Below are 55020 nucleotides of genomic sequence, written 5' to 3'. Positions count from 1 at the left end.
CCGTCCACCCGATCGCGCTTAGCCTTCAGGAGCAGTTTCCGGCCGCAAAGCCTGCGGATCCGATCCGGGTCTTCGTCTTGACGGATCCCGCCGGCGCTTGGCGCGTCGGCGTGTCCAACCTGGCCCTAATCCGCGGTCTCGCAGTTCGTGGTCTTGCCGGCGATGGTGAGGGTCGCGCTGCTGCCCTTGATCCAGAACTCGATATCGTCCTTGGTGTAGCGGCCGCCATCTGCCGAGACGGCCTGCGGCAGCGCCACCTTCTTGCCGTCGGCGAACACCAGATCCGCCACGCCATGCGCCTGTTCCGGCGGGCTGAACGTCGCCGTCAGCTCCGTTCCATCCTCGCACTCATACTGAAAGTCCTTGGCAGAGGCGGCCTGGAGCGCGAGGAAGCTGGAAGCGACACCAAGGACGAGCGCAAGGCCCAAACGCGGGAAATACATGGTCGGCTCCAATCGACAGGATGTTTCGGCAATTGTCGCAGCCGCCAGGATCGAAGGCAATCGGGCAAGGGCCAAGGGAGAGCCGCGCGGGCCGGCCCCGTTCTTGCCGTCCGGCAACCCCTATGCCTGCTGCAACAGGTCGTCGACGAAGCCTTCCAGCCAGGTCGTGCGGGCGCGGCGCATGCGCTCGGCGTAGAGGATCGCCTGCGCCTTCTCCAGCGAGGTCTGGAGGTCCTTGTTGATCAGGACATAGTCGTAGTCGCGCCAGTGCTGGATCTCGGCCCTGGCGTTCGCCAGCCGCTTGGCGATCACGTCCGGCGCGTCCTCGGCCCGGCGGACGAGGCGCGACGCCAGCTCGGCCATGGTCGGCGGCAGCACGAAGATGCGGACGAGATCCTCCGGCATCGCCTTGGCCACCTGGTCGGCGCCCTGCCAGTCGATGTCGAACAGCACATCCTTGCCGGACGTCAGCCATTCCTCCACCGGGGCGCGCGGCGTGCCGTAGCAATTGCCGTGCACCTCGGCCCATTCCAGCAGTTCGCCGCGATCGCGCAGCTTGTTGAAGGTCGGCTGGTCGATGAAGTGGTAGTGGACGCCGTCGATCTCGCTCGGCCGGCGCGCGCGCGTCGTCACGGAGACGGAGAGGACGATGTCCTTGTCCTCCGCCATCAGGTGGCGCGCGATGGTGGACTTGCCCGCGCCGGACGGCGAGGAAAGCACCAGCATCAGGCCGCGGCGCGAGGGGGAGTTTCCGGCAAGCGACATCAGGGACTTCCTATTCGAGATTCTGGACCTGCTCGCGCAACTGATCGACGGCGGCCTTCAGATCGAGGCCGATCGCGGTCAGGGAGCGATCATTCGCCTTGGCGCAGAGCGTGTTGGTTTCGCGGTTGAATTCCTGGGCGAGGAAATCGAGCTTGCGGCCGACTGGCCCGCCCTCTGCGAGCAGCGCGCGGGCGGCGGCGACGTGGGCCGTCAGCCGGTCGAGTTCCTCGCGGATATCGGCGCGGGTAGCCAGAAGCGCCGCCTCCTGGTGGAGACGGTCCGGATCGAGCGCCGGCGAGGCGTCGAGGAGCGCAGCGACCTGGTCGGCGAGCTTCTTGCGGATCGCCTCCACGGTGCGCGCCGGCGAGGCCTCGGCGGCGGCCGTCAGGCGCTCGATCTCGTCCATGCGGGCGTTGAGCACGGCGCCGATCGCGGCGCCCTCGCGGTTGCGGGCGACAACGAGCTCGGCGAGCGCGGTGTCGAGATCGACGAGCAGGTCGGCTGCGAGCGCCTCGGCGACGGCGGGGTCATCCTCGGCGTCGACGGTTTCGAGAATGCCGCGGATCGACAGCAGCCCATCCAGCGTCGGCGGCGCGGCATCGATCTCGCTGCCGACCCGGCGGACGAGATCCATCACCTGCCGCAGCAGTTCCTCGTTGACACGGAGCGCCGAGGCCGTCGTCTCGCGCTGCAGGCTGAGGCCCACCTGGAGGTTGCCGCGCTGGAGCGTCTTGCCGACGCGCTCGCGCACCGGCTGTTCCAGATGGTCGAAGCTCGGCGGCAGGCGAAGGCGGATATCGAGGCCCTTGCCGTTGACGCTGCGCAGTTCCCAGGTCCAGCGATAGCCGTGCCCGGCGCCTGCGGCGCGGGCGAAGCCGGTCATGCTCGTCAGTGCCATCGGAATTCCCCGGCTGTGAATGGTCTCTGGCCATGAAAGGCATCCGGTCAGGCCCGCCGGTTGGAGGCGGACAGTAATCCGCGCGCCGATAGCGCTCAAGGGCGCGGGCACGGATATCCGTCAAACCGACACACAGACAGCCTTAGTTATGTTCTATGGTTTCAACTCTACCGGCCCGGTGCGCCTTGCGCGACGGGCCGGCCGACCATCCCTGCCGGGGGCCCGCATGCAATCCATCCTGAAATTCTCGCTTATCGCCCGCTACAGCGCCTTCGCGCTCTGCATCCTGGGCGCGCTGCTGGTGCCGCTGATCCCGATGGACCGGACGCTCAGCTTCGCGCTGACTCTCGCCTTCGCCGCGCTTTCCGTGCTCGGCGTCTTCGACCTGCTCCAGAAGCGTCATGCGATCACGCGCAACTATCCGGTGATCGGCCATATGCGCTTCCTGGTCGAATCGGTCCGGCCCGAACTCCGGCAATATCTGTTCGAATCCGATTCCGACCGCCTGCCCTTCTCGCGCGCCGAGCGCTCGCTCGTCTATCAGCGCGCCAAGAACGAGGCCGACCAGAGGCCGTTCGGCACGTTGCTCGATGCGTATGCGCATGGCTACGAGTTCATCGGCCATTCGATGCGCCCGGCGCCGCTGCAGGATCCGGAAACCTTCCGCATCACCATCGGCAACGAGCAATGCAAGCGGCCCTATTCCGGCTCGGTGCTGAACATCTCGGCCATGAGCTTCGGCGCGCTGTCGGGCCAGGCGATCCTGGCGCTGAACCGAGGCGCCAAGCTGGGCGGCTTCGCGCAGGATACCGGCGAGGGCTCGATCAGCCCGTATCACCGGCAATATGGCGGCGACCTCGTCTGGCAGATCGCCTCGGGCTATTTCGGCTGCCGCAACGCGGACGGCGCCTTCTCGGCCGAGAAATTCGCGTCGCAGGCCGCCGACGACCAGGTCAAGATGATCGAGATCAAGCTCAGCCAGGGCGCCAAGCCCGGCCATGGCGGCATCCTGCCGGCCAACAAGGTCAGCCCCGAGATCGCCGCGACGCGCGGCATTCCGGTCGGTCGCGAATGCGTATCGCCCGCCGCCCATTCCGCCTTCTCGACGCCGGCCGAGATGATGCTGTTCGTCGCCCGGCTGCGCGAGCTTTCCGGCGGCAAGCCGGTCGGCTTCAAACTCGCCATCGGCCAGCCCTGGGAATTCATGGCCATCGTCAAGGCGATGCTGAAGACCGGCATCGTGCCCGACTTCATCGTCGTCGACGGCGCCGAGGGCGGCACGGGCGCGGCGCCCGTCGAGCTCACCGACCATGTCGGCACACCGATGCGCGAGGCGCTGCTTCTGGTCCACAACACGCTGGTCGGCGCGGGACTGCGCAAGCATGTCCGCATCGGCGTCGCCGGCAAGATCGTCTCCGCCTTCGACATCGCCGCCGTGCTCGCCATGGGCGCCGACTGGGTCAACTCGGCGCGCGGCTTCATGTTCGCCGTCGGCTGCATCCAGTCGCAGAGCTGCCACACCAACAAATGCCCGACCGGCGTTGCCACCCAGGACGCCCTGCGCCAGCGCGCGCTCGTCGTGCCGGACAAGGCCGAGCGTGTCGCCAACTACCACCGCAACTCGCTGCATGCGCTGGCCGAACTGCTGGCGGCGGCCGGCCTGGAGCACCCGTCGAGCCTGAAACCGCACCACGTCGCACGCCGCGTCAGCTCCAACGAGATCCGCCTCTATTCGCAGCTCTTCCCCTATCTGGCGGAAGGCGAGCTTCTCGGCGGCGACAGTCCCCATCCCTTCTATCGCCAGGCCTGGGCGCTCGCCTCGCCGGAGGGCTTCGCCATCGCAGGCGAACTGCGCAAGGCCAGCTGACACTTGCAACCCTGAGGGGAGACAGATAGCTTTCGCGACCCTATCCCGGCGCGAGAGACCCCATGTCCTCATCCCATCACGGCTCGTGCCTCTGCGGCGCGGCCCGGTTCGAAGTCTCCGGCGATTTCCAGAGCTTCTTCCTGTGCCACTGCTCGCGCTGCCGCAAGGACAGCGGCTCTGCCCACGGCGCCAACCTGTTCTCGACGGAAGCGCGGCTCGACTGGCTGTCGGGCGAGGAGAAGGTGCGGACGTTCCAGTTGCCGGAGACGCGGCATCAGCGCAGCTTCTGCGCCGATTGCGGCTCGGCCCTGCCGGGTCTGCAGATGGACGGCGCATTGCTGGTCGTGCCGGCAGGCAGCCTCGACAGCCCGCTGCCGATGCGGCCGAACGCGCATATCAACGTCGCCAGCCGCGCCGACTGGGACGAGCATCTGGAACAAATCCCCCGTCTCGACGGACTGCCCGGCTGAGGCGGGGTCGTCGGTCCGCGGAAGCGATCAGGGCTTCGGGGTCGGCACCGGCGCCGCATCGGCGCTGTCGTCAGGCGCATCGCCTTCATCGACGGCATCGCCCGGACCCGCACTCTGCTCGGCGGCCGCCGCATCGCCCTTCGCCTTCTGCTCGGCGACCCACTTGCGATAGCGCGCAACGTTCTTGCGGTGGTCCGCATAGCTCTCGGCGAAGGCGTGGCCGCCGGTTCCGTCCGCGACGAAATAGAGATCCTTGGTCCGCGACGGATTGGCGACCGCGGCCAGCGACGCCTTGCCCGGATTGGCGATCGGCCCCTTGGGCAGGCCATTGATCTTGTAGGTATTGTAGTCGTTGACGGCGTCGAGATCGGAACGACGGATCGGCGTGCCCGAAGGCAGGCCGGCGCCGCCATAGATGCCGTAGATCACGGTCGGGTCGGACTGCAGGCGCATGTTGCTGCGGAGGCGGTTGATGAAGACGGCGGCGACGCGGCTGCGCTCGTCGGCCATGCCGGTTTCCTTCTCGACGATCGAGGCGAGCGTCACCAGCTCCGCCTGCGTCTTCATCGGCAGGTCCTTGTCGCGGCTGGTCCAGATCGCGGTCATCACCCGGTCGCGCTCGCGCAGCATGCGGTCGATGATGTTCTGGCGGCTGTCACCGCGCGAGAAGCGGTAGGTGTCGGGCAGGAGGCTGCCTTCCGGCGGCACTTCCTTGATCTCGCCGACAAGGCCGGGATCGGCATTCAGCCGGTCGACGATCTGCTGGCTGGTCAGGCCTTCCGGGATCGAGACCGAGTAGAGGATCGCCTTGCCGCTCACCATGGCGTTCATGATGTCGCGCATGCTGGAATGCGGCGCGATCAGATAGTCGCCCGATTTCAGGTCGTCCTGCATCTGGTTGGCGCGGACGCCGGCAATGAAGATCCACTTGGACGAGATAAGGCCGCGCTCATGCAGTTCCTCGGCGATCTCACGCAGGCTCTTGCCGCGCTCGATCGAGACCGTCCGCGCCTGGCCGAAATGGCTCGCCTGCTCGAAACGGAGCTTGCCGAAGAAGAAGAGGCCGACCGCACCGAGAACGCCGACGACGAGGATCGTCATGGCGAAATTCATGATGATGACGACGGGGTGGCGCGCCTGCTGCGAACGGGGCGGCGGCGGGGGCACGCGCTCGGGACGGAGCGCGTCGCCGGGGCTGCGCGGGTTGATGCGATTGCCGAATTCGGCCGATCCGACCTCACCGGCATCGCCAGCCTTGTTGTCCTTGGCGCCCGGTTGGTTGGTCTCGTTCATCGCATCCTACTTCTCACCTGCCGACATCCGGAGAGGATCCGGATGCCGAGAGGCGAATGTATGGAGGATTATGGCGAAAGCGCGAAGACGCGCTCTCAATCCGCGTGCCGACGGAAGACGAGCGAAGCGTTGGTGCCGCCAAAACCGAAGGAATTGGAGAGCGCTACGTCGATCTGCCGCTTCTTGGCAACCTTGGGGACAAGGTCGATCGCCGTCTCGACGGAGGGGTTGTCGAGATTGAGCGTCGGCGGCGCGACATTGTCGCGAATCGCCAGCAGCGAGTAGATCGCCTCGACCGCGCCGGCCGCACCCAGCAGGTGGCCCGTCGCCGACTTCGTCGAGGACATGGCGATCTTCGAGGCGGCGTCACCGACGACGCGCTCGACCGCCTTGAGTTCGATGCCGTCGGCCATGGTCGACGTGCCATGGGCGTTGACGTAGTCGATCTCGGACGGCTGCAGGCCGGCGCGCTTCAGCGCCGCGACCATGCAGCGATAGGCGCCGTCGCCGTCCTCGGACGGTGCGGTGATGTGATAGGCGTCGCCGGACATGCCGTAGCCGATCACTTCGCCATAGATCTTGGCGCCGCGACGAATTGCGTGCTCGCGCTCCTCGAGCACGACGATGCCCGAGCCCTCGCCCATGACGAAGCCGTCACGGTCGCGGTCGTACGGACGCGAAGCTTCCTGCGGGCGATCGTTGAAGTTGGTCGCCAGCGCCTTGCAGGCGGCAAAGCCTGCGAGCGCGATGCGGGAGACCGAGCCCTCGGTGCCGCCGGCGATCATGACGTCGGCATCGTCGAGCGCGATCAGGCGCGCGGCGTCGCCGATCGCGTGCGAGCCCGTCGAGCAGGCCGTCACGACCGAATGATTCGGTCCCTTGAAACCGTAGCGGATCGAGACCTGGCCGGAGGCGAGGTTGATCAGGCGTCCGGGGATGAAGAAGGGGCTGATCCGGCGGGGGCCCTTGTCGCGCAGCGTGAAGCCGGCCTCGACGATGCCCTGGATGCCGCCGATGCCGGAACCGATCAGCACGCCGGTGCGGATCTGGTCCTCGTACTCGGTGGGCAACCAACCCGAATCATGCACGGCCTGGTCGGCCGCGGCCATCGCGTAGACGATGAAATCATCGACCTTGCGCTGGTCTTTCGGCTCCATCCAGTCGTCCGGATTGTACTTGCCGTCGGCCTTGTCACCGTGCGGGATAAGGCAAGCGATCTGAGCCGGCAGGTCCTCGACCTCGAAGCTCGTGATCTTCTGGGCGCCGCTCTTGCTGGCAAGAATGTTCGACCAGTTGGCGTCGACGCCGCAACCGAGCGGCGTCACCATACCCATCCCGGTTACAACGACTCGTCTCATACGCTTCCCCCGATCCGGACCCAGGCGGGTCCGGCCGTTCTTGTCATTGGCTTACGATGGATGAACATCGGCGATCAGCCGGCGTTCTTCTCCAGGAAGCTGACTGCGTCGCCGACGGTCAGGATCGTCTCGGCTGCGTCGTCGGGGATCTCCACGCCGAACTCTTCCTCGAACGCCATGACCAGCTCGACCGTGTCGAGGCTGTCAGCGCCGAGATCGTCGATGAAGCTCGCGCCCTCGGTCACCTTGTCGGCTTCGACGCCGAGATGCTCGATGACGATCTTCTTTACCCGATCAGCGATGTCGCTCATGTCTCAAAACCTCGATTGTTCTCTGTCTACTATTGCCGCGACTTCTCGCGCGCTGGAAACCCGGACGTCTCGGCAATCCCCCGAAAACGCACCGCGATATCGTCACTAGTCTTCGGCGATCGTCAATCCACACCCGCTCCGCCGCGAAAGCGGCGAAGACGCGGCACTGATATTGCGCGGTCCTAACATAGTTTCTGAACCTTGACCAGCCGCCGCGAAGGGGTGTGACAGACCCTCTCCGAGAGGTTTGCGCGAACGCAGAAACCTCAATTAGATCATAGCCATACCACCGTTGACATGAAGGGTCTGGCCGGTCACGTAGGCCGCTTCTTCCGAGGCCAGGTAGACCACGGCGGCGGCGATGTCCTCGGGCGTGCCGAGACGCTTGGCCGGCACCCGCTCCAGAAGCGATGCACGAATCTTTTCGTTGAGGGCGTCGGTCATCGCCGTCTCGATGAAACCGGGGGCGACGCAATTGACCGTGACGTTGCGACTCGCCACTTCCTGGGCCAGCGACTTCGACATCGCGATCAGCGCCGCCTTGGACGCGGTATAGTTGCCCTGGCCGGCATTGCCCGTCACCGCGACGATCGAGGTGATCGAGATGATGCGGCCGGAACGGCGGCGCATCATGCCGCGCAGCGCGGCGCGGGTCAGGCGGAAGGCCGAGGTCAGGTTGACGTCGAGGACTTCCTGCCACGCCTCGTCCGACAGGCGGGCGAACAGCATGTCGCGCGTGATGCCGGCATTGTTGATCAGGAGGTCGACCTCGCCCATCGCCTCTTCGGCGCGCGGGACCAACTGCTCGACCTCTTCGGCGACCGACAGGTTGCACGGCAGGACATGGACATTGGTGCCAAGCTCGGTCGCCAGCGCCTCGAGCGCCTCGCGGCGGGTGCCGGAGATGGCGACGGTGGCGCCCTGCTTGTGCAGCGCCTGGGCGATCGCCCGGCCGATGCCACCGCTGGCGCCGGTAACGAGCGCGCGCTTGCCGGTCAAATCGAACATGACGACTTCCTTCTGATGATCCGGTTCATACCTGGATTGGTTGCCCTGGACGGACTGCGACGCGGCCAGCGCTCAAGCGAGACGCTCGATCGCCGCGGCCACGTCGTCGGGCGTGCCGACATTGAGCGTCTGTGCCTCGGGGGCGATGCGCTTGGCAAGCCCCGACAGCACCTTGCCGGCGCCGATTTCGACAAAGAGATCGCTGCCATTGGCGGCGAGCCAGCCGATCGACTCGCGCCAGCGCACCATGCCGGTCACCTGCTCGACGAGGCGGGCGCGGATTTCGGCCGGATCGGAGATCGGCGCGGCCAGCACGTTGGCGACCAGCGGCACGACGGGCGCGTTGATCGTCACCTTGGAAAGAGCGTCGGCCATCACGTCGGCGGCGGGCTGCATCAGGCGGCAATGGAACGGCGCGCTCACCGGCAGCAGCAGCGCGCGCTTGGCGCCCTTGGCCTTGGCGATCTCGAGCGCGCGCTCGACAGCGGCCTTGGCGCCGGAGATGACGACCTGACCGGGGCCATTGTCGTTGGCGGCCTGGCAGACATCCCCCTCGGCGGCCTCGTCGGCAACCGCCTTGGCGGCGTCGAAATCGAGGCCGAGCAGCGCCGCCATGGCGCCCTCGCCGACCGGAACGGCCTGCTGCATGGCGGTGCCGCGGATGCGCAGCAGGCGCGCCGCGTCAGAGATCGACAGGCTGCCGGCAGCGGCCAGCGCCGAATATTCGCCGAGCGAATGGCCGGCGACATGGGCGGCCTTGGAAACGGAGAAGCCCTTAGCCTCCAGCACGCGGAGCGCGGCGAGGCTGACCGCCATCAGGGCGGGCTGGGCATTGGTGGTGAGCGTCAGCGTCTCGATCGGGCCGTCCCAGATGACGGCCGAGAGCTTCTCGCCGAGCGCGTCGTCGACTTCGTCGAAAACGGCGCGTGCTTCGGCGAAGTTGTCGGCGAGCGCCTTGCCCATACCGACGGCCTGGCTGCCCTGGCCGGGAAATGTGAGAGCGATCGTCATGGCTGTTCCCGCACGAAAAGTTGCCGCGATGATCATCGCGTGTCGGCGGCGGCTAATCCTCTGTTACGGCCGCAAAGTCAAGTCTCGGGCCGATTATTGCCGCCGGAGAGGCCGACCGGACGTCCGTTTCGGAGCCGTCTGGACGGTACTGCGACGCCCTGCCCGAACGACGACCGCCGCGACGGAAGAACGTCGCGGCGGCAAGGGTCTTCATGATGATGGCCAGATCCGGCGGCGAAGATTTGTCCACCGCCGGGCTCGGGATCGTGGCGTCAGGCGGGCCTCGGCTTGCGGATGTTCGGCAGGAAGGCCGTCAGCAGACCGAGAACCGGCAGGAAGGCGCAGATCTGGAACACGAAGGTGATCGAGGTCCAGTCGGCGAGTTCGCCGAGCGCTGCCGCGCCGATGCCGCCCATGCCGAAGGCGAAGCCGAAGAACAGACCGGAGACGAGACCGACCTTTCCGGGCACCAGCTCCTGCGCATAGACGATGATCGCCGGGAAGGCCGAGGACAGGATGAAGCCGATCACGATGGACAGCGCGATCGTCCAGCCGAGGCTGGCGTGCGGCAGCAGCAGCGTGAACGGCAGCACGCCCAGGATCGAGAACCACATCACGAACTTGCGGCCGAAACGGTCGCCGATGGGGCCGCCGGCGATGGTGCCGGCCGCGACGGCAGCAAGGAAGACGAACAGGTAGATCTGCGCATCCTTCACCGACACGTTGAACGTCTCGATCAGGTAGAAGGTGTAGTAGCTGGTCAGCGCCGCCATGTAGAAGAACTTGGAGAAGATCAGCACGGCGAGGATCAGGATCGAGCGGACGACCACCTTGCGGGAGAGCGTCTGCACGACCGGCGCGATATTGGCCTTCTTGCGCTCGCGCTGGTGGTCCCGATACCAGAAGCCGACGCGGGTCAGGATCATCGCGCCGGCGAGCGCGACGAGCGAGAACCAGGCGACGCTGGACTGGCCGCGGGCGAGCACGATGACCGCCGCCAGCAGCGGGCCAATCGCCGAACCGAAATTGCCGCCGACCTGGAACAGCGACTGGGCGAAGCCGTGCCGGCCGCCAGACGCCATACGGGCGACGCGCGAGGCTTCGGGATGGAAGATCGACGAGCCCATGCCGATCAGCGCCACGGCGACGAGCAGCATCGGATAGGTGTTGGCCATCGACACCATCAGCAGGCCGCAGAGCGTCACGCCCATGCCGACCGCCAGCGAGAAGGGCTGCGGGTGCTTGTCCGTATAGATGCCGACCACAGGCTGAAGAATCGATGCCGTCAGCTGGAACGCCAGCTGGATCAGGCCGATCTGGCCGAAGCTCAGCGCGAACTCCGTCTTCAGGATCGGGTAGATCGCCGGAATCACCGACTGCATCAGATCGTTCAGCATGTGGGAAATGCTGATGGCCACCAAAATGCCCAGGGAGGTCCGCTCGGCGATGCCGCGGGCGGACGATGCGGGCAAAGCTTGCGCGCTCTCGCTCACTTCCGAAGTCCTTGATTGAGATGACCTGGGGAAGGGCGAGCCCAAAAGCGGCGATTCCGGAGGTCTTTTCGAAGAAAAGCACTATGGCCGCGGTCGATTGGAAAGAAAAGTGCGGAAAAATTGATGCTGTCATCACGAAAATCGATGTTTTGCATGGCCGAAAGCGGCCAGCGCGATCGCCCTGCCCGCCGCCGCGACCGGCTGGCGGCAACGTGATGTCCAATCCGCCGCCATTGCGATAGAAAACTGGCAGGCACAACCGCCGCGACGCCCGGGCTACCATCAGGCGTCCGGCCGGAAGCCAGTCGCCGCATCACCCGCTGGAGGGACGTGTCGATGACCACCGATCCGGGCAGCCCGCGCGAACCGACACCCCGAATCGATTCGACCTTCCGCAACGGCTCGCTGACGGCGATGGGTATCGTGCTCGGCTTCTCGCTCGGCTTCACCGTGCAATGGGCGACCGACGATTCGCCCTGGATGACGACCGACTTCATCGAGGCCATCGCGCTGGCGATCGGCGTCGCGCTGCAGATCAAGGCGCTGGCCGAGATGCTCGAGGTCAACTCGCTCGAAATCCCGATCTACCAGCGCGCCAAGAACCGCTTCATGCTCGGCCTTCTGGTGACGGCGCTCGGCATCGCCATGATGATCGTCGTGAACGTCGTCTCGCCAACCTGAGCGGGAGCCTCAAGCGCGCAGCGCCGACGCCGCCGGCTGGCGATAGGCAAGGATGGCGGGGATCGCCGCCAGCACCGCCGCGACCGCCAGCAGCGAGGCCACCAGAACCCAATCGGCCCATGCGAAGCCCACCGGCAGCACGACGCCGTTCTGCCGCGTGAACAGCGCCGACAGGAAACGCGCCGCGCCATAGCCGAGCACCAGGCCGAGCAGCACGCCACCCGCGACGAGCGCGAAGAGTTCCGACCAGACGATGCCGAACAACGCCAGACGTGGTGCGCCGAGCGCCCGCAGCGCGCCGATCTGGCGGCGGCGCTGGCCAACATGCACGATCGTGACCAGAGCGATCGCGGCGGCCACCAGCGCCTGCGCGCCGATCGCGACGGCGCCCAGCACCGTCTTGGCGTCGCCCAGCGTGGCATAGAGATTGGTCAGCACCTCGCCGGGGAAAACGGCCAGCGTCGCGCCGGCGCGATACTGGCCGCGCAGCTTGTAGGCATCGGCGAAGGTCTTCGGCTTGACGAGGATCGCCGGCACGCCGGGCGTCGTCTCGCTCCACGGGCCGCCGAGCGCGGCCGGACCGGCTTCGTCGTGGCCGTGATCGTGATCTTCGGCATGCGCGTGTCCGGGCTCCGCTGTGTGATCATGCTCCGCTTCCGGCGCCGCCCCCGCATCCGCCTCGTGAGCGTGATCCCGGTCATGGTCGTGATCGCCGCCGGCCCCGGCCGCCTGATGATCGTGCCCGGCCTCCATGCCATGGATGCCCCAGACGGCCTCGATCGGCACCAGGATGGCGCGGTCCCAGGGCGTGCCGGTCGGCGACATGCGGCCGACGACGCGATAGGCGATCTCGGCGTGGGTGTGGCCGCCCTCACCCGGCATGCCATGCATCGGCTTCACCTCCTGGCCGAGCTTGAGCCGCACGGCGGAACCGATGACGGCTTCGGGCTTCGCCGCGAAGGCGCGGCCTTCCGCCAACCCGCCGCCGGCGCCATCGATCAAGCCGACGGTGGTGCCGACGATCGGGTAGCCATCGAAGGAATCGCCGAAGCCCACCGGCGCCGCCCAGCTGACGCGCGGATCCTCGGCGAGGTCATGCAGCACCTTGCCGGGCACCAGCGGCAGCGGCGCCGCCTGCAGGAAGATCGAGGAAAGGACAAGCTGCGTCTCGCTGCCGGCAGCGCCGACGACCAGATCGAACTTGTCAGCCGCCCGGGCGCTGCCGAGGCGCAGCGCACGCTCCTGCAAGGTCACGGCGACACCAAGCGCCGTTGCCAGCGCCACAAGCAGCACGACCACCAGCGAACCGGCCCAAAGGCGGCGGAGATCGGCGAAGACGAAGCGAATCATGGGGCCAGGCCTCCGGCGGCGGCTGCGAGGTCTCCGGCAGGCTCGGCAGCGATGCGGCCCGCGACGAGGCGGATGGCTCGATCCATCCGTTCGACCAGACGCGGGTCGTGCGAGACGACAAGGAGCGTCGCCCCCTCCTCGCGCGCCAGTTCGAGCAGCAATTCGGCGACGACGGCGCCGCTCTCGGCATCGAGGCTCGCGGTCGGCTCGTCCGCGACGATGACGCCCGGCCTGCGCAGCAGCGCGCGGGCAACGGCGACACGCTGCATCTCGCCCCGCGACATGGTGGTGATCGCCTGGTCGGGCCGGCGCAGCCCGACACGGGCGAGCAGTTCGCGCGCCCGACCGAGATGGGCGCCGACGCCGCGCATGCGCAGCCTGACCGGCAGCAGCACGTTCTCCAGCGCCGAGAGACCGGGGAAGAGGTGAAAATCCTGCATGACGAGGCCGACATTCTCAGCCCGCCAGCCATCGCGCGCGCCTTCGGAGAGGCGGCCAATGTCGGTATCGCGCCAGCGCACGACGCCCTGCTTCGAGCGTTCCAGCCCGGTGACGATATGGACCAGCGTGCTCTTTCCCGAGCCGGAAGGGCCGGTGACGGCGACGCGCGCGCCGGGGGCGATGTCGAGTTCCGGGATCTCCAGCACGGGCGCCGGCAGACCGGGGAAGGAGACCGAAAGCCGTTCGATATGCAGGCCGAGCATGGATCTAGACGAGCCCGAAACTGGCGTCGCGCAGGCGCAGCAGGCTGACGAAGCCGGTCTCTGGATCCGTCCACGAGCCGTATTCGAGAATGCCCTTCACCTCGATGACCGCGTTCGGCTGGACGAAGGTCTGCTTCTCGCCGAGATAGACGACGATGATGTTGTCCGGCCAGTCGGCATCCGACGAGCAGAACGGGCAGAGCGACATCGGGATTTCGGTCAGGACGAAGAAGGCGGCTTCAGCCTTCAGCGGCGGCGCCATGAAGCCGCGCATCGTCACGGTCTTCCCCGCCAGTTGCTTGACCTTGTCGGAGAAGGTGAGGCCGAGCACGCCGACCGAGCCGTAGAGCTCGTCGAAGGTCAGTGCCGGCAGGGCGGCAAGCGCGGGACGCGCCGGGATCACGGGGGCCGCCAGCGCGGCAAGGCCTCCGAGCAGCGCATCGCGCCGCGAAATCCGAACCAACGGCATCGGTCTCTCCTCAAAAGGAAGCGGCCTCGGGCGCTTGCGCCCGAAGCCTGTCTTTCAGGATGCGGCCAGTGGCCCGCGGATTATTGCTTGGCGGGCGCCAGCGCCAGGGCGTCGACGATCACGCGGTAAACGTCGCTCTGCTCCATGTAGCCCTTGAAGCCTTCCGCGCCGGGACCAGCCGACTGGAGCACGACGTCGTCAACGGCATGGACGCCCGAGTCGCCTTCCTTCGGAATATTGCCCTGAACGAAGACGGCGCCGGGAACGTCCTTGTAGGCTTCGTTCGCGACATATTCCTTCTTCTCGTTCTGCACGGCCGGCACGAACGGGCCATCGAGCTTCGGACGGAAGGTCTCGTAGTGGTCCGGGCCGTTGTTGGCGGCGAGGAACAGGCGACGGCTGACGTCGATCTTGTCCGGGTAGCCGTCCTTGTTCTCGTCCGTGTAGTTCGGGAAACCGGCGTCGGCATAGGTGCCGACCTTTTCGCGCATTTCCGGGCCGGCCTTGTCGTCATCGACGGTGCCGATGATCGAGACGCCATGCGTGTGATCGCCGGTGACGACAATCAGCGTGTCCGGGTTCTTCTCGGCGAAGGCGCGCGCCACGCCGACCGCCTTGTCGAACTCGATCGTCTCGACGACGGCGCGGTCCCAGTCGAGCGGATGGGACATCTTGTCGATGTTCGCGCCCTCGATCATCAGGAAGAAGCCCTCGGGGTTCTTCGAGAGCTGCGCCAGCGCGGTTTCCGTCATTTCGACGAGGCCGGGCTGGTTCGGGAACTTCGAGACCGTGCCCTTCTTCAGGAACTCACGGTCGAGCACGGTGTCCATGTTGCCGGTGTGGAACAGGCCGAGGATCTTGCCGGTATTGGTGCCGGCTGCCTTCTCGAGCTCGGCCTTGTCGGTGGCGAGCGTGTAGCCGGCATCCTGGAACTGCTTGATGTAGTCCTTGTCGTCCTTGCGCTTGGAGCCGGGGGTCTCCTTGCCGAGGAAGTAGGCGGAGCCGCCGCCGAGCACGACATCCGGCTGGACGTCGAACATCATGCCGGTGATCTCGGCCTTGTCGGCGCGCTTGCGGGTGTGGGCGACGACGGCGGCCGGGGTCGCGTCCTGCAGTTCGGAGGTGGTGACGATGCCGATCGACTTCTTGGTCTGGCGGCGGAGCGCCTCGCCCAGCGTCTCGACCTTCGGGTCGTCCATCGAGGCCGGGGTACGGTCGGCATAGACGCCGAGGGCGTTCACGGCCGTCTTGTGGCCGGTCATGTAGGCCGACATGGTGTTGGCGCTGTCGGTGGCGATGGCTTCGGTCGACGAGGTGCCGATGAAGGCCATGTGGTCGAGGTCGTCCATGTTGAGGCGGCCGTCCGCCTTACCCTCGGTCATGCCCTTGGACATGATCCGCGCAGCGGTGCGGTGCGCGACCGAGAGGCCGTCCCCGAGCAGGAAGATGACGTTCTTGGCCTTGGGCTGGGCGGCGGTGCCGTAAACGTCCCAGGTGACCGACTTGGTCTCGCCGCCGGCCGAGGCCTCGACCGTGTAGGTGCCCGGCGTGGCGAGCACGAGTTTGCGCAGGATGACGGCCGAGCCGAGCTTCTTGTCGTCCTTGCCGAGTTCGGTCTCGGTGAACGTCGCCTCGGTGCCGAAGACCGTCTTGTAGTCCTGGCCGTTGACGGTGATCTTGACGTCCTCGGGCTTGACCGTCTCATTGAACTCGACCTTGAAGTCGAAGGGCGAGCCGGCCAGAATCGTCGCGCGGTCGAGCGGATAGACGGTCGCGGCCTGGGCCGCGCCGGCGAGCATGGTCGTCGCAGCCAGGGCGAGCAACATCTTGCGCATCGGGTACCTCATGGATTGGGGAGACCGCCAAGGCGGTCGACAATCCGGACCTAAGAGTTGCGCATGACACCCATGTGAAGGCAGCCATAGGAAGCGGCGGACAACATGCGGCCGGCGATCACGGCCGCCAAGGGTTCGCCCGGATGAAATCGATGAAGGCACGAAGCGGCGCGGGCACCAGCCGCCGGCCGGGATAATAGAGAAACGGTCCCGAGAAGCGCGGCCACCAGTCCTCCAGCACCGGCTCCAGCGCACCGCTTTCAATATGCGGCCGCAGCCAATCCTCGAACAGATAGACGATACCCGTTCCCGCGATCGCCGCCTGGACGGCGAGGTCGGTCGCGGACCCCGCCTGGACAACCAGCGGCCCACCCGTCTCGACCCGGACCGCCTCGCCATCGCGCTCGAACTCCCACACCGGCATGGCGCCGCTCGAGAAGCGGAAGCGCAGGCACGCATGGTCGGCAAGCGCGCGCGGATGGTCCGGGCGGCCATGGCGGTCGAGATAGGACGGCGCGGCGGCGGCTGCGAAGCGCTGCGTGCGCGGCCCGATCGGCACGGCGATCATGTCCTGCTCGAGGCTTTCGTCGTAACGTATGCCGGCGTCGCAGCCGGCGGCGAGAACGTCGACGAAGCTGTCCTCGGCGATGACCTCCAGCCGGATCTCCGGATAGGCGGCGAGAAAGGCGGGCACGATGCTGCCGAGCACCAGCCGCACCGCGCTGATCGGCACGTTCAGGCGCAGCGTTCCGGCCGGCCGGTCGCGAAAGCCGTTGACGACATCGAGCGCCGCCTCGACCTCGGTCAGCGCCGGGCCGAGCCGTTCCAGCAGGCCCCGGCCGGCCTCTGTCAGGACGACACTTCTTGTCGTGCGGTTGAAGAGCCGGACGCCAAGCTGCGCTTCGACTCGGCGCACGGCCTCGCTCATCGCGGAGGCGCTGCCGCCGCCCACCCGCGCCGCCTCGCGAAAGCCCTGCGCCCGCGCCACGGCCACGAAGGCGTTGAGATCCCCGAGATCGATGGTCATTGTTCGAAATTCCGTACAGCTCGTGCTGATTGTACGCGATTATCGCAGAGCCCGGCAGGGTCTATCTCCATGCCACCGCAAAGGAGAAACACCATGACGACAACGACGATCGACACGGCCGGCACCTACAGGCTCGGCGACCGCAGCGTGAAGCGGCTCGGCTATGGCGCGATGCAGCTCGCCGGCCCCGGCGTGTTCGGCCCGCCCAGGGATCATGACGCCGCGATCGCCGTGCTGCGCGAGGCGCTGGCGCAGGGCGTCGACCATATCGACACCTGCGACTATTACGGCCCGCACGTCACCAACAAGCTGATCCGCGAGGCTCTCCACCCCTATCCCGACGATCTCGTGCTGGTGACCAAGATCGGCGCAAGGCGCGGCGCCGACGCGTCGTGGCTGCCGGCCTACGCGCCGGAAGAGCTGACGGCGGCGGTGCATGACAATCTCCGCAATCTCGGCCTCGACGTGCTGGAAGTGGTCAACCTGCGCATCATGTTCGACACGCACGGCCCGGCCGAAGGCTCGATCGAGCCGACGCTGACGGTGCTGGCCGATTTGCAGCGCCAGGGCCTCGTCCGCCATATCGGCCTCAGCAACGTGACGCCGACGCAAATTGCCGAAGGGCGAAAGATCACCGACATCGTCTGCGTGCAGAACCAGTACAATCTGGCGCACCGGGCCGACGACGCGCTGATCGACGACCTCGCCCGCGACGGCATCGCCTATGTGCCCTTCTTCCCGCTCGGCGGCTTCAGCCCGCTACAATCCGCGACGCTGAACGACGTCGCCACGCGTCTCGGCGCCACGCCGATGCAGGTTGCCCTCGCCTGGCTGCTGCAGCGCTCGCCGAACATCCTGCTCATTCCCGGCACCTCGTCGGTCGGTCACCTCAAGGAAAACCTCGCCGTCGCCGATCTCGTTTTGCCGGACGACGCGCTGGCCGAGCTGAACGGGATTGGCGGGAAGTAGGGCCCTCACCCCACCCCTCTCCCGCTCGCAGGAGAGGGAGTAAGCCCCTCACCCCAACCCTCTCCCGTGCCGGGAGAGGGAGCAAGCCGGTGCCAGTCGGCTCGGCTGTATATTGGAACAAGCGCTGCCCTTGGCCCTCTCCCGCGAGCGGGAGAGGGTTGGGTGAGGGGCTTTCTTTCTACGAGCCAGTGCACCAACTCCTGTTCGGCCGAATAATCCGTCCGGCCCCCACAGGCGGCGATCCAAAGAATCGCGCCACGCCTTGCCTTCTCGGCCATTCCCGTATATGCACCGCCCGTCGTAACGACACCCGGCCGGGGGTTGAACGGAAGGCGGCGCGAGCCGCAGGGATCAGAGATCCCGTCTTCCCGTGTCTCCGCTCTCGAAGTTCGTACCGATCAGCCTTTCTCGAAGGCTTCGGTGAGGCTTGGCGCCGGGAAACGAAAAGGAAGGGCAATCATGCCGCTTTATGAGCACGTATTTCTGTCGCGACAGGACGTGTCCGCACAGCAGGTCGAAGCACTTACCGAGCAGTTCAAGGGCCTCATCGAGGCCAATGGCGGCACGGTCGGCAAGATCGAGCAGTGGGGCCTGAAGTCGGTCGCATTCCGGATTCGCAAGAACCGCAAGGCGCACTACACGCTGATCAACATCGACGCCCCGGCCGCCGCAGTGGCCGAGCTCGAGCGCCAGCAGCGCATGAACGAAGACATCCTCCGCATCCTGACCCTCAAGGTCGAGGAGCACGAGGAAGGCCAGTCCGCGATGCTGCAGAAGCGCGATCGTGACGATGGCGACCGTGGCGGCCGCTTCGGCGACCGTGGCGACCGTCCGCGTGGCGGCTTCGGCGGTGGCGCCGGCGGCGGTTTCCGTGGCGAGCGTCGTCCGCGCTCGGAAGATTCTGAAGGAGCGGCTGAATAATGGCTGAGATCGGCACCACCAGCGCGTCCAGCGGCGGCCAGCGCCGTCCGTTCTTCCGTCGCCGCAAGACCTGCCCGTTCTCGGGCCCGAATGCGCCGAAGATCGACTACAAGGACATCCGTCTCCTGCAGCGCTACATCTCCGAGCGCGGCAAGATCGTTCCGTCCCGCATCACGGCCGTTTCGGCCAAGAAGCAGCGCGAGCTCGCCCAGGCGATCAAGCGCGCCCGCTTCCTCGGCCTGATCCCCTACGTGATCAAGTAAGACGCCGGTCGCCGGAGACCCAGGTCTCCAGCGACGCGCGACCCGATTCGCCGGACCGACGCCCGCCGCCGGTCCGGCACCGCCCTTCGGGGCTGACGATTTCAGTGCCTGAATGGCAAGACTTGGTTGGGGTATGGCCGGGCTTCCCGTGACCTGCCTCTAACCGCTCTCGAAGCGGGACAGCGAGATATCATGTCGATGCGGAACATCCTTATTGGCCTTGGAGCCGGCCTTGCGGCAGCGTTGCTGTTCGCCGGGCTCGTCAGCGGGACCGCCCTCGCCCTCCCCCTCTTCATCCTGTCGCCGCTGCCGATCGCCATTGCCGGGCTCGGATTCGGCACGTATTCCGCCGCCGCGGCCGCCGCCGTCGCCTCGGCGATGATCGGCCTCGCCATCGGCCACCTCGCCGGCGGCCTCTATTTCATCCTGTTCGCGGCGCCCGTCGCCTGGGCAGCGCATCTCGTCGGCCTGTCGCGGCCCGACGACGCCGTGCCCGGTGGTCGCCAGTGGTTCCCGCTCGACAACGTGCTCGTCCGCGCCGCCCTCGTCACCGGCGCCGCCGTCGTCGTTACCGGCTTCCTGCTCGGCTACAACCCCGAGGCGCTGGTCAGCCAGACGGTGAGCGTACTCAAGGACTGGCTGGCGCAGTCCTCGGCCGATGGCATGGCGCCGACCGAGGCGGAGATCGAGCCGCTCGTCCGCTTCAACATCGCGCTGATGCCGTTCACCTCCGCCAGCCTGACGCTGGGTATCCTCGTGCTTGCCACCTGGCTTGGCGCCCGGATCGCCCGCATGTCGGGCCTGCTCGCGCGCGAATGGACGCCGCTCTGGGCCGTCGTGCTGCCCCAGTCGGCGGCGCTGTTCTTCGGCCTCGCCTTCATCGTCAGCCTGCTGCCGGGCGTCCCCGGCCAGATCGCGGGCGCCTTCGCGGGCGCCATGGGCTTCGCCTTCGCGCTGACCGGCTTCGGCCTGCTGCACGCCATGCTCAACGGCAAGGCGGCGCGGCCGCTGCTGCTCTTCCTCGTCTATGCCCTCAGCTTCTTCCTGCTGCCGCTCGGCATCATGGCCGTGGTCGGACTTGCCGACACCGCCCTCCAATTCCGGGCGCGCCGTTTCGCGGCGCGGTCCGGCATCTCGTAAGTCACGTTTCGAATTCAAGACCAAAGGAGTCACATCATGGACGTCATTCTGCTGGAGCGCGTCGCCAAGCTCGGCCAGATGGGCGAGATCGTTCACGTCAAGGACGGCTACGCCCGCAACTACCTGCTGCCGCAGGGCAAGGCGCTGCGCGCCAACGAAGCCAACAAGAAGCGCTTCGAGGCCGAGAAGGTCTACCTCGAGGCCCGCAACCTCGAGCGCAAGAGCGACGCCGAGAAGGTCGCCGAGGCCCTCAACGGCCAGTCGTTCATCGTCGTCCGCCAGGCCGGCGAGACCGGCCAGCTCTACGGTTCGGTTTCGAGCCGCGACGTGGCCGACCTGGTCAGCGAGGCCGGCTTCTCGGTCGCCCGCAGCCAGGTCGTGCTCGAGGTTCCGATCAAGTCGATCGGCCTGCACAACGTCGTCATCGCCCTGCACCCGGAAGTCGAGGCCACCGTCACCCTGAACGTCGCCCGCAGCGTCGACGAAGCGACTCGCCAGTCGCAGGGTGAAGACCTCTCGACCGTCCAGGACGACTTCGAGCTGGAGCCGCTGCCGGAGGGCGAAGGCTTCGCCGGCGTCGACGACGAAGAGATCTAAGAAGCGCCCTTCACCTGAAGGGAGCCTTATTTTCTGGGAGGGCGCCGCGGTTTCCGCGGCGCCCTTTTTCTTTGGCAGACGCTACGAAATCGGCTTAGCGCGTACCCGCTTGAAATTGCGGCAAAATCAGGGCTACCATCCCTGTGACGGCCGGACGTCACCGACCGCCTTGTCGCAACCTGCCTTGGTAAACCAAGACATTCAGGGAGGGGGCAGCGGATCACAATGAACCGGTTGCTCATCAACTATCTGTCAGGCGTTCTGAAGCGTGGATCGCTTGAAATTATCGATGCCAAGGGAAAGCGTCACCGCTTCGGTGACGGCAGCGGCATACCCGTCCGCGTCCGCTTCACGACAGCGGCGGCAGAACGGGCCGTACTCAGCAATCCCGAGCTGAAGCTCGGCGAGACCTTCATGGATGGCAGCTTCGTCGTCGAGCAGGGCTCGATCTACGACTTCCTCGAAGTAGTGCTGCAGAATGTCGGTAGCGGCGGCCGGTCCTGGTGGATGCGCGCCATCTACCGACTGCGCGTGATGACCCGCCGCCTGCGCCAGTGGAACACGCCATTCCGCTCGCGCCAGAACGTCGCCCATCACTACGATCTCGATGGCAGGCTGTATTCGCTGTTCCTCGACAGCGACCAGCAATATTCCTGCGCCTATTTCGAGACGCCCGACACCAGCCTCGAGGAAGCGCAGATCGCCAAGAAGCGGCATCTCGCGGCCAAGCTGGCGCTCGCACCGGGCCAAAAGATCCTCGACATCGGCTCCGGCTGGGGCGGCCTCGGCCTCTACCTGGCCACTCATGCCGATGTCGACGTCACCGGCGTCACGCTCTCGGAAGAGCAGCACAAGGTGTCGAACGCCCGCGCGGCGGCGCTGAACCTCGCCGACCGGACCCGATTCAAGCTGCAGGACTACCGGGCGCTCAAGACGCAGTTCGACCGCATCATCTCGGTCGGCATGTTCGAGCATGTCGGCGTCGGGCATTTCCAGGAATATTTCGACAAGGCGCGCGAGCTGCTGACCGAGGACGGCGTGATGGTGCTGCACGCGATCGGCCGCTTCGACCTGCCTGGCGAGACCAATTCCTGGATCCAGAAATACATCTTCCCGGGCGGTTACATCCCGGCGCTCTCGGAGGTGTTTCCGGCGATCGAGAAGGCGGGGCTGAAGGTAACCGACGTCGAGATCCTGCGGCTGCACTATGCCGAGACGCTGAAGGCCTGGCGCGAACGGTTCCTCGCCCGCCGCGCCGAGGCGGTGGCCCTCTATGACGAGGCGTTCTGCCGGATGTGGGAGTTCTACCTCGCCGCCTCCGAGACCGCCTTCCGCTACCAGGACATGATGATCTTCCAGATCCAGATCGTCCGCGACCAGAACGCCCTGCCGCTCACGCGCGACTATATCTGGCAGGCCGAGGAAGCCCTGCGGCTGCGCGACCATGCCGGACAACGGCCGTCGCTGAAGATCGCCGGCGGCGGCTAGGTCCTTCGGGACACGCCGGCCCATCCTCACCAGACCCACGCGACCGCCAGCACGTCGAGACATTTCCCCGATTCCAGAAACGGGGAAATGCCTCGACGGGCGGCGCGAATCGGGCATCCTTCACGAAACTGTCACCGAAACGCTTCGCACAAGCGGCAAACGCCGCTTTCGCGGCAGCGTTGGCGTTAGCCTATGGATAACGGGCAATAACCCAGCGAGCATTGGCCTCGCGACCGCTCCTGTCCTTAACTGGGATCAAGGGATCTGAGAGCCAATCGACCATGAACGTTCCAGCGCTTGCCGTGACGCCGCAATCTGCCGAATTCTATCGGCAGCCGCCGCAAAACATCGAGGCCGAGCAGGCGCTCCTGGGCGCCATCCTCGTCAACAACGAGGCGTTCTATCGCGTCTCCGACTTCCTCGAACCGGTTCATTTCTACGAACCGGTGCACCGGCAGGTGTACGAGCTCATCGCGCAGATCATCCGCCAGAACAAGATCGCCAACCCGGTCACGCTGAAGAGCTTCCTGCCGGCCGACCTCGCCATCGGCGAACTGAACCCGGCGCAGTATCTCGCACGCCTCGCCGCCGAGGCGACGACCATCATCAACGCCGAGGACTATGGCCGCTCGATCTATGATCTGGCGCTTCGTCGCGCGCTGATCGGCATCGGCGAGGACGTCGTCAACATCGCCTTCGACGCCCCGATCGACATGCCACCCAAGGCTCAGATCGAGGATGCCGAACGACGCCTGTTCGCGCTGGCCGAAACCGGCCGCAACGACGGCGGCTTCCAGTCGTTCGAGGACGCGCTCAAAGCCGCCATCGACATGGCCAGCGCCGCTTACCAGCGCGACGGCCATCTCTCCGGCATCTCGACCGGCCTTGACGATCTCGACCGCCAGATGGGCGGCCTGCAGCCGTCCGACTTGATCGTGCTCGCCGGCCGCCCGGCCATGGGCAAGACCTCGCTCGTCACCAACATCGCCTTCAACATCGCCAAGGCCTATCGCGGCGAGGTTCAGCCCGACGGTTCGACCAAATCGGTCAATGGCGGCATCGTCGGCTTCTTCTCGCTCGAAATGTCGGCCGAACAGCTGGCGACGCGTATCGTCGCCGAACAGTCCGGCGTCTCATCCTCGCATATCCGCCGCGGCTCGCTCGACGAGCGCCAGTTCGCCAAGGTGGTGGAAGCCTCGCGCGAAATGGCGCGTATCCCGCTCTACATCGACCAGACGGGTGGCATCTCGATCGCGCAGCTGACCGCCCGCGCCCGCCGCCTGAAACGCCAGCGCGGCCTCGACCTGCTGATCATCGACTACCTCCAGCTGCTGCAGGGCTCCGGCAAGGGCCAGGCCAACCGCGTGCAGGAAATCACCGAAATCACCACCGGCCTGAAGGCGCTCGCCAAGGAGCTCGCCGTGCCGGTGATCGCGCTGTCGCAGCTCTCGCGTCAGGTGGAAGCGCGCGAGGACAAGCGGCCGCAGCTCGCGGATCTGCGTGAATCCGGCTCGATCGAGCAGGACGCCGACGTGGTGATGTTCGTCTATCGCGACGAATATTACCTGAAGGGAAAGATGCCGAAGGAAGGCACCGAAGAATTCTTCAAGTGGCAGGCCGAGATGGAACAAGTCGCCGGCGTCGCCGAAGTCATCATCGGCAAGCAGCGCCACGGCCCGACCGGCACGGTGCCGCTGCAGTTCGAGGCGGAGATCACCCGCTTCTCCAACCTCGCCAAGCGCGACCACCTGCCCGAATCCTACGAGTAGCGCTACCCGTCACGGCTTCTGCTGCAGCAGGTCCCACTTGTTGCCGTAGAGGTCCTCGAACACGGCGACGGTGCCATAGGCCTCGTCCCGTGGCGCTTCGAGGAAGCGGACGCCATGCGCCCGGAAGGCGGCAAAGTCGCGCTGGAAATCGTCCGTATGGAGAAACAGGAACACGCGCCCGCCGGACTGGCTTCCGATGGCGCGTTCCTGCGCCTTGTCGCGCGCCCTGGCGAGCAGGATCCGCGTCTCGGCCGGGGGATTGGTCGCCATCAGCACCCAGCGCTTGCCGTCGCCTAGCGGCGTATCCTCGACGCAGACGAAGCCAAGCCTGTCGCGATACCAGGCGATGGCCTCATCATAGTCGCGCACCACCAGGGCCACGGCTCCGAGGCTGCGCCGCGCCGCGCCCGCCGCCGTCACGATGCGCTACCGCGTTGCGCCAGCATGCGGATTGGCCTTGAGATCGCCGCGAAAATGGCAGAGACCAACGGCTGCAAATTCCTGCTCCATGCTCGCCGCGCTGGCGGCCCCGAATCGCGTACCCTCGCTTGATGGAACAATCGGATCCCACTCCCGTCCAGACGCCGGCCACCACCGGCAACCGGCTGACGATCGATCTCGGCGCGCTCGCCCGCAACTGGCAGGCGCTGGCGGCGCAGGCCGGCACGGCGGAGACGGCCGCCGCCGTGAAGGGCAACGCCTACGGCATCGGCGCGGAACCGGCCGCAAGGGCCCTTTCCCGCGCCGGATGTCGCACCTTTTTCGTCGCCCTGCCAGAAGAGGGATTTCAGGTGCGCGCCGTCGCGCCGGAAGCGACCATCTATGTGCTGAACGGTCTCGCGAGCGGCGTCGCCGCCGCCCATGAAGCCGGCAATATCCGCCCGGTGATCGGCTCGCTCGACGAATTGCGGGAGTGGTCCGCCTATCGCGCCGCCGGCGGCCAGGGCCAGGCCGCGCTGCATGTCGACACCGGCATGAACCGCCTCGGCGTCACCTTCGCCGAAGCGCTGGAGCTCGCGTCCGATCGCGGCCTCACCGAGCGGCTGGGACTGACGCTGGTGATGAGCCATCTCGCCTGCGGCGACACGCCGGCGCATCCGCTCAACGCGCGCCAGCTGGCCACGATGCAGGACGTCCGCGCCCTCTTTCCCGGCCTGCCGGTCTCGCTCGCCAATACGGCCGGAATCGCGCTCGGCCACGACTATCATTTCAATCTGGTCCGCCCCGGCATCGGCCTCTATGGCGGCCCCTATATCGAAGGCGAGCCGCCGCTGGAGACGGTCGTCACCGCCGAGGCCCGCATCATCCAGATCCGCGACGTGCCGGCCGGCGAGACGGTCGGCTATGGCGCGGCGCAGACGCTGACTCGAGCCTGCCGCATCGCCATCCTCTCGACCGGCTATGCCGACGGCTACCACCGCAGCGCCGGCGCCACCGACGGGCATCCGGGCGCCAGCGTGGTCCTGCACGGCCACCGCGCGCCGCTGGTCGGGCGCATCTCGATGGACCTGATGGCGATCGACGTAACCGACATCCCGGCGGCGCGGCGCGGCGACTGGGTCGAGCTGTTCGGCCCGAACATGCCGGTCGCAGAGGTGGCGACAGCCGCCCGCACCATCAGCTACGAACTCCTGACCAGCCTCGGCGGCCGCTATGCCAGGCACTATCGGGGAGCCCTCTGATGGCGCGCGCGAAAATCCAGTTCATCTGCCAGAACTGCGGCGCCGTCAGCCCGCGCTGGCAGGGCCGCTGCGAAGCCTGCGGCGAATGGAACACGATGGTCGAGGAAAGCGCCTCGGGCGGCATCGGCGGCGGCCCCGCCAAGGGCCCGGTCAAGCGCGGCCGCATCGTCGAGCTGCAGGCACTCTCCGGCGGCAGCACGCAGCCGCCGCGCATCGCCTCGGGCATCGCCGAACTCGACCGCGTCACCGGCGGCGGCTTCGTCCGCGGCTCGGCGCTGCTGGTCGGTGGCGATCCCGGCATCGGCAAGTCGACGCTGCTGCTGCAGGCGTCCGCAGCGCTCGCCTCGAAGGGCGAACGCGTCGTCTACATCTCCGGCGAAGAGGCGATCGCACAGGTGCGGCTCCGGGCCGAGCGCATGGGCGTCGCCCACACGCCGGTGGCGCTCGCGGCCGAAACCAGCGTCGAGGACATCCTCGCCACGCTGCAGGCAGGCCCCGTCCCTGCCCTCGTCATCCTCGACTCGATCCAGACGCTCTGGACCGAAACGGCGGAATCCGCACCGGGCACGGTGACGCAGGTGCGCGCCGCGGCGCAGGCGATGATCCGCTACGCCAAGAACTCCGGCGCGACGCTGGTGCTCGTCGGCCATGTCACCAAGGACGGCCAGATCGCCGGCCCCCGCGTCGTCGAGCACATGGTGGACGCGGTACTCTATTTCGAGGGCGAAGGCGGCAAGCAGTTCCGCATCCTGCGCGCGGTGAAGAACCGCTTCGGCGCCACCGACGAAATCGGCGTGTTCGAAATGACCGGCAGCGGATTGCGCGAAGTGCCCAATCCGTCTGAGCTTTTCCTCGGCGAGCGCAACGCCGCCTCGCCGGGCGCCGCCGTTTTCGCCGGCATGGAGGGCTCGCGCCCGGTGCTGGTCGAGATACAGGCCCTCGTGGCCCCGTCGCTGCTCGGCACGCCGCGCCGCGCCGTGGTCGGCTGGGACTCCGGCCGCCTCGCCATGGTGATCGCCGTGCTCGAATCGCATTGCGGCGTGAAGCTCGGCTCCAACGACGTCTACCTGGCGGTGGCCGGCGGGCTGAAAATTACGGAGCCGGCTGCGGATCTCGCGGTCGCTTCCGCACTCGTCTCCTCGCTCTCCGGTATTGCCCTGCCGGCGGATTGCGTCTATTTCGGCGAAGTCAGCCTTTCGGGAGCCGTCAGGCCGGTCGGCCACGCTGCGCAGCGCCTGAAAGAGGCGCAAAAGCTTGGTTTCGCCCGGGCTGTCCTGCCGGTCGCATCGATCGACAAGGAAGCCAATCTCGGTCCCGGACTGCAGGGGATCGACCAGTTGGCCGGCCTCGTCGCCATGATCGCGGCCTCGGGGACGCGTCCGCAGCAGCGGGCGGTGCCGGACCCTGCGGCGCGACGGCGGTCGACTGTGGCCGATGAGGCATTGGATTCGTGAGAGCGACGGGCTAAACCGCAACCTTCTGCGGCGCGGGGCAAGGGGTCATCGAAGGAATGCCGGTCACGATTCTCGACGGTGTGGTCTTTGTCGTCATTCTGGTCTCGGCGATGCTCGCCATGGTGCGCGGCTTCGTCCGGGAAGTGCTGTCCGTCGCCTCCTGGGCGCTGGCGGCCGCCGCGGCCTTCTTCTTCTACAAATCGCTGCTGCCCTTCGTGGAGCCTTACATCGCCAACAAGAACGTGGCGATCATCGCGACGGCGGCCGGCATCTTCTTCATCGCCCTGATCGTCGCCAGCTACATCGCGATGAAGATCTCGGATTTCGTCATCGACAGCCGCGTCGGCCTGATCGACCGCATCCTCGGCTTCTTCTTCGGTGTCGCGCGCGGCCTTCTGCTCGTCGTCATCGCCTTCGCCTTCCTGTCCTGGATCCTGTCGGATCGCCAGCCGGCATGGGTTGCGAACGCGCAAAGCGCCCCTATCTTGAAGTCACTCGCGGACAAGCTCGTCGCAGCGCTGCCGGAGGACATCGAAAAGACGATCCAGGATCGTCTGCACGGCAAGGGCGAGGAAAACACCGCGCCGCCGGCGGACGCACCGGCCGACGACGCGCCCGACGCCGCCCCTGCGCAGCCGGACGCGCAGCAGCAGCCGGACGCGCAGCCCGGCAGCAGCTATGGAACGCAGGAACGCAAGGGCCTCGACAACCTGTTCGACAACAATGGCGAGGCACCGGCCGAAGAGCCGGACCAGACCCCAGCGCCGGACTGACCCGGGGACGCACCACTTCCCTGACGCGATCGCCACGGATCGCTCATCAGGTTAAAAGGACCGGATATGGACGATTTTTCGATGCTGCCAGCTTCGGCCGACGACGACCACCTTCGCGAGGAGTGTGGCGTTTTCGGCGTTTTCGGGCATGACGACGCCGCAGCGCTGACCGCGCTCGGCCTGCATGCGCTCCAGCATCGCGGCCAGGAAGCCGCCGGCATCGCCGCCCATGACGGGCGACAGTTCTCGATCGAGCGCCACATGGGCCTCGTCGGCGACAATTTCACCCGCAAGGCAGTGATCGACCGTCTGCCCGGCCGACGCGCCATCGGCCATAACCGCTACGCCACGACCGGCGGCGTCGGCCTGCGCAACGTTCAGCCGATGTATGCAGAATTCGCCGGCGGCGGCTTCGCCGTCGCGCATAACGGCAACCTCACCAACGCGATGACGCTGAAGCGCGAATTGCAGCGCCGCGGCTCGCTGTTCCAGTCGACCTCTGACACCGAGACGATCATCCACCTGATCGCCACCTCGATCCACGGCCAGCTTCTCGACCGCTTCATCGACGCGATCCGCCGCATCGAGGGCGCCTATTCGCTGGTCGCGCTCTCCGAGAAGAAGATGATGGGCTGCCGCGATCCGCTCGGCGTGCGCCCACTCGTGCTCGGCAAGCTGGACGACGCCCACATCCTCGCTTCCGAGACCTGCGCGCTCGACATCATCGGCGCCAGCTTCGTGCGCGACATCGCGCCGGGCGAAGTCGTCATCATCACCGATGAGGGCATCGAGAGCTTCTTCCCGTTCGAGCGCCAGCGCTCGCGCTTCTGCATGTTCGAATATGTCTATTTCGCCCGGCCGGATTCCTCGGTCGACGGCCGCGGCGTCTACGAGGTGCGCAAGCGCATCGGCGCCGAACTGGCGCGCGAGAGCGGCGTCGACGCCGACGTCATCGTGCCGGTGCCGGATTCCGGCGTGCCGGCGGCAATCGGCTATGCCGAGGCGGCCGGCATCCCGTTCGATCTCGGCATCATCCGCAACCACTATGTCGGCCGCACCTTCATCGAGCCGACGGACGCCATCCGCCACATGGGCGTCAAGCTCAAGCACAACGCCAATATGGGCGTGATCGCCGGCAAGCGCGTCGTGCTGGTCGACGATTCGATCGTGCGCGGCACCACCTCGATGAAGATCGTGCAGATGGTGCGCGATGCCGGCGCGGCGGAAGTGCATATGCGCATCGCCAGCCCGCCGACGACCGATTCCTGCTTCTACGGCGTCAACACGCCGGAAAAGGCGAAGCTGATCGCCTCGCACATGTCGGTGCAGGAGATCGCCGATTTCATCAAGGCGGACAGCCTGGCCTTCCTGTCGATCGACGGGCTTTATCGCGCCGTCGGCGAAGCGCAGCGCGACAATGTCGCGCCGCAGTTCTGCGACGCCTGCTTCACCGGCGACTACCCGACCCGGCTCGCCGATTTCGAAGATCGCGGCAAGGTTCAGCCGCTGACGCGGTTGGCCGAGGCGAGCTGAACGCCCGCATGCCGGCCGCCCCCGCCTTCCTTCCCCTCCCCGTCTCCCCGGAACGGTCGCGCCGCCTGATCGGCGCGCGCCCGGCCGGGCCGAGCGCAGCGCTTGATTGGACGCTTCCGTGACTTCTCCCGACCTCTCCGGCCGCATCGTCGTCGTCACCGGAGCCTCGCGCGGCATCGGCTGGAACGTGGCCCTCGCGGTGGCGGAAGCCGGCGCCCATGTCATCGCCATCGCCCGCACCGTCGGCGCGCTGGAGGAACTCGACGACGAGATCAAGGCCAAGGGCGGCACGGCAACGCTGGTTCCGCTCGACCTGCGCGACCTCGACGCGATCGATCGCCTCGGCCTGTCGATCTACGAGCGCTGGGGCAAGCTCGACGGCCTCGTCGGCAATGCCGGCCAGCTCGGCATCATCACCCCGGTCGCCCATCTCGACCAGAAGATCTGGGACGAGGTGATGACGGTCAATGTCACCGCCAACTACCGCCTGATCCGCTCGCTCGATCCGCTGCTGCGCCAGTCCGACGCCGGCCGCGCCCTGTTCCTGAGCTCGGGCGCCGCCGTGCATTGCGGCCCCTATTGGGGCGTCTATTCGGCCTCGAAGGCGGCGCTGGAAGCGCTGGTTCGCACGTATGCGGCGGAGGTCGATTCGAGCACCGTGCGCGCGAACCTGTTCGATCCCGGCCCGCTGCGCACCCAGATGCGCGCCAAGGCCAAGCCCGGCGAGGATCCCGAGACGCTGAGCCACCCGGGCGTCGTCGCCGCCGACATCGCGCGGATGATCGCGCCCGGATTCACCGACAACGGCACCCGGTTCGAGTTCCTGACCGGCAACGTCACGCGTTTCCTGGGTTAGGCTTTCGCAGGAAGCCCCTCACCGCAACCCTCTTCCGCCAGCGGGAGAGGGAGTGCGCTACCCCCGCCTCGCCAACGCGTAAGCCAAAAAGCCCTCGCCCGCTTGCGGGAGAGGGTTGGGTGAGGGTCTTGCTTGCGGACTACGGCGCTCGCGAGCGAACCGACCAGCCCATTCAAGACGGCATCCTAAAGAATAGAAACGCCCTTCAGCCGCGGCAGCACCGGCCGGTTGACCAGGCGATCCACGAGGATCTCGCGGCGGGTGAACCAGCTCAGGACGTTTTCCGCCCCCATCACCGCGATCCGCTCCATCGTCGCCGCCGTCTCGGCGGCGATATGCGGGGTGATGATCGTGTTGGGCGCGGTCAGCAGCGGGTTGTCGGGCTTGGGCGGTTCGGCCGCCAGCGTGTCGAGCGCCGCGCCGCCGAGGCGGCCCAAGACGAGCGCCTCGGCCACGTCGGCCTCGTTCAGCAGCCCGCCGCGCGCGGTATTGACCAGGAGCGCGCCCGGCTTCATGCGCGCGATCGCGTCGCGATTGAAGAAGCCGCGATTGGAGGCGTCCATCGGGCAGTGCAGGCTGACGATGTCGCTCTCGGCCAGAAGCTTTTCCAGCGGCAGGATGGCGAAGCCGCTGGCGGTCGACGGCGTCGCGCCCGGCCGGCCGGAAGCGACGACGCGCATGCCGAGCGCCCGCGCCATCTCGCCGACCCGCCGGCCGATGCGGCCAAGCCCGACAATGCCCAGCGTCTGGCCGCGAAGTTCGGTGGCGATGTAGCGGCCGCGATCCCAAATGCCGGCCTTCAGCCGCGCATCGAGGCGCACGACGTCGCGCCGGATCGCCAGGATCAGCGCGATAGCCATCTCGGCCGTGGCGTCGGCATTGGCGTCGCCGGCCGTCATCACCGGGATGTCGCGCTCGGTCGCGCCGGCGAGGTCCACGCTGTCGACCCCTGCCCCCATCTTGGAGATCATCGCGAGATGCGGCGCCGCATCGAGCACGCCGGCGTCGAGCGGCGGGTTGGCCCGCACGAGGATGGCGTCGAAGCGGCGGGCCGACAGGGTCGCGATCATGCGGGCGCGATCGATCGGCCCGCTCATCGTCTCGATGGTGGCGCCGATCGGCGCCAGGATCCGGCTGGCCGGCTCCAGCAGGTCATCGCCCGTCATCAGGACATGGATGGGCGATGTCATGCTAAAACCCTCCATCTGCGGGATCGCCTCGTCCGACCCTAGCGCTTCTTCGCCTTGTTCTCGAACGGGTTCTCACCCTTGCGCAGCGTCAGGCGCAGCGGCACGGCGCTGAGCTTGAAGGTGTCGCGGATGCCGTTCAGCAGATAGCGCGTATAGGCGTCCGGCAGCGCTTCCGGGCGCGAGCAGAAGGCGACGAAGGTCGGCGGCCGCGCCTTGGGCTGGGTCATGTAGCGCAGCTTGATGCGGCGGCCGGAGACGGCCGGCGGCGGGTGATGCTCGAGCACGCTCGCCAGCCAGCGGTTCAAGGCCGCCGTCGGGATGCGGCGGTTCCAGGTCGCATAGACCTTGAGGAGTTCGCCCATCAGCTTGTCGATGCCGGAGCCGGTGAGGCCGGAGAGCGGCACCAGCGGCACGCCGCGCACCTGCGGCAGCAGGCGCTCGGCCATTTCGCGCAGCTCCGCCATCTTGGCTTGGCGGTCCTCGACGAGATCCCACTTGTTCAGCGCGATGATCAGCGCACGGCCCTCGCGCGCCACCAGATCGGCGATCTGCAGATCCTGCTTCTCGAAGGGGATGGTGACGTCGAGCGTCAGTACCACCACCTCGGCGAAGCGGATGGCGCGCAGCGTGTCGCCGACGGAAAGCTTCTCCAGCTTGGTCTCGACGCGAGCCTTCTTGCGCATGCCGGCGGTGTCAAAGAGCTTGATGCGGCGGTCGTTCCAGGTCCAGTCGACCGAGATCGAATCGCGCGTGATGCCGGCCTCCGGGCCGACCAGCAGGCGATCCTCGCCGAGCATGGTGTTGATCAGCGTCGACTTGCCGGCATTCGGGCGACCGACGATCGCGACCTTGATCGGCTTGGAGAGGTCGAGCGGCGCCTCGATCTCCTCGCCCGTCTCCGGATCGATGGCGAGCGGCGCATCGACCTCGTCCTCGTCGTCGAATTCCTCTTCCTCGCGCTCGAACGGCAGCAGCGCCGCGAACAGGTCGGCCATGCCCTCGCCGTGCTCGGCGGAAAGCGCCACCGGCTCGCCGAGGCCGAGCGAATAGGCCTCCATCACGCCGTTCTCGCCGAGCTTGCCCTCGGCCTTGTTGGCGACCAGCACGACCGGCTTGCCGACGCGGCGCAGCAGCTCGGCGAAGTGCTCGTCGACCGGCGTCACGCCGACGCGGGCGTCGATCAGGAACAGCGAGACATCCGCCTCCTCGATCGCCATCTCGGTCTGGGCACGCATGCGGCCCTCGAGGCTGTCCGGATCGGCGTCTTCGAGACCGGCCGTATCGATGATGGTGAAATGCAGATCGCCGATGCGCGCTTCGCCCGGCCGACGATCGCGCGTCACGCCCGGCGTGTCGTCGACGATCGCGATCTTCGAACCGACGAGGCGGTTGAACAAGGTCGACTTGCCGACATTGGGACGGCCGATGATGGCGACGGTAAAGGTCATGATGGGTATGGCCTCAAATGGCGTCGGGAAGCCGCGGCAACCGCGACTTCCCGAAATACTGCCACGTCGAGGTTCCGGCAACACGCCCCGCGTGGCCCGGAACGATGAAAGCGATAGTGTCGTCGATCAGCTCTTGGCGGCGACCGGCGCGGCGCCGATCTTGGCGCGGATCAGATCGAGCATCAGCTGCGTGCGGCTCTGCATCGACTGCGGCGTTTCCGGATCGTCCGCGATCGACTGGAAGTAGCCGCGGGCCCCCTCGAGGTCGCCGGTGCGCCAGGCCGTCAGGCCGAGCAGCTCACGGGCGCTGTGGCGCCAGGGGCCACCGACGACGGCGAGATCGCCGACCCGGCTCTTCATGGCGGCGAGGTCGGCCGTGTCAACCACCAGCAGCGCCGCGCGCAGGCGCGCCATCGCCTTCAGGAGGGCCGGCGTATCCGCCTTGGCGGCGATCGCGTCGAAAGCCTTGACGGCCTCGTCAGTCTTCTTGGTCGCCGCCAGCTCGGAAGCGGCGCGGAAGCTTGCCAGGACGGGATAGCCGCCGGTGCCGCTCGCCGCGATCGCGTCGAGAGCCTTGATGGCCTCGTCATGCTTGTTGTCGTTCGCCAGCTGCAGCGCGGCGACGAAACGGTCGCCCTCGGCGGCGGCCTGCTGCTCGCGCCAGTATTCCCAGCCGCGCCAGCCGGCGACCGCCACGACGATCAGAACGGCGGCCAGAAGAACGTAGGGTCCGAAGCGCGCCCAGAGGCGCTTCGCCTGTTCGCGGCGCAGGTCCTCTTCGACTTCGTGAAAAATGTCAGTCATGCTCTTCTTTCCGGCTCCGGTCAGCGGCGCGCACCATAACGAAGCGACCTTGCGCTGGCAAATCGATGATAGCGGTTCTGGGCCATGAAAAACGTGGATCCGCCGCGACGTCACGTCGCCGACGGATCCCGGTGCGGCAGAGGGCGCATCCCGATCGCCGGGAGGCGCCGGAAATCAGGCCTTCGGCGTCGAGCCCGGCTCGGTCGTGGCGGCAGCCTTGACCTTGTAGACATTCTCCGGCGACGGGAAGGTCCGCGCCTTGACCTCGTCGGCATAGGCGGAGATCGCCTCGCCGATCAGGCCGCCGAGATTGCCGAACTTCTTGACGAATTTCGGCACGCGCGGCGACAGGCCGAGCATGTCCTCGAGCACCAGGATCTGACCGTCGCAATCCGGGGACGCGCCGATGCCGATGGTCGGAACCGCGACCGCCCGGGTGATGTCGCGCGCCACCGGCTCGATCACGCCCTCGACGACGATGGCGAAGGCGCCCGCATCGGCGATCGCCTTGGCGTCAGCCATGACGGCCGCGATGCTCGCCTCCGTCTTGCCCTGCACCTTGAAGCCGCCCATCGTGTTGATCGACTGCGGGGTGAGGCCGATATGGCCCATGACCGGAATGCCGCGCTGGGTCAGGAAGCGCACGGTCTCGGCCATATGCACGCCGCCTTCCATCTTCACCGCGCCGCAGCCGGTTTCCTTCATAATGCGCGCCGCCGAGCGGAACGCCGCCGCCGGGCTCTCCTCATAGGAGCCGAACGGCATGTCGACGACGACGAGCGCCCGCTTCGAGCCCCGCATCACGGCAAGCCCCTGCAGGATCATCATGTCGAGCGTGACGGGAACCGTGCTCTCCAGGCCGTGCATGACCATGCCGAGCGAATCGCCGACCAGGATGAAGTCGACATACGGGTCCATGATCGTCGCGGTATGCGCGTGATAGGAGGTCAGCGAGACGATCGGCGTGCCACCCTTGCGGCTGCCGATATCGATCGCGGTCAGGCGGCGGGTCTGGGGCTCGACGGACATGGGGGTCTCCTTTGGCGCGGAAGCCGGACGTCTTCTGAAATCAAGCGTTCGATGCTGTCTTCGACCGCCCCGCAGGCCCGGATCCTTCCGTTGGCCTCCGGCGGAGACTTGCTAGCATGGTTCGCCGTGACGTTCGACCGCTGCAGACGCAGAGCTGCCAGTTGCAATTGCAACGGCTGGGTTCTTTACAACAGAATTGCGCCTTCCAGATTAACGGTTGTTCAGGCCTTCAGTACTACCTTGAGGAAATGCAGCTCGTATTGCCCCGGGAGAAGACCTCCATGCGCCGTTGTCTTTCAGCTCTTGGCCTAACCTTTGCGATCGGTATCGCCGGCTTTCTGGGCGCCGCGCCGCAAAGCGCGCGGGCCGATGTCGTCGCTCGGATCAATCTGAGCACCCAGCAGATGGTCGTCTATGTCGACGGTCGCGCGCGCTATGGCTGGGACGTCTCGACCGCCCGCCGGGGCTACGTCACGCCCGTCGGCAGCTATCGTCCGACGCGCATGCACCGCATGTGGTACTCGCGCAAATACGATATGGCGCCCATGCCGAATTCGGTGTTCTTCCGCGGCGGCTATGCCATCCACGGCACCCCGCATGTGCGCTCGCTCGGCCGCCCCGCCTCGCATGGCTGCGTAAGGCTCGCGCCCGAAAACGCCCGCACCCTCTACCAGCTGATCGCCGCGCGCGGCATGAACAACACGCGCGTCGTGATCACACGCTGAGAAAATCGTACGCCCGGCCGCCGCCGCGTGACGAAGGTCACTGACTCCGCGGTTGTGGACAGCTAGAACAACATCAGGAGCGGGCAGACGACTCGGCAGCCCGCCCGACAGCTTCTCCTTGACCCGGCCGGACGCCGACAGTGCGGCGCTGGAACTTTCGGAACCGCCTCCATGATCGCCCGCCTGCTCGCCTCCCTGACCGTCGCTTCGATCGCCCTGGCCGTAGCCCCGGCATCGTCCTCCGCCAATTCGCTCTTTCCGGGCCCCGCCGGCGTGTTCGCCACGGTGAACCTGACGAAGCAGCAGATGGATGTCGTCGTCAATCGCGGCAATGGCGTGAAGGAAACCTATAGCTGGAAGGTCTCGACCGGGCGCAAGGGCTTCGAGACGCCGCCCGGCAAGTTCCGCCCCGACTATCTCGACGAGATGCACCATTCGACGAAGTACGAGAACGCGCCGATGCCCTATTCGGTCTTCTTCAACGATGGCATCGCGGTGCACGCCACCACCGAGACCCGGCATCTCGGCCGCCCGGCCTCGCATGGCTGCGTGCGCCTCGACAAGGCGAATGCCGAAGTCTTCTTCAAGGCCGTCAGCGAGATCGGCATGATGCGCACGGCGATCATCGTCGAGAAATAGGCCGCTCGCACCGACCGCGACCCAGCCTCAAGACGACAAGGCCGCCGATCCATCTCGGCGGCCTTGTCTATTTGGGCGCGCGCTCAGTGCGTCTTCGCCGGCGTCATGAAGGCGTAGGGGCGCGCTTCCATGAGCTTCCAGGCGCCCCCGCTCTTGCGGGCGAGAAGCACGACATGGATTTCGAGCGGCGCCCGGCCGCCGGCCTGCGTGCTCGCGACCTCGTGCAGCGCGTCGATGAAGACGGTGTCGCCGAGCTCGCGAAGCGACTCGATGGTGAAGTGGCTGTGCGCGCCCTTCAGGATCGACGCCATGTCCGACGCCAGGACCCTCTGGACACCGGAATGACCCGTGCCGCGCAGGCCGGTCGGGCTGATGACGGTGGCGTCCTCGGTAAACAGCCTGATCGCCTCGGCGGCGTCGCCGCGGTCCATGCAGGACGCGATCTCGTCGAAGAGCGGCTGCAATTCGTCGGCGAGCTTGCGGCTCATCGGGCTCATCGCAGCGTGCGGATGCGGGGTATGCTGTTGCGTAGCCATGACGGCTCCTCCAACTGTCGGATCCGGATGATCCGGGCTGGAGCATAGACCCGCCCACCGCGGCCGGAACGCACGTCTGCGCGATAACCGGCGACGGTCCGCTCCGAGCCCCTCAGGCGACGCGCTGGCCGTGCCGCCAGACGCTGCGCACGACCGGCACGCCTTCGCCCGCCCGCACGCGGACGATATCGGCGCGAAGCCCAGGCCGGATCGCGCCTCGATCGGTCAGCCCGACCGCCTCGGCCGGCGCGCGGGTCACGAGCCGCACCGCCTCCGGCAGCCGGATCGACGGCACGATCTCCGGCAGCGAGAACACCGCGATCATCAGGCTGAACGGCACATAGTCCGACGACAGGATGTCGAGATGACCGGCCTCGGCCAGCGCTGCGGCCGAGACATTGCCGGAATGCGAGCCGCCGCGAACCAGGTTCGGCGCGCCCATCAGCACGCGGATATCGGCCGCCTGCGATGCGGCTGCCGCCTCGACCGTGGTCGGGAACTCGGCGATCGAGACACCGTCCGATGCGGCCTCGTCGACATGGGCCACCGTCGCGTCGTCATGGCTCGCGACCGCGATGCGGCGCGGATGGCAGAGATCGACGATCTCGCGGCGATGGCGGGCCGAGAACTCCTCGGCCTGGGCGATGCGCTTGGACGCGAACGCCTCATAGGCGGCGTCGGACATGCCCATCTTGCCCTGGTAGAAGGCGCGATAGCTGTCGAGGCTGGCGAACTGGCGCTGGCCGGGCGAATGATCCATCAGCGAGACCAGCCGCACGGGCAGCACGTCGAGGAAGCCGGCCAGGCCATCGAGCACGTCGGGCGCCGAGACCTCGCAGCGCAGATGCAGGAGATGGTCGACGCGCAGTCGGTCCTCGCGCTTCGCCGTCTCGATGGCGTCCGCGAGGTTCTGCATCTCGGCCGTCGAGGTGCGCGCATCCTCGTCCATGCCGACCCGCAACGCGTCGAACACGGTGGTGATGCCGGCGCCTGCGACCTGCGCGTCATGCGCCTGCACCGCCGCGATCGGGTTCCAGCGTACGCCGGGACGCGGCGCATAGTGGCCTTCGAGATGGTCGGTGTGCAGCTCGACAAAGCCCGGCACCAGATAGTCGCCCTCGACATCGTCGCCGAGACGGGTCGGGCCGGTGTCGAAATCGGCGATCAGCCCGTCGCGCAGGACAAGGCTGCCCTCGACGATCTCGTCTTCCAGAACGATGCGGGCATTGGCAAAGACCTGTTCGCGCATCAGGCCGCGCTCCCCGAAAGCAGCGCGACATGCCGCACCAGGAACGGCGAGCCCCGCTCCGGCTCGATGAACAGGCCAAGCCGGTCGAGCGCGAAGGGCGCACCGTCAAATCCAGCGAAATGCTTCTTCAGTTCGGTCTCCATCGCCTCGGCGTCGTCCTTCGGAACACGCCCCGTGAGCGACATATGGAACCGGAAGGCGTCGAATACATAGGGATAGCCCCAGCGGATCAGGTTCGTCTCCTCGTCCAGCGTCAGGCCGGCGACGCGACGGCGGGCGATGTCGGCCTCCGAAAGCGGCGCGCGGAAGGGCTCGAACTCGGCGACGATCCGCCCGGCGAGGTCATCGAGCTCCGGCACGCGCTCGTTCGGCACGAGGGCGAAGAAGCGCCCGAGGCGGCGAATGACCAGTTCCGGCACGGTGATGGCGGCGGACTGCGCGGCGAAGGCGTCGAGCGTCGCGATCAGGTCCGCCTCGCTCTGTCCGTCGGCCAGGGTAAAGGGCGCCTTCAGCGTGGCGTGGAAGCCATAGCGCGCCGGATCCGCCAGATAGGCCTCGATCGTGCCGTCCGAGAAGCCGTTGACCGGCGGCAGCGGATGGTCCTCGCCGGTGAACGCATCGCGACCGAGCCAGCGGACGGCGGCGCGCGCGAGGGGATGATCGGCGGAAGGCGTGGCGTAGATGGCGTATCGCAAGGATCGTCTCGACAGTTGGGGCCGAATCGCGGACCGGCAGTGTAGCGCAAGCCGTATGGCGGAACGGAGACATTGCCGCTCCGGCGAGCCGATCACAAAAACGCGCCGACTGCCGCTTTCCTTGCAATGACACGTTGCATTTCACGGTTCGACAACGATATCCCGTCTAGATGAAGACTGCAGTCATTCGTTCGAATGAGGATCCAAGATGAGCCTGTCCAAATCCGCCCTCGGTCTTGCCGCCCTCGCCTTCCTGGCCGGCTCGGCGGTGCTTTCGGCTTCGTCGCCTGCCTCGGCCGGCAACACCAATCACGGCCCGACCAGCATCCTTGATCCCAATTCCGGCCCGCTCGCCGACTGGGAAGTGTTCGGCTTCGACCTTTCCAGCATCCCGGACGATCCGGCTTCGCTCGCCGCCTTCCGCGCCTCGCTCGACCCGTGGACGCAGCAGGGCATCACCAATCGCTGCCGCTACGACATCGGCATCCACCCCTTCCGCTATTCGCCGAAGGTCCGCGACTTCTGCTGGGCGCGCTGAGGCGCGCCTGAACGGCGGAGCACCGGCTCAGCTACGGCCCACGCCGCTCAGATGGCCTGCGCCATAGCCAGCCGGTCGATCTGGACCAGGAATTCCGTCCGCGCTGTCGGTTCGCGCAGGCCGCGCGGGCCATAGACGCGCCGTGACAGGAAGTGGCCAGTCAGGCGGAAAGCGTCGCGGAGCTCTTCCGGGCCGCCATTGCTTGGCCCGCCGGTCATGAAGGGCGCGAGGCGCAGCAGTCGGTCCTCGTAGCCGACCGCGCCGGCCCGGCTGACGGCCCGCCCGGTCTTCGGCGAAACAAAATGCAGATCGTCCCGCGCGCCCGTCGCGGCGCAGGTGGAAAGATCGAGCCCGTAGCCGAGTTCCTCCAGCAGGGCGAGCTCGAAGCGAGCGATGAAGGCGCCGAATTCATAGAGCGCCGGCCGGTCCGCGCCGGCGAACGCATCGAGCGCCGCCTCGACCGCGCCATGCAGGGCCGGATGCGGCTCGCGCTCGGCCAGGAGACGCAGATGGCCGGTGAGCGTCTGCAGGGCGAAGATCGCGCCGGGATCGGCGATCAGCCGCGCCGCGCGGCTCACCAGCGGCTCTACCGTGAAGATGCCGAGATGCTCGTCGAGCCGCGCCCGCCAGACGACCTGCACGGTATTGCCCGGCTGCAGCACCGGGGCGAGCCGGCGCGAGCGGCCGCCACGGACGAGGCCGAGATGACGACCGCGCTCCGCCGTCATCAGTTCGAGGACGACGCTCGTCTCGCCCTGCTGCCGGACGCCCAATACCAGGCCCTGATCAGTCCATTCCATGCGGCCATTCTAGTCGAAGGGAGGGGCCGGCGAAATCCGCCTTGCTCGCGAGATGGAAGGCGGCAACAAGGATCCGGCATCCGGGCCGCGCCCCGGCATCAGCCGCGCCCCGATGCCGCCCCATCGCGCTTGATCCCGCCCGGGACGACGCTAATGTCCCCCATTCCATTCCAACCACAGGGAAGACCGCCAGACATGACCGCTCTCGACCAAAATGCGATTCTGGAGCGCCTGCGCTCCGTCGAGGGCCCGGACGGCAAGGGCGACATCGTCAGCCTCGGCCTCGTCTCGGACATCCTGATCCATGGCGGCAAGGTGATGTTCTCGATCACCGTCGACGCGGCGCGCGCCAATGCGCTGGAGCCGCTGCGCGAAAAGGCGGCCGCCGCCGTGCGCGGCCTCGACGGCGTCGAGAGCGCGCTCGTGATCCTGACGGCGGAGCGCCGGGGCAACAGCCTCGCCACCAATACCCCGCCGCCGCGCCCCGCCCCTTCCGCCTCGTCCCCGGCCGCTCATCCGCCGCGCCCGGCGCCGGCGCGGCCCTCCGCCTCCGGCAAGCCCGGCATCCCCGGCGTGACCGCCATTATCGCGGTGGCATCCGGCAAGGGCGGCGTCGGCAAGTCGACCACCGCCGTCAACATCGCGCTCGGTCTTGCCGCCAACGGCCTCAAGGTCGGACTGCTCGACGCCGACATCTATGGGCCGTCCGTGCCGCGCCTGCTCGGCCTCTCCGGCCGGCCCGAGGCGATCGAGGGCCGGACGCTGAAGCCGATGGAGGCCTATGGCATCAAGGCGATGTCGATGGGCTTCCTGGTGGAAGAAGAGACGCCGATGATCTGGCGCGGGCCGATGGTGATGTCGGCGATCACCCAGATGCTGCGCGAGGTCGCCTGGGCGCCGCTCGACATCCTCGTCGTCGACATGCCGCCCGGCACGGGCGACGCGCAGCTCACCATGGCGCAGCAGGTGCCGCTCGCCGGCGCCGTCATCGTCTCGACGCCGCAGGACCTGGCGCTGATCGACGCGCGCAAGGGCCTCGCCATGTTCAAGAAGGTGGATGTGCCGCTGCTCGGCATCGTCGAGAACATGAGTTACTTCATCGCCCCCGACACCGGCGCCCGCTACGACATCTTCGGCCATGGCGGCGCCAAGCGGGAGGCGGAGCGCCTCGGCGTGCCGTTCCTCGGCGAGGTGCCGCTGGAGATGGTGATCCGCGAGACATCGGACAGCGGCAAGCCGGTGACGGCGACAGCGCCGGACGGCCCGCATGCGCGCGTCTACAAGGACATCGCCGCCAAGATCTGGGCGACGGTCTCCGGCGGCACGGGCGCCAGGCCGGCGCCGCAGATCGTCATCGAATAAGAGGCGGCGAGCCTCTACGGCTTGCGGAACAAGAACGCCGCCCGGAGCCATCCGGGCGGCGTTTCGATTCGAGGACGCTCAGACGCCCACGGTGAAGCGCTTGTGCTTGTGGCGGCGCTGCTCGGCCTCGTCGATGATGGCGACGGCGAGATCGTTGATCGAGATATGCGCCGTGCCGGTCGCCGGATCGACGACGGGATTGTCGGCGCCGAGGCGGTAATGGCCGGTGCGCGGCGTGTCGTGCTCGAGGAAGGCGGCCGGCGACAGGAAGGTCCAGTCGAGCTCCTTCTCCTTCCGGATCTCGTTCAGGCCGTCGCGCGCGGCGCGGGCGCCCGCCTTCCAGGCATCGGGGAATTCCGGCAGGTCGACCGCCTGCACGCCCGGCGCTACCTCGAGGCTGCCAGCGCCGCCGACGACGAGCAGCGGCAGGCCCGCCTTCCTGGCGCCGGCGACGATCGCCGACGCGCCCTTCAGGTACTCGTCATAGATATTCGGATTGGTCCAGCCGGGATTATAGGCGCTGACGACATAGTCATAGCCTTCGACCAGCCTGGCAACGCTGTCGGCGTCGAGGACATCGCCGGCGATCCGGGTCAGTCCCGCCGCGTCGGCCAGCTTTTCCGGATGGCGGGCAATCGCGCCGACCGTGTGGCCGCGCGCCAGCGCCTCCGCCACGACATGCGCGCCGACAAAGCCCGTGGCGCCGATGACTGCGATCTTCATTTCGAACCTCTTGCTCCAGGCGGCGCGATCCCGCGCGCCCTCATTGCATTCCTTCACCGCCCAGGCGGTTACCAATCATAACTAGGCGCTTGACTTGCATGCGGGAAGGACGCATCTCCGGCGCACCAGAGCACAGCGAGGGAACCGCCTCGCCGGTGGAAGGAGCAAATTCATGGAAGAAGTGGCGGAAAGGCTCGATTCGGAGGCGATCGACCAGCCCGTCTCCGCGGCGATTGTCGCGCCGCTGATGAACGGACCGTTCGCCGGGACGGTGGTGCTTCCGGCCGAGCAGTGCCCGGTTCGCGACGTGCTGGACCGGCTCGGCGATGCCTGGAGCTTCCTGGTCGTGCTCCGCCTGACGGCGGGGCCGCATCGCTTCAACGCGCTCCGGCGGGCGGTCGACGGCATTTCGCAGCGGATGCTGACCGTGACGCTGAGGAGCCTCGAACGCGACGGCCTCGTCAGCCGCCAGGTATTCCCGACGACGCCGCCGCAGGTCGAATATACCCTGACGGAGATGGGATGGTCGCTGGCCGAGCCGATGCGCGTGCTGACGCATTGGGCCTCGGCCAACCACGACCGGATCCGGGCGGCGCGCGGCGCTTATGACGCGGAGCGCGACGCCTAGGCTCCGTATTCAGCGCGGCAGCAGGCCCTTCAGCGCGACATGCTGGAGCAGCAGGATGGTCTTGGCGTCGCAGATGCGGCCGTCGTCGATCATGGCGAGCGCCTCGGCGAAGGGCAGTTCCAGCACCTCGATGTCCTCGCCCTCATTCTCGTGGCCGCCGCCTTCGCCGGTGCGGTCGCGCGGCGAATAGCGGGCGACGAACAGATGCAGCTGTTCGACGACGCTGCCCGGCGACATGAAGGGAATCATGACGCGCTGCGGCGCCTCGAGGGTGACGCCGAGTTCCTCCTCGGCTTCCTTCTTGATGCAGGTGAAGGGGTCGTCGGCGTCGAGCAGCCCGGCACAGGCTTCGATCAGCGGCTCCTGATGGCCGCGCACCCAGGCCGGATAGCGGAACTGACGAATGAGCAGCACCGTGCCACGATCGGGGTCGTAGGGCAGCACGGCGGCGCCGTCGCCGCGATCATAGGTCTCGCGCGTCTGCGTCTGCCAGCTTCCGTCCGAGCGGCGATAGTCGAAGATGTTCTTGTAGAGCCTGCCCCAGCTGTCCGAGAGCAGGATGCGCTCGCGCTCGCGAACCCGGTCATTCCAGTCCGTCATCCGGTTTTCCTTGCCATTCCGACTGTGCCGCCGCCGTGCGAGGCGTCCGCGGCATGCTTCGATGTCGAGCCTAGTTCAGCACGAGACGCCTTATCAAAGCTGAAATCGCCGCGCGGTAGTCGGCCGGGTCGGCCCCGGAATCGATCGCCAGCGCCGCGCGGTCGAACGCGGCTGACAGGAGGTCGGTGAGCGCGGCGAGCGGCAGGCCGGCCTCGCGCCCGGCTTGCGACAGGGCGGCGGCAAGCCCCTCGCCGAGCGTCCGCGCCGAATTCGACTCGTCCAGCGCCCGGACCTCGGCCATCCCCAGCACGGCAGGCGCCTCGATCAGCAGCAGCCGCGTCCGCCCCGGTTCGCGCATGGCGTCGAGATAGGCGACGCCGCCGGCGACCAGCGCCTCCAGCGGCGGCAGCGTGTCCGGCGCCCTGCCCTCGATGGCGCGGGCGACCTCGCGCGCCTCCTCCGTCACCACTGCCCGGAACAGATCGCGCTTGTCCTCAAAGTGGTGATAGAGCGCGCCGCGCGTGATTCCGGCAGCCGCCACGATCTCCGGCGTCGACGTCCCGGCATAACCTTTGGAGATGAACAGCGCCCGCGCGGCGGCGAGCAGAGCGGCGCGCGTCTTCCCGGTGCGGTCCTGGTTGGTACGGGCGGTCGATTGCATACATACAGCCTGTATGTTAATTGAGGAGATACATGCAGACTGTATGTCAATCGAGAGGGAGCGCAAGACCATGCGGATCACGAGCTTCTATCCCGTGCTGATGACCGGGGACGTGGCAGGAACGGCGGCGTTCTACCGGACGCATTTCGGCTTCGTCGCGGCGTTCGAAAGCGACTGGTATGTCCATCTCCAGGCCGCGACGGATCCGGCGGTCAATCTCGCCATCCTCGACGGCACGCATGCGACCATCCCCGAAGCCGGGCGTGGCGCCACGGCCGGCGGCCTGCTGCTCAATTTCGAAGTCGAGGATGTCGATGCCGCGCATGACCGGCTGATGGCTGCGGGCCTGCCGACGCTGCTGCCGCTGCGCGACGAGCCGTTCGGGCAGAGGCATTTCATCACGAGCGACCCGAACGGCGTGCTGATCGACGTCATCACGCCGATCCCGCCGGATGCCGATTTCGCCAAGCTCTATGCGGCCGACGCGCTGCCGGGGACGACCTGACGCGGCTCTATGGCGAATTCGCCATCTGGTCGAGGAGCCAGGCGCGGAAGAGGCGAACCTTGCGGCTGCGCGCCTTCGCCTCGGTGGTCACGAACCAATAGGCGAGATCCGTCTTCGCCTCCTGCTCGAAGGGCCGGATCAGGCGGCCGGCGGCCAGCGCGTCGGCAACCACCATCTGCCAGGCGAGCATGACGCCCTGCCCGGCCAGCGCCGCTTCCAGCGCCAGCACCGGATCGGTATAGGACGGCCCCGTCAGCTTGACCGGCGCCTCGCCGGTGGCGAGGAACCAGGCGTCCCAATCCACCATCGTCCCCTCGTCGGCGATAACAGGCACGCTGGCGAGATCGGCCGGCCGGCGGAGCTGATCTCGCCAGGCCGGCGCGCAGACCGGAAAGAAGGGCTGCGGCGTCAGCGGCTCAGCCGCCACGCCCGGCCAGGCGCCGCGCCCAAGCCGGATCGCGCAATCGACATCGCTGCGGGCGAGATCGATGACGTCCGTGGTGGCGACGAAGCGGATCTCGATGTCGGGATGATCGCGCGTGAAGCGGCCCAGCCGCTGCACCAGCCAGCGCGCCGCGAAGGTCGGCGCCGTGGTGATGGTCAGCATGCCGCGCTGGTCGGCATCGATCAGCGCCAGAGCCTCGGCGATAGAGCGGAAGCCCGCCTGCAACGCAGGCAGCGCCGCGTCGAGCGCCGGCGTCGACACCAGCCCTCGCGGCGTCCGCTCGAAAAGGTGAACGCCCAGCCGCGCCTCGGCGCGCTTAATATGCTGGCTGATGGCGCCCGGCGTGACGCCCAATTCCGCCGCCGCAGCGGCCAGATTCCCGCTTCGCGCGACGAATTCTATAGCCCTGAGGGCATTGAGCGGAACTTTGAAAGCTTCGGTCATATAGATTTTCTAAAGTGTGACCGAGATCATGTCGATACCGCCGCGATCGGTTTAGGACCATGTTGCCTCAGCGTCAGCCGAGGAAACGAAACCATGACGATCTATGGACTCTATCGCGCCGCCCTCGATTGGGCGGTCGAGCCAGTGGCCGTCGCTCACAATGTCAACGCACTCTGGCAGTTGACTGTCCGCGAACTGGCCGATCTGCCGATCGGTCCCGAAGCGGTCGATGCGCTGCCGGCGTTCGATCCAGAACCAACAGTCGCTGCGCCATGCGCTGCGGCTGGGAGAGGAGCCTAGAAATGACTTCGCAACAGCAAGCTACCTGGCGGGAACAAGACGTTCGCGCCAGCGAGCCGAGCGTCCGCGAGGAAAACCTGCAGCGCCACTACAAGGCGCTGAATCCTTGTCTTGCCGCCGCCGTCCTGCACGCCCGTCCCGCCGACAAGCGGCCGTCGCCCCAGATGGCGATGTCGCAATCGGGCGGTGGCCGCGACGCGGAAATGGAATAACCGCGCCGCCGGCTCTCGGGCATAGGGCCCTCACCTCCTGCGGGAGATGAGGGCGCGCCGGGCTTAGCCCCGGTCCAGCCAGGTCACCTGCTCCGGCGTCAGCTGAATGTCGAGCGCGGAGAGGCTGTCTTCCAGTTCGGCCAGCGTGCGCGGGCCGATCAGCGGCACCACCGGGAAGGGCTGCGCCAGCACATAGGCGAGGGCGATGTGGATCGGCTCGCGGCCGAGCTTCCCGGCCAGTTCGATGGCACGGTCGCGGCGCTCGAAGTTCTTTTCCGAATACCACACGCGGACGATTTCCTCGTCGTCGCGCTTGTCGCGGCCGGCGCGGTCGGTGAAGAAGCCGCGTCCCTGGCTCGACCAGGCGAAGTTCGGAATCTGGCGCTGATTGAGCCAGGCCTTCCACTCGTCATCCGATGCCGCGACGCAGCCGGCCCAGATCGGATCGAGCATTTCCGCCAGCGAGAAGTTGTTGGAAAGCGCGCCCGGCTTCTGCTTGCCGGTCTTCTCGGCATAGGCGATCGCCGCATCCATGCGCTCGCGCGTCCAGTTCGAACCGCCGAACGGCCCGCGGATGCGACCTGCCTTCACCTCGGCATCCATGGCGTCGACGAATTCCGAAACGGGGACGTCGGGATTGTCGCGATGCATGAAATAGATGTCGACATGGTCGGTCTTGAGCCGGTCGAGCGTCTCGGTCAGCTGCTTGCCGATGACGTCCGGATAGACGAGCGGCGAATGCGCGCCCTTGCCGATGACGACGGATTCATTGCGGACGCCGCGCGAGGTCAGCCAGTCGCCAAGGATCTTCTCGGTCTTGCCGCCGGCATAGATATAGGCGGTGTCGAACAGGTTGCCGCCCGCCTCGTGGAAGGCGTCGAGCAGCACCGAGGCGCTGGCGAAATCCGGGAAGAACTCGAAGCCGAGCGCCGCGACAGAGGTCGGCTGGCTGACGCCCGGAAGCTGGCGCTTCGGGATCGACTTCGGCCCCCGCGCAAGCTTGGCGCCCTTGATGGTCGTCGTCTTGCGCGACGCCTTCTCGATGTCGAAGACGAGGCCAACGGAAGCGCGCCACTTGTCGAGCGTGCGGAGATTGCCGAGCGTGTCGCCCCAGCTCATGCCGGGCGAGGCAAGCTGCTGTTCGCCGGCGCGGATCGCTTCGCCCGCCGCATCCACCTCGAACGAATAGAGCCAGCCGGATTCGGCCACCTCGACCAGCTCGACGCTGCCATCGGCGCGAACGATGCGGATCTCGCCGGTGCCGCCCTGCTTGCCGCCGGCAAACCAGAAATCGGCGACCTCGATGCGGCCCTTGGTACCGAGGATGCGCAGCACATTGTCCTGCGCCAGCGACACGCTGCACGAGACTTCGGCGATGATGTCGTTCGGGAAGGTCAGGAGCGCCGCCGCCCATTCATCGACGCCGGACTGGCCGAGATGCGCCGAACCCTGGACCTGGACCGGATCGAGGAAGGGCTTGCCGGAGGCAGCACCCGCGATCAGGCGGGACATCGACACCGGATAACAGCCGACATCGAGAATGCCGCCGCCGGCGAGGTCGTTGGCGTAGAGCCGATGCTCGGGATCGAATTTCGGCATGGCGAAGCCGAAGCTCGACTTGATGGCGCGCACCTCGCCGATCGTCCCGCTGGCGACGAGATCATAGAGACGCTTCGTCTGCGGATGGACGCGGTACATGAAGGCTTCGCCCGCGAAGGTGCCGGCCTTCCTGTGGGCGTGGAAGATCGCCTCGGCCTCATAGGCCGTCAGGCCGAGCGGCTTCTCGACCAGAACATGCTTGCCGGCCTCGGCCGCCTTGATCGCCCATTCGGCGTGACCGGGATGCGGCGTCGCGATGTAGACGGCCTCGACATCGGCGTCGTCGAGCAGCGCCTGGTAGCCGTCATGGATGCGCGCGCCGGGAAAATCCTCGGCGAGGCCGGCCTTGCCGGGATTGCGCGAGCCGATCGCGACCAGCTTGCCGGTCTTCGAATGCGTCAGGCCGTCGCGAAACGCCTTGGCGATGCCGCCGGGTCCGATGATGCCCCAGCGGACGGGATTGGGCGAAGTCTGGCTCGTGGCCATGGGGGATTCCTCTTCCTGCGAAGTCTGGTGTCTGCGAAGTCGAAGATCTGCGCGCGGCGGCGGCCGCCCGCACTAGGCGCGGGAAGAGAATTCAAGTCTATCGATCATCAGGCAGTTCCTCCCGGCGGACGTGCCGGCCCGCCCGGAGGATCGGAGCGGCCTCCCCCGCTTTCCCCCCATCCCCGGACGGCCGGATTTCACGGCCTTTGCAACCCAATTAGTTCGGGACTCATCAATTCTGTCAATGAGCCGCCGGCCCTATTCCCGGCTTTCGGACGGCCATTTGCCGTGAAAGGCGAAGTCCCGGACGGGGAGCCTTTCGCGGCCGCCGAGCTCGCGCAGGCGGTCGCGCTCGGGCAGCATGTCGGGATCGCCGGGGAAGCCGATGCCGATGCCGGTGCAGGGCTCGAACCCCTCCGGGACATTGGCGGCGGCGATCACCTTGTCGCTGTCGAAGCCACCGAACGGATGCACGGCGAGGCCGTTCGCCGTCGCCTGCAGCAGCAGGTAACCGAGCGCGATGCCGGTGTCGTGGCGGTTGTGCCAGAGCGGGCGGCCGCTGTCGGAATGCAGCTTGGCGACGGCATAGGCTAGCACCGAGACGCGCCGGACCCAGGGCTGGTTGCCCTCGGCCGCGCAATCGACCAGCGCGTCGAAGAAGGGCTCGCCGCGGAAGGCATAGACGAAGCGCCAGGGCTGGGTATTGCTGGAGGAAGGCGCCCAGCGCGCCGCCTCGAACAGCGGCTTCAGGTCGGCCTCGGTCAGCGTCTTCTCGGGATCGAAGGCGCGCGGGCTCCAGCGCTCCGCGATCACGGGCAGGATCGGCACGGCGGTATCGGCAGGCTTCCGCATTCTCGGCATTCTCCATCGAGCGGCGCACCGGCTGGGTGCGCCCGGACGCAATGGTAAAGCTCCCTTCTGTTCAGGAAAGCCCCCGGCTTGAGAAATACGGGACATGATGTTTGATCGATCCCGTGAAGGCGAAGCAGATTCGCCCGGGAGGAGCATTCGATGAAGACCGTTCTCGCCTATGGCGATTCCAACACCTGGGGCGCCGCGACCGTGCCCCGTCCCGACGATCGCTATGCCCGCGACGAGCGCTGGCCGGGCGTCGCCCAGGCGGAGCTCGGATCCGGCTGGCATGTTATCGAAGAGGGCCTGCCCGGCCGCTCGACCGTTCATTCCGACCCGATCGAGGGCGAGTATATGAACGGCAAGACCTATCTCCTGCCCTGCCTCAGGAGCCATCGGCCGCTCGATGTCGTCGTCATCATGCTCGGCACCAACGACCTCAAGGCGCGCTTCAACGTTCCGGCCGAGGATATCGCCAAGGGCGTCGGCGAACTGATCAAGGTGGTGAAGCAGGCCGAGGCCGGCAACGATGCCGGCGTGCCGAAGATCCTCGTCGTCGCACCGCCGCCGATGCTCGACCACACGGGAGAGAAGCCGGAATACACGCCGATGCTGGAAGGCGGCTACGCCAAGTCGCAGAAGTTCGCGACGCTCTATGCGGCGATCGCCAGGGAGCACGGCGCCGCGTTCCTCGACGCCGGCCAGCACATCCGCTCCAGCGCCTTCGACGGCATCCATTTCGACCCGGCCGACCAGATTGCGCTCGGCAAGGCCATTGCAGCCGTCGTCAAGACGCTCGCCTGAAAGGCGTGACCGGATTCGACAGGGCGCTTCCAGCCGGTGACGGCGCGAGGCGCCCTACTCGGGCGGATGGACTTGGCGCGGGCCGATCGCTCAGGCCGTTCGCAGTACCTCGTCCGTATCCGACCCGTTGTTGCAATCATCCAGAAGTTCGGTGATGTGCGCCGCCGACATCGGCCGCGCAAAGGCGAAGCCCTGCAGATAGGCGCAGCCCGCCTGGCGCATGATTTCGCCGTCCGCCTCGGTCTCGATCCCCTCCGCCGTGACCTCGAGATTGAGCGCGCGGCCGAGTGCGACGGTCGCCTCGCAGAGGCGGCGCGTCTCGAGATCGATCGAAACGCCGTGCACCAGCGAGCGATCGATCTTCAGCTTGTCGAACGAGAAGCGGCGCAGATAGCCGATCGACGAATAGCCCTTGCCGAAATCGTCGAGGGCGACGCTGACACCGAGGATGCGCAGCGAGGCGACGATATGCTGGGCGCGGTCGGGGAAGGTGACGAGATGTGTCTCGGTCATCTCCACCTCCAGCCGCGCGGGCGGCAGGCCGGTCTCGGCGAGGATGGCGGCCAGGTTCCGGTCGAAGCCCGGATTGCGGAACTGCACCGGCGAGACATTGATCGACAGGCGGATATCCGGCCAGCGCAGCGCATCGCGGCAGGCGTTGCGCAGCACCCAGTTGCCGACCGCGTCCATCAGGCCGTTTTCCTCGGCGACGGAGATGAAGAGGTCCGGCGGAATGAACCCGTCCCGCGGGTGCTTCCAGCGCAGCAACGCCTCGACCAGCGCCGGGCGCATCGTCTGCGCATCGAAGATCGGTTGATAGACGACATGCAGCGCGTCGGTTTCGACGGCCTCGCGCAACTCGTTCGCCAGCCGCTTCCGGTCGATCTTCTCGGCGTCGATCGAGCGGTCATAAAGCGAGACGCGGCTGCGGCCAAGTTCCTTCGCCTGGTACATGGCGACGTCGGCGCGACGGAGCAGTTCATCGGCCGTCACCGCCTCGTCCTCGACCACGGCGATGCCGACGCTTGTGCCGATGACGATGACGCGATCGTCGATGATGATCGGGCTGGCGAGATAGCGGACAAGCAGGCTGCCGATCTCTTCCGCCGAGGCGACGGAATCGCGATTGTCGAGCACCAGCGCGAACTCGTCGCCGCCGACGCGCGCGAGCAGGCCCCGCCGGCTGCAGATCGATTCGAAGCCGCGCGCGACGTGCTGCAGCAGCCGATCGCCGATCTCGTGGCCGTAGGAATCATTGACCTCCTTGAAGCCGTCGAGATCCAGGAACAGCACCGCCAGCGGCTGCGCCGGATATCGCCGGGAGGCCACGCCCAGCGCGCGGGTGAGCGCTGCGCGATTGGGCAGGCCGGTCAGGCTGTCATGATTGGCGTCATAGACCGCCTGGCGCTCGCGCCGGCGGACGGCAACCAGATTCGCGTAACCGATGCCGAGCAGGAAGAGGATGGTGAGGCCGATCACGCCCAGCGTCAGATAGGCCATCGGCGCCACGCGCGAGAAGGCCTCGCCACCATGGCTGCGCCGCGCCCAGGTCAGCGCGCCGATCGCCTTGCCGGTCGGGTCGACGAGGCGGACGCCATGGTCGACCTTGTCCGGATCGAAGCGGAGCGCCATGCCGTCGATGACGAAATCCTGCGCCATCTGCCGGATCGTCAGATCGTCGAGAACGCGCGCGAGGACGAGCATGCGCGGACGGCCGACCGGCTTCGCCACGGCCGAGGACGACGGGAACACCGAACCGACCGCGACCACCGCGACGGCGCCGGAGCGGTCGCGCATCAGCCCGACGGTGGCGTCGAAGGCGTGATAGTTTCCGGCAAGCCCCGCCACCAGCGCCTGCAGCGGCGAACCGAACTCCTCCAGCGCGCCGCGCGGCGCCACGCCGCCGCGTCGGAACGAGAAGACCGCCTGGCCCTTTTCGTCGAGCAGGTAGGCGGCGTCGAAGAACACGCCCGAGCGGGTGCCGTCCTTGTAGTTGCTGATCGCGAAATCCTGGTCGACCTGACCGTAGAGCTTCGCCGCCGCATCATCCCAGACGGCATAGTCGCCATGGGTGTCGCGCAGCCGCCGCTGCAGGGAATGCAGCGAGGCGCTGACGGAGCGCTCGATCGCCGCATCGTCGATCCGGTCCACCTCTCCCGCCATCTCGTTCAGCGTGAAGAGCATGAACATGATCGAGCCCGCCAGCACCAGCAGCACTGGCACGGCGACGCGGAACGCGAAGCGGAATGTGGATCCCTTGAAGAAACTCATGACACGGCTAACGAAACGCCCTTCGCAACACGAACCGGCACGCAGGCTCCGGACTACAACTCATTCCTGCGATACGCAACGGAATCACAACCTAGGTGGAATAACCTTTCAGGATAACAGCCAGCGGCGCACCGGACTCCACGTCGACATCCGCAAGGCCGAGCCAGGTCGCCAGATGGCGTAGCTCCGCCGCGAGCGCTTCCAGCATGGCGTCCGGCCGCCGCAGCCCCTCCTCGGCAAAGACGCCGAGGACACGCAGGCGGCCGGCGGCGCGATCCGCCTTGAGATCGACCCGCGCCTCCAGACGGCCGCGATGCAGGAACGGCATGACGAAATAGCCGAAGGTGCGCTTCGGCTCCGGCGTGTAGAATTCCAGGCGATAATGAAAATCGAAGATCCGCTCGGTGCGTGGGCGATGCCAGACGAGCGGATCGAAGGGCGACAGCAGCGCCGTCGGCGTCGCGCGCGCCGGAATCTCCGCGTCGGCCGCGAGATACGCGGCCTGCTGCCAGCCATCGACCCGGACCGGAACGAGCGCGCCCTCCTCGACCAGCTCGCGCAGCGCGGTGCGCGTCTCGGCGTTGGGCAGGCGGAAATAATCGCGGATGTCGACCTCGGTCGCCACGCCGTGCGCCCGTGCGCCGGCCAGCGTCAAGGCGCGGATGGCGTCGGGTTCGTCGGGCGTCGCCGCGGCGCCGATCTCGCTCGGGATGACGCGCTCGGGCAGGTCATAGACCCGTTCGAAGCCGCGGCGCTGTCCGGTCGTGACCTCGCCGGCCCAGAACAGATATTCGAGCGCGGTCTTGCCCTTGTGCCAGCCCCACCAGGGCCCGCTGCGGGTGCCGGGATCATCAAGCTCGCTCGCCGCCAGCGGGCCGCGTCGGCCGATCTCGTCAACGACGGCGCGGACATAGTCGCGATTCTCGATCGCGAACTTGGCGATGCCGGAATAGATGCCGATGCCGGCGGCGGCGCGGCGCATGCGCCAGCGCATCCAGGGATGCAGGTCGAGCGGAAGCAGCGACGCCTCATGCGCCCAATACTCGAACATCGCCCGCTTCCTGCCGCCGGCGAAGGCGCGGGCATCGAGCGCGGCGCGGTCGTAGGCGCCGATGCGGCTATAGGTCGGCAGGTAGTGCGAGCGGACCAGCACGTTGACGGAATCGAGCTGCAGCAGCCCCATGCGGCGGATCGCCGGCGCGATCTGGCGCCAGGATGAAAGCTCGGCATTCCGGCGTCCGCCGAAGCCCTGCGCGGCCAGCGCGATTCGGCGCGCCTCCTCCGCCGTCAGAACGTCCCTCACCTGCTTCCCCCCAGCCGATTCCCCCGTTTATTGCAAAGCCCGGCCGCCGAAGCCAGATGGCGGCGGTCAGGACTGGATCGTCAGCACCGGCCGGCTCGGCTCATAGCCGCCCAGATCCAGCTCCGGCAGGATGCGGCGGCTCTCGCCGAGCTCGGCCAGGAGGGCGGTGATGCCAGCCGCCGGCATCGGCTTCGCCAGGTAGTAGCCCTGGACGAATTCGCATTGCAGCAAGCGGAGAAGCTGCAACTGCTCGACCGTCTCGATGCCCTCGGCGACGACGGCGATGTCCATGGCGTCGCCGAGCGCGATCATCGACTGGATCAGCGCGTTGGCGGTCGGGTTGCTGCCGAGTTCCGAGATGAACGACTTGTCGATCTTCAGCCAGTCGAACGGGAACTGGCGCAGATAGCCGATCGAGGAGAAGCCGGTGCCGAAATCATCGAGCGAAAGGCCGAAACCCATCGACTTCAGGCGCGCCAGCTTGCGCTTGGCGATGGTCGGATTGCGGACCAGCAGGCCTTCGGTGAGCTCCAGCTTGAAGCGGTTCGGCACCACGTCGTGCCGGCGGGCGATGGCGCCGAGATCGTTGGCGAAGCTCGGATCGCGCAGCTGCGCCGGCGACACGTTGATCGACATCTTCAGGCCCGGCCAGTCAACCATGTCCTGGCAGGCGCGCTGGAACACGAACTTGCCGATGTCGTGGATGGCGCCGGTCTCCTCGGCGACCGGGATGAAGTCGACCGGCGAGACGCGGCCGAACTCCTTCGAGTCCCAGCGGACCAGCGCCTCGACCGAAACGATGGCGAGATCGCTGGCGCGGACGATCGGCTGGTAGACGACCGACAGCTCGTTGGCCTCGATCGCGCCGCGCAGCGCCATGCCGAGCCGCTTGCGATGCAGCGCGCCGGTTTCGAGGCCCGGGTGATAGGGCACGGCGTCGCGCTCGGCGGCGTTCTTCGCCTGGTACATGGCAAGGTCGGCGCGGCGCAGCAGCTCGCCCGGCGTGACGTCGCCGCCATCGGAGATCGCGTAGCCGACGGCCGCCGTCACCTGGAACTGGAAGCCGCCGACGGTGAAGGACTGGTCGAGCGCATGCACCATGGCCGAGGCGACGCCGGCGACGGCGCCGAGCGCGGCGCGCCCGGTCAACGCCACGGCGAACTCGTCGCCGCCGACGCGGGCAAAGCGGGCGTCCGGCGGCAGGATCATCGACAGCCGGTCGGCCAGCATGCCCACCAGCTCGTCGCCGCCCTGGTGACCGATCGAGTCGTTCACCGACTTGAAGCCGTTGATGTCGAGATAGATGATCGCGGCCTCGCCCTTGGCGCAGGCTTCCTCGAAGGAGGCGCTGGCGCTCAACTCGTTGAAGCCGAAGCGGTTGGTGAGGCCGGTGAGGCTGTCGGTGCGCGCCGCCTCGACAGCCTGCCGCTCGCTGAGCGCCTGGGAAAGCGCCAGCCGGCGGGCCCGGAGAACGGTCCACATCGCGATCAGGCAGAAGACGAGCAGGCCGCCGGCGATCGGCGCCACGACGTTGCGCAGCACGGCGAAGCCGGGGGTCGGCGGCGTCCAGACGAAGGCGCCGATGATGTTGCCGTCAAAATCGCGGATCGGCGGGAAGCCGTCCTCGACCGCGCCGGACGCATTGGCGGAGTGGTCGATCTCGAGGTCGTCGATCAGGAACTGCTTGCCGAGATCGAACAGGCGCTGATGGTTCAGGTAGATGCCCTGGACCAGGAAGGGCAAA

General features: G+C 67.3%; 56 protein-coding genes (1 of these 56 only partly in view). 24 read left to right on the top strand and 32 right to left on the bottom strand.

Annotation, left to right across the window (positions count from 1 at the left end; genetic code table 11):
- Positions 1 to 125: 125 nt before the first annotated feature.
- The 3 genes from OSH07_RS15055 to OSH07_RS15045 all read right to left on the bottom strand — a co-directional run bounded on the left by OSH07_RS15055 (position 126) and on the right by OSH07_RS15045 (position 2106).
- Positions 126 to 443 (bottom strand): MliC family protein, encoded by a 318-nt coding sequence (locus OSH07_RS15055; protein WP_266339492.1) that lies wholly within the window; start codon positions 441 to 443, stop codon positions 126 to 128.
- 120 nt (positions 444 to 563) lie between these two features.
- Positions 564 to 1208 carry a guanylate kinase gene (gmk, locus tag OSH07_RS15050; protein WP_266339491.1) on the bottom strand — a complete coding sequence of 215 codons (645 nt, stop codon included), beginning with the start codon at positions 1206 to 1208 and terminating at the stop codon, positions 564 to 566.
- Between the two features lie 10 nt (positions 1209 to 1218).
- On the bottom strand, positions 1219 to 2106 hold the full coding sequence (locus OSH07_RS15045) for a YicC/YloC family endoribonuclease (protein ID WP_266339490.1): 888 nt from the start codon (positions 2104 to 2106) through the stop codon (positions 1219 to 1221).
- Positions 2107 to 2332: 226 nt separating this feature from the next.
- Here OSH07_RS15045 and OSH07_RS15040 point away from each other — a divergent pair, with 226 nt between their 5' ends.
- Both OSH07_RS15040 and OSH07_RS15035 read left to right on the top strand, forming a co-directional pair.
- A complete protein-coding gene (locus OSH07_RS15040) occupies positions 2333 to 3973 on the top strand; it encodes an FMN-binding glutamate synthase family protein (RefSeq protein ID WP_266339489.1) in 1641 nt (546 codons plus the stop codon).
- A gap of 62 nt (positions 3974 to 4035) precedes the next feature.
- Positions 4036 to 4443 carry a GFA family protein gene (locus tag OSH07_RS15035; RefSeq protein WP_266339488.1) on the top strand — a complete coding sequence of 136 codons (408 nt, stop codon included), beginning with the start codon at positions 4036 to 4038 and terminating at the stop codon, positions 4441 to 4443.
- Positions 4444 to 4470: 27 nt separating this feature from the next.
- Here OSH07_RS15035 and mltG read toward each other — a convergent pair whose 3' ends face one another.
- From mltG to OSH07_RS15005, 6 genes are all read right to left on the bottom strand, one after another.
- Positions 4471 to 5736, bottom strand: coding sequence for an endolytic transglycosylase MltG (mltG, locus tag OSH07_RS15030; RefSeq protein ID WP_266339487.1), 1266 nt, complete (start codon positions 5734 to 5736; stop codon positions 4471 to 4473).
- Between the two features lie 95 nt (positions 5737 to 5831).
- On the bottom strand, positions 5832 to 7094 hold the full coding sequence (gene fabF, locus OSH07_RS15025) for a beta-ketoacyl-ACP synthase II (protein ID WP_266339486.1): 1263 nt from the start codon (positions 7092 to 7094) through the stop codon (positions 5832 to 5834).
- 74 nt (positions 7095 to 7168) lie between these two features.
- The gene (locus OSH07_RS15020) at positions 7169 to 7405 is read right to left on the bottom strand and encodes an acyl carrier protein (RefSeq protein ID WP_104218330.1); all 237 of its coding nucleotides are present in this window, start codon (positions 7403 to 7405) and stop codon (positions 7169 to 7171) included.
- Positions 7406 to 7675: 270 nt separating this feature from the next.
- Positions 7676 to 8413 carry a 3-oxoacyl-[acyl-carrier-protein] reductase gene (gene fabG / locus OSH07_RS15015; protein ID WP_266339485.1) on the bottom strand — a complete coding sequence of 246 codons (738 nt, stop codon included), beginning with the start codon at positions 8411 to 8413 and terminating at the stop codon, positions 7676 to 7678.
- A gap of 72 nt (positions 8414 to 8485) precedes the next feature.
- Complete coding sequence (gene fabD / locus OSH07_RS15010; RefSeq protein WP_266339484.1) at positions 8486 to 9424, bottom strand: ACP S-malonyltransferase; 939 nt, start codon at positions 9422 to 9424, stop codon at positions 8486 to 8488.
- Positions 9425 to 9696: 272 nt separating this feature from the next.
- Positions 9697 to 10962: an MFS transporter gene (locus OSH07_RS15005; RefSeq protein WP_478293587.1), complete on the bottom strand. Its 1266-nt coding sequence runs from the start codon at positions 10960 to 10962 to the stop codon at positions 9697 to 9699.
- A gap of 291 nt (positions 10963 to 11253) precedes the next feature.
- On the opposite strand from OSH07_RS15005, the gene OSH07_RS15000 reads away from it, so the two are divergent.
- On the top strand, positions 11254 to 11598 hold the full coding sequence (locus tag OSH07_RS15000) for a hypothetical protein (protein WP_266339482.1): 345 nt from the start codon (positions 11254 to 11256) through the stop codon (positions 11596 to 11598).
- Between the two features lie 9 nt (positions 11599 to 11607).
- Here OSH07_RS15000 and OSH07_RS14995 read toward each other — a convergent pair whose 3' ends face one another.
- The 5 genes from OSH07_RS14995 to OSH07_RS14975 all read right to left on the bottom strand — a co-directional run bounded on the left by OSH07_RS14995 (position 11608) and on the right by OSH07_RS14975 (position 16983).
- Positions 11608 to 12948 (bottom strand): FtsX-like permease family protein, encoded by a 1341-nt coding sequence (locus OSH07_RS14995; protein ID WP_266339481.1) that lies wholly within the window; start codon positions 12946 to 12948, stop codon positions 11608 to 11610.
- A complete protein-coding gene (locus OSH07_RS14990) occupies positions 12945 to 13652 on the bottom strand; it encodes an ABC transporter ATP-binding protein (RefSeq protein ID WP_266339480.1) in 708 nt (235 codons plus the stop codon). Before OSH07_RS14990 ends, OSH07_RS14995 begins: the two co-directional genes overlap by 4 nt.
- 4 nt (positions 13653 to 13656) lie before the next feature.
- Positions 13657 to 14121, bottom strand: coding sequence for a hypothetical protein (locus OSH07_RS14985; protein ID WP_266339479.1), 465 nt, complete (start codon positions 14119 to 14121; stop codon positions 13657 to 13659).
- A gap of 80 nt (positions 14122 to 14201) precedes the next feature.
- Entirely contained in the window at positions 14202 to 15956 is a 1755-nt protein-coding gene (locus tag OSH07_RS14980; RefSeq protein WP_266339478.1) for an alkaline phosphatase, read from the bottom strand.
- Positions 15957 to 16074: 118 nt separating this feature from the next.
- Positions 16075 to 16983, bottom strand: coding sequence for a LysR family transcriptional regulator (locus OSH07_RS14975; protein ID WP_266339477.1), 909 nt, complete (start codon positions 16981 to 16983; stop codon positions 16075 to 16077).
- A 93-nt stretch (positions 16984 to 17076) separates the two neighbouring features.
- Between OSH07_RS14975 and OSH07_RS14970 the strand changes: the two genes are divergently transcribed.
- The 7 genes from OSH07_RS14970 to OSH07_RS14940 all read left to right on the top strand — a co-directional run bounded on the left by OSH07_RS14970 (position 17077) and on the right by OSH07_RS14940 (position 24130).
- A complete protein-coding gene (locus OSH07_RS14970; RefSeq protein WP_266339476.1) occupies positions 17077 to 17952 on the top strand; it encodes an aldo/keto reductase family oxidoreductase in 876 nt (291 codons plus the stop codon).
- Positions 17953 to 18411: 459 nt separating this feature from the next.
- Positions 18412 to 18873: a 30S ribosomal protein S6 gene (rpsF, locus tag OSH07_RS14965; protein WP_266339683.1), complete on the top strand. Its 462-nt coding sequence runs from the start codon at positions 18412 to 18414 to the stop codon at positions 18871 to 18873.
- On the top strand, positions 18873 to 19136 hold the full coding sequence (gene rpsR, locus OSH07_RS14960) for a 30S ribosomal protein S18 (protein WP_201403427.1): 264 nt from the start codon (positions 18873 to 18875) through the stop codon (positions 19134 to 19136). The genes rpsF and rpsR overlap by 1 nt, the downstream gene beginning before the upstream one ends.
- Before the next feature lie 192 nt (positions 19137 to 19328).
- A complete protein-coding gene (locus tag OSH07_RS14955; RefSeq protein ID WP_266339475.1) occupies positions 19329 to 20276 on the top strand; it encodes a hypothetical protein in 948 nt (315 codons plus the stop codon).
- A gap of 36 nt (positions 20277 to 20312) precedes the next feature.
- Positions 20313 to 20873 (top strand): 50S ribosomal protein L9, encoded by a 561-nt coding sequence (gene rplI, locus OSH07_RS14950; protein WP_266339474.1) that lies wholly within the window; start codon positions 20313 to 20315, stop codon positions 20871 to 20873.
- A 225-nt stretch (positions 20874 to 21098) separates the two neighbouring features.
- Positions 21099 to 22361, top strand: a complete 1263-nt coding sequence (locus OSH07_RS14945) for an SAM-dependent methyltransferase (RefSeq protein ID WP_266339473.1) — start codon at positions 21099 to 21101, stop codon at positions 22359 to 22361.
- 281 nt (positions 22362 to 22642) lie between these two features.
- Positions 22643 to 24130: a replicative DNA helicase gene (locus OSH07_RS14940; protein ID WP_266339472.1), complete on the top strand. Its 1488-nt coding sequence runs from the start codon at positions 22643 to 22645 to the stop codon at positions 24128 to 24130.
- A gap of 9 nt (positions 24131 to 24139) precedes the next feature.
- Here the strand turns inward: OSH07_RS14940 and OSH07_RS14935 are convergent, their stop codons facing one another.
- Positions 24140 to 24550 carry a VOC family protein gene (locus tag OSH07_RS14935; protein ID WP_266339471.1) on the bottom strand — a complete coding sequence of 137 codons (411 nt, stop codon included), beginning with the start codon at positions 24548 to 24550 and terminating at the stop codon, positions 24140 to 24142.
- Positions 24551 to 24681: 131 nt separating this feature from the next.
- Between OSH07_RS14935 and alr the strand changes: the two genes are divergently transcribed.
- From alr to OSH07_RS14910, 5 genes are all read left to right on the top strand, one after another.
- Entirely contained in the window at positions 24682 to 25812 is a 1131-nt protein-coding gene (gene alr / locus OSH07_RS14930) for an alanine racemase (protein ID WP_266339682.1), read from the top strand.
- Positions 25812 to 27266, top strand: coding sequence for a DNA repair protein RadA (gene radA, locus OSH07_RS14925; protein ID WP_266339470.1), 1455 nt, complete (start codon positions 25812 to 25814; stop codon positions 27264 to 27266). Before alr ends, radA begins: the two co-directional genes overlap by 1 nt.
- Before the next feature lie 56 nt (positions 27267 to 27322).
- Entirely contained in the window at positions 27323 to 28039 is a 717-nt protein-coding gene (locus OSH07_RS14920) for a CvpA family protein (protein WP_266339469.1), read from the top strand.
- Between the two features lie 66 nt (positions 28040 to 28105).
- A complete protein-coding gene (gene purF, locus OSH07_RS14915) occupies positions 28106 to 29572 on the top strand; it encodes an amidophosphoribosyltransferase (RefSeq protein ID WP_266339468.1) in 1467 nt (488 codons plus the stop codon).
- A gap of 118 nt (positions 29573 to 29690) precedes the next feature.
- On the top strand, positions 29691 to 30428 hold the full coding sequence (locus OSH07_RS14910) for an SDR family NAD(P)-dependent oxidoreductase (protein ID WP_266339467.1): 738 nt from the start codon (positions 29691 to 29693) through the stop codon (positions 30426 to 30428).
- A 185-nt stretch (positions 30429 to 30613) separates the two neighbouring features.
- Here the strand turns inward: OSH07_RS14910 and OSH07_RS14905 are convergent, their stop codons facing one another.
- The 4 genes from OSH07_RS14905 to panB form a co-directional block, all read right to left on the bottom strand.
- Positions 30614 to 31618 (bottom strand): hydroxyacid dehydrogenase, encoded by a 1005-nt coding sequence (locus tag OSH07_RS14905; RefSeq protein WP_266339466.1) that lies wholly within the window; start codon positions 31616 to 31618, stop codon positions 30614 to 30616.
- Between the two features lie 38 nt (positions 31619 to 31656).
- On the bottom strand, positions 31657 to 33066 hold the full coding sequence (der, locus tag OSH07_RS14900) for a ribosome biogenesis GTPase Der (RefSeq protein ID WP_266339465.1): 1410 nt from the start codon (positions 33064 to 33066) through the stop codon (positions 31657 to 31659).
- Positions 33067 to 33192: 126 nt separating this feature from the next.
- On the bottom strand, positions 33193 to 33870 hold the full coding sequence (locus tag OSH07_RS14895; RefSeq protein ID WP_266339464.1) for a DUF2659 family protein: 678 nt from the start codon (positions 33868 to 33870) through the stop codon (positions 33193 to 33195).
- A gap of 174 nt (positions 33871 to 34044) precedes the next feature.
- Positions 34045 to 34899 (bottom strand): 3-methyl-2-oxobutanoate hydroxymethyltransferase, encoded by an 855-nt coding sequence (panB, locus tag OSH07_RS14890; RefSeq protein WP_266339463.1) that lies wholly within the window; start codon positions 34897 to 34899, stop codon positions 34045 to 34047.
- A 116-nt stretch (positions 34900 to 35015) separates the two neighbouring features.
- On the opposite strand from panB, the gene OSH07_RS14885 reads away from it, so the two are divergent.
- Together OSH07_RS14885 and OSH07_RS14880 are read left to right on the top strand one after the other, a co-directional pair.
- Positions 35016 to 35624: a L,D-transpeptidase gene (locus tag OSH07_RS14885; RefSeq protein ID WP_336799502.1), complete on the top strand. Its 609-nt coding sequence runs from the start codon at positions 35016 to 35018 to the stop codon at positions 35622 to 35624.
- A 171-nt stretch (positions 35625 to 35795) separates the two neighbouring features.
- Positions 35796 to 36263 (top strand): L,D-transpeptidase, encoded by a 468-nt coding sequence (locus OSH07_RS14880; RefSeq protein ID WP_266339462.1) that lies wholly within the window; start codon positions 35796 to 35798, stop codon positions 36261 to 36263.
- 83 nt (positions 36264 to 36346) lie between these two features.
- On the opposite strand, the gene OSH07_RS14875 is transcribed toward OSH07_RS14880, so the two are convergent.
- The 3 genes from OSH07_RS14875 to OSH07_RS14865 all read right to left on the bottom strand — a co-directional run bounded on the left by OSH07_RS14875 (position 36347) and on the right by OSH07_RS14865 (position 38743).
- Positions 36347 to 36799, bottom strand: a complete 453-nt coding sequence (locus tag OSH07_RS14875) for a YybH family protein (protein ID WP_266339461.1) — start codon at positions 36797 to 36799, stop codon at positions 36347 to 36349.
- Positions 36800 to 36911: 112 nt separating this feature from the next.
- Positions 36912 to 38051, bottom strand: coding sequence for an alpha-D-ribose 1-methylphosphonate 5-triphosphate diphosphatase (locus tag OSH07_RS14870; RefSeq protein WP_420909640.1), 1140 nt, complete (start codon positions 38049 to 38051; stop codon positions 36912 to 36914).
- A complete protein-coding gene (locus OSH07_RS14865; RefSeq protein WP_266339459.1) occupies positions 38048 to 38743 on the bottom strand; it encodes a DUF1045 domain-containing protein in 696 nt (231 codons plus the stop codon). The genes OSH07_RS14870 and OSH07_RS14865 overlap by 4 nt, the downstream gene beginning before the upstream one ends.
- 208 nt (positions 38744 to 38951) lie before the next feature.
- On the opposite strand from OSH07_RS14865, the gene OSH07_RS14860 reads away from it, so the two are divergent.
- Positions 38952 to 39281 carry a hypothetical protein gene (locus OSH07_RS14860; protein WP_266339458.1) on the top strand — a complete coding sequence of 110 codons (330 nt, stop codon included), beginning with the start codon at positions 38952 to 38954 and terminating at the stop codon, positions 39279 to 39281.
- Positions 39282 to 39328: 47 nt separating this feature from the next.
- On the opposite strand, the gene recO is transcribed toward OSH07_RS14860, so the two are convergent.
- Complete coding sequence (recO, locus tag OSH07_RS14855) at positions 39329 to 40081, bottom strand: DNA repair protein RecO (RefSeq protein ID WP_266339457.1); 753 nt, start codon at positions 40079 to 40081, stop codon at positions 39329 to 39331.
- Between the two features lie 195 nt (positions 40082 to 40276).
- Between recO and OSH07_RS14850 the strand changes: the two genes are divergently transcribed.
- Positions 40277 to 41443, top strand: a complete 1167-nt coding sequence (locus tag OSH07_RS14850) for an Mrp/NBP35 family ATP-binding protein (protein WP_266339456.1) — start codon at positions 40277 to 40279, stop codon at positions 41441 to 41443.
- A gap of 78 nt (positions 41444 to 41521) precedes the next feature.
- On the opposite strand, the gene OSH07_RS14845 is transcribed toward OSH07_RS14850, so the two are convergent.
- Positions 41522 to 42166, bottom strand: coding sequence for an NAD(P)-dependent oxidoreductase (locus tag OSH07_RS14845; protein ID WP_266339455.1), 645 nt, complete (start codon positions 42164 to 42166; stop codon positions 41522 to 41524).
- A 172-nt stretch (positions 42167 to 42338) separates the two neighbouring features.
- Here OSH07_RS14845 and OSH07_RS14840 point away from each other — a divergent pair, with 172 nt between their 5' ends.
- Positions 42339 to 42794, top strand: a complete 456-nt coding sequence (locus OSH07_RS14840; protein ID WP_420909636.1) for a winged helix-turn-helix transcriptional regulator — start codon at positions 42339 to 42341, stop codon at positions 42792 to 42794.
- Between the two features lie 9 nt (positions 42795 to 42803).
- Here the strand turns inward: OSH07_RS14840 and OSH07_RS14835 are convergent, their stop codons facing one another.
- Together OSH07_RS14835 and OSH07_RS14830 are read right to left on the bottom strand one after the other, a co-directional pair.
- Positions 42804 to 43394, bottom strand: coding sequence for an NUDIX domain-containing protein (locus tag OSH07_RS14835; protein WP_266339454.1), 591 nt, complete (start codon positions 43392 to 43394; stop codon positions 42804 to 42806).
- A 70-nt stretch (positions 43395 to 43464) separates the two neighbouring features.
- Positions 43465 to 44055 carry a TetR/AcrR family transcriptional regulator gene (locus OSH07_RS14830; RefSeq protein WP_266339453.1) on the bottom strand — a complete coding sequence of 197 codons (591 nt, stop codon included), beginning with the start codon at positions 44053 to 44055 and terminating at the stop codon, positions 43465 to 43467.
- A gap of 70 nt (positions 44056 to 44125) precedes the next feature.
- Here OSH07_RS14830 and OSH07_RS14825 point away from each other — a divergent pair, with 70 nt between their 5' ends.
- The gene (locus tag OSH07_RS14825) at positions 44126 to 44560 is read left to right on the top strand and encodes a VOC family protein (protein ID WP_266339452.1); all 435 of its coding nucleotides are present in this window, start codon (positions 44126 to 44128) and stop codon (positions 44558 to 44560) included.
- 7 nt (positions 44561 to 44567) lie between these two features.
- Here the strand turns inward: OSH07_RS14825 and OSH07_RS14820 are convergent, their stop codons facing one another.
- Positions 44568 to 45407 carry a LysR substrate-binding domain-containing protein gene (locus tag OSH07_RS14820; protein WP_266339679.1) on the bottom strand — a complete coding sequence of 280 codons (840 nt, stop codon included), beginning with the start codon at positions 45405 to 45407 and terminating at the stop codon, positions 44568 to 44570.
- Here OSH07_RS14820 and OSH07_RS24455 point away from each other — a divergent pair.
- Positions 45294 to 45749, top strand: a complete 456-nt coding sequence (locus OSH07_RS24455) for a hypothetical protein (protein ID WP_266339693.1) — start codon at positions 45294 to 45296, stop codon at positions 45747 to 45749. The two genes, OSH07_RS14820 and OSH07_RS24455, sit on opposite strands and share 114 nt — an antisense overlap.
- Positions 45750 to 45751: 2 nt before the next feature.
- Entirely contained in the window at positions 45752 to 45961 is a 210-nt protein-coding gene (locus OSH07_RS14810; protein ID WP_266339451.1) for a hypothetical protein, read from the top strand.
- Positions 45962 to 46024: 63 nt separating this feature from the next.
- Here the strand turns inward: OSH07_RS14810 and OSH07_RS14805 are convergent, their stop codons facing one another.
- Together OSH07_RS14805 and OSH07_RS14800 are read right to left on the bottom strand one after the other, a co-directional pair.
- Positions 46025 to 48046 (bottom strand): aldo/keto reductase, encoded by a 2022-nt coding sequence (locus OSH07_RS14805; protein ID WP_266339450.1) that lies wholly within the window; start codon positions 48044 to 48046, stop codon positions 46025 to 46027.
- 258 nt (positions 48047 to 48304) lie between these two features.
- Complete coding sequence (locus OSH07_RS14800) at positions 48305 to 48898, bottom strand: nitroreductase family protein (RefSeq protein WP_266339449.1); 594 nt, start codon at positions 48896 to 48898, stop codon at positions 48305 to 48307.
- Between the two features lie 159 nt (positions 48899 to 49057).
- On the opposite strand from OSH07_RS14800, the gene OSH07_RS14795 reads away from it, so the two are divergent.
- A complete protein-coding gene (locus OSH07_RS14795) occupies positions 49058 to 49702 on the top strand; it encodes an SGNH/GDSL hydrolase family protein (protein ID WP_266339448.1) in 645 nt (214 codons plus the stop codon).
- A gap of 90 nt (positions 49703 to 49792) precedes the next feature.
- Here OSH07_RS14795 and OSH07_RS14790 read toward each other — a convergent pair whose 3' ends face one another.
- From OSH07_RS14790 to OSH07_RS14780, 3 genes are all read right to left on the bottom strand, one after another.
- Complete coding sequence (locus OSH07_RS14790; protein ID WP_266339447.1) at positions 49793 to 51973, bottom strand: putative bifunctional diguanylate cyclase/phosphodiesterase; 2181 nt, start codon at positions 51971 to 51973, stop codon at positions 49793 to 49795.
- Positions 51974 to 52064: 91 nt separating this feature from the next.
- Positions 52065 to 53276: a winged helix-turn-helix domain-containing protein gene (locus tag OSH07_RS14785; protein WP_266339446.1), complete on the bottom strand. Its 1212-nt coding sequence runs from the start codon at positions 53274 to 53276 to the stop codon at positions 52065 to 52067.
- 66 nt (positions 53277 to 53342) lie between these two features.
- On the bottom strand, positions 53343 to 55020 hold the 3' portion of the coding sequence (locus OSH07_RS14780) for a bifunctional diguanylate cyclase/phosphodiesterase (RefSeq protein ID WP_266339445.1). 539 nt of this gene lie beyond the right edge of the window; the window shows 1678 of its 2217 coding nt (coding positions 540–2217); the start codon falls outside the window, past its right edge; the stop codon is at positions 53343 to 53345.

It is taken from the genome of Kaistia nematophila, from assembly GCF_026343855.1.
Lineage (GTDB): Bacteria > Pseudomonadota > Alphaproteobacteria > Rhizobiales > Kaistiaceae > Kaistia > Kaistia nematophila.
The sequence above is the reverse complement of the archived record's forward strand: the minus strand, read 5'-3'. Positions and strand labels throughout refer to the sequence as shown.

Excerpts from the sequence above, each read along its gene's own strand:
- OSH07_RS15055 (WP_266339492.1), bottom strand. The coding sequence starts at position 443 with ATGTATTTCCCGCGTTTGGGCCTTGCGCTCGTCCTTGGTGTCGCTTCC.
- gmk (WP_266339491.1), bottom strand. The coding sequence starts at position 1,208 with ATGTCGCTTGCCGGAAACTCCCCCTCGCGCCGCGGCCTGATGCTGGTG.
- OSH07_RS15045 (WP_266339490.1), bottom strand. The coding sequence starts at position 2,106 with ATGGCACTGACGAGCATGACCGGCTTCGCCCGCGCCGCAGGCGCCGGG.
- OSH07_RS15040 (WP_266339489.1), top strand. The coding sequence starts at position 2,333 with ATGCAATCCATCCTGAAATTCTCGCTTATCGCCCGCTACAGCGCCTTC.
- OSH07_RS15035 (WP_266339488.1), top strand. The coding sequence starts at position 4,036 with ATGTCCTCATCCCATCACGGCTCGTGCCTCTGCGGCGCGGCCCGGTTC.
- mltG (WP_266339487.1), bottom strand. The coding sequence starts at position 5,736 with ATGAACGAGACCAACCAACCGGGCGCCAAGGACAACAAGGCTGGCGAT.
- fabF (WP_266339486.1), bottom strand. The coding sequence starts at position 7,094 with ATGAGACGAGTCGTTGTAACCGGGATGGGTATGGTGACGCCGCTCGGT.
- OSH07_RS15020 (WP_104218330.1), bottom strand. The coding sequence starts at position 7,405 with ATGAGCGACATCGCTGATCGGGTAAAGAAGATCGTCATCGAGCATCTC.
- fabG (WP_266339485.1), bottom strand. The coding sequence starts at position 8,413 with ATGTTCGATTTGACCGGCAAGCGCGCGCTCGTTACCGGCGCCAGCGGT.
- fabD (WP_266339484.1), bottom strand. The coding sequence starts at position 9,424 with ATGACGATCGCTCTCACATTTCCCGGCCAGGGCAGCCAGGCCGTCGGT.
- OSH07_RS15000 (WP_266339482.1), top strand. The coding sequence starts at position 11,254 with ATGACCACCGATCCGGGCAGCCCGCGCGAACCGACACCCCGAATCGAT.
- OSH07_RS14995 (WP_266339481.1), bottom strand. The coding sequence starts at position 12,948 with ATGATTCGCTTCGTCTTCGCCGATCTCCGCCGCCTTTGGGCCGGTTCG.
- OSH07_RS14990 (WP_266339480.1), bottom strand. The coding sequence starts at position 13,652 with ATGCTCGGCCTGCATATCGAACGGCTTTCGGTCTCCTTCCCCGGTCTG.
- OSH07_RS14985 (WP_266339479.1), bottom strand. The coding sequence starts at position 14,121 with ATGCCGTTGGTTCGGATTTCGCGGCGCGATGCGCTGCTCGGAGGCCTT.
- OSH07_RS14980 (WP_266339478.1), bottom strand. The coding sequence starts at position 15,956 with ATGCGCAAGATGTTGCTCGCCCTGGCTGCGACGACCATGCTCGCCGGC.
- OSH07_RS14975 (WP_266339477.1), bottom strand. The coding sequence starts at position 16,983 with ATGACCATCGATCTCGGGGATCTCAACGCCTTCGTGGCCGTGGCGCGG.
- OSH07_RS14970 (WP_266339476.1), top strand. The coding sequence starts at position 17,077 with ATGACGACAACGACGATCGACACGGCCGGCACCTACAGGCTCGGCGAC.
- rpsF (WP_266339683.1), top strand. The coding sequence starts at position 18,412 with ATGCCGCTTTATGAGCACGTATTTCTGTCGCGACAGGACGTGTCCGCA.
- rpsR (WP_201403427.1), top strand. The coding sequence starts at position 18,873 with ATGGCTGAGATCGGCACCACCAGCGCGTCCAGCGGCGGCCAGCGCCGT.
- OSH07_RS14955 (WP_266339475.1), top strand. The coding sequence starts at position 19,329 with ATGTCGATGCGGAACATCCTTATTGGCCTTGGAGCCGGCCTTGCGGCA.
- rplI (WP_266339474.1), top strand. The coding sequence starts at position 20,313 with ATGGACGTCATTCTGCTGGAGCGCGTCGCCAAGCTCGGCCAGATGGGC.
- OSH07_RS14945 (WP_266339473.1), top strand. The coding sequence starts at position 21,099 with ATGAACCGGTTGCTCATCAACTATCTGTCAGGCGTTCTGAAGCGTGGA.
- OSH07_RS14940 (WP_266339472.1), top strand. The coding sequence starts at position 22,643 with ATGAACGTTCCAGCGCTTGCCGTGACGCCGCAATCTGCCGAATTCTAT.
- alr (WP_266339682.1), top strand. The coding sequence starts at position 24,682 with ATGGAACAATCGGATCCCACTCCCGTCCAGACGCCGGCCACCACCGGC.
- radA (WP_266339470.1), top strand. The coding sequence starts at position 25,812 with ATGGCGCGCGCGAAAATCCAGTTCATCTGCCAGAACTGCGGCGCCGTC.
- OSH07_RS14920 (WP_266339469.1), top strand. The coding sequence starts at position 27,323 with ATGCCGGTCACGATTCTCGACGGTGTGGTCTTTGTCGTCATTCTGGTC.
- purF (WP_266339468.1), top strand. The coding sequence starts at position 28,106 with ATGGACGATTTTTCGATGCTGCCAGCTTCGGCCGACGACGACCACCTT.
- OSH07_RS14905 (WP_266339466.1), bottom strand. The coding sequence starts at position 31,618 with ATGACATCGCCCATCCATGTCCTGATGACGGGCGATGACCTGCTGGAG.
- der (WP_266339465.1), bottom strand. The coding sequence starts at position 33,066 with ATGACCTTTACCGTCGCCATCATCGGCCGTCCCAATGTCGGCAAGTCG.
- OSH07_RS14895 (WP_266339464.1), bottom strand. The coding sequence starts at position 33,870 with ATGACTGACATTTTTCACGAAGTCGAAGAGGACCTGCGCCGCGAACAG.
- panB (WP_266339463.1), bottom strand. The coding sequence starts at position 34,899 with ATGTCCGTCGAGCCCCAGACCCGCCGCCTGACCGCGATCGATATCGGC.
- OSH07_RS14885 (WP_336799502.1), top strand. The coding sequence starts at position 35,016 with ATGGTTCGCCGTGACGTTCGACCGCTGCAGACGCAGAGCTGCCAGTTG.
- OSH07_RS14880 (WP_266339462.1), top strand. The coding sequence starts at position 35,796 with ATGATCGCCCGCCTGCTCGCCTCCCTGACCGTCGCTTCGATCGCCCTG.
- OSH07_RS14875 (WP_266339461.1), bottom strand. The coding sequence starts at position 36,799 with ATGGCTACGCAACAGCATACCCCGCATCCGCACGCTGCGATGAGCCCG.
- OSH07_RS14860 (WP_266339458.1), top strand. The coding sequence starts at position 38,952 with ATGAGCCTGTCCAAATCCGCCCTCGGTCTTGCCGCCCTCGCCTTCCTG.
- recO (WP_266339457.1), bottom strand. The coding sequence starts at position 40,081 with ATGGAATGGACTGATCAGGGCCTGGTATTGGGCGTCCGGCAGCAGGGC.
- OSH07_RS14850 (WP_266339456.1), top strand. The coding sequence starts at position 40,277 with ATGACCGCTCTCGACCAAAATGCGATTCTGGAGCGCCTGCGCTCCGTC.
- OSH07_RS14845 (WP_266339455.1), bottom strand. The coding sequence starts at position 42,166 with ATGAAGATCGCAGTCATCGGCGCCACGGGCTTTGTCGGCGCGCATGTC.
- OSH07_RS14840 (WP_420909636.1), top strand. The coding sequence starts at position 42,339 with ATGGAAGAAGTGGCGGAAAGGCTCGATTCGGAGGCGATCGACCAGCCC.
- OSH07_RS14835 (WP_266339454.1), bottom strand. The coding sequence starts at position 43,394 with ATGACGGACTGGAATGACCGGGTTCGCGAGCGCGAGCGCATCCTGCTC.
- OSH07_RS14830 (WP_266339453.1), bottom strand. The coding sequence starts at position 44,055 with ATGCAATCGACCGCCCGTACCAACCAGGACCGCACCGGGAAGACGCGC.
- OSH07_RS14825 (WP_266339452.1), top strand. The coding sequence starts at position 44,126 with ATGCGGATCACGAGCTTCTATCCCGTGCTGATGACCGGGGACGTGGCA.
- OSH07_RS14810 (WP_266339451.1), top strand. The coding sequence starts at position 45,752 with ATGACTTCGCAACAGCAAGCTACCTGGCGGGAACAAGACGTTCGCGCC.
- OSH07_RS14805 (WP_266339450.1), bottom strand. The coding sequence starts at position 48,046 with ATGGCCACGAGCCAGACTTCGCCCAATCCCGTCCGCTGGGGCATCATC.
- OSH07_RS14800 (WP_266339449.1), bottom strand. The coding sequence starts at position 48,898 with ATGCGGAAGCCTGCCGATACCGCCGTGCCGATCCTGCCCGTGATCGCG.
- OSH07_RS14795 (WP_266339448.1), top strand. The coding sequence starts at position 49,058 with ATGAAGACCGTTCTCGCCTATGGCGATTCCAACACCTGGGGCGCCGCG.
- OSH07_RS14790 (WP_266339447.1), bottom strand. The coding sequence starts at position 51,973 with ATGAGTTTCTTCAAGGGATCCACATTCCGCTTCGCGTTCCGCGTCGCC.